This is a genomic window from Enterobacter sp. BIDMC109, from assembly GCF_001037885.1.
GTDB classification, from domain to species: Bacteria; Pseudomonadota; Gammaproteobacteria; order Enterobacterales; family Enterobacteriaceae; genus Enterobacter; species Enterobacter hormaechei_C.
Map to the genome: position 1 here is coordinate 2695748 of NZ_KQ090002.1, position 56073 is coordinate 2751820.

Annotated in this window: 57 protein-coding genes, 4 tRNA genes, 1 pseudogene and 1 riboswitch (1 of these 63 running past the window's edge); of the genes and pseudogenes, 36 read left to right on the plus strand and 26 right to left on the minus strand. The window is 55.4% G+C overall.

Features of this window, described 5'->3' with window-relative positions; genetic code table 11:
* Positions 1-26: 26 nt before the first annotated feature.
* Both csgF and csgG read left to right on the plus strand, forming a co-directional pair.
* Positions 27-443 (plus strand): curli production assembly/transport protein CsgF, encoded by a 417-nt coding sequence (csgF, locus tag SK62_RS12830; RefSeq protein ID WP_003858054.1) that lies wholly within the window; start codon positions 27-29, stop codon positions 441-443.
* Positions 444-469: 26 nt separating this feature from the next.
* Complete coding sequence (gene csgG / locus SK62_RS12835) at positions 470-1303, plus strand: curli production assembly/transport protein CsgG (protein ID WP_003858055.1); 834 nt, start codon at positions 470-472, stop codon at positions 1301-1303.
* Between the two features lie 43 nt (positions 1304-1346).
* On the opposite strand, the gene SK62_RS12840 is transcribed toward csgG, so the two are convergent.
* The 4 genes from SK62_RS12840 to ghrA form a co-directional block, all read right to left on the minus strand.
* Positions 1347-1829 (minus strand): DUF1097 domain-containing protein, encoded by a 483-nt coding sequence (locus SK62_RS12840; RefSeq protein ID WP_072159654.1) that lies wholly within the window; start codon positions 1827-1829, stop codon positions 1347-1349.
* A gap of 96 nt (positions 1830-1925) precedes the next feature.
* Entirely contained in the window at positions 1926-2480 is a 555-nt protein-coding gene (locus tag SK62_RS12845; protein WP_003858059.1) for a TorD/DmsD family molecular chaperone, read from the minus strand.
* Positions 2481-2499: 19 nt separating this feature from the next.
* Positions 2500-3237 (minus strand): phosphatase, encoded by a 738-nt coding sequence (locus SK62_RS12850; protein WP_032647957.1) that lies wholly within the window; start codon positions 3235-3237, stop codon positions 2500-2502.
* Positions 3238-3320: 83 nt separating this feature from the next.
* On the minus strand, positions 3321-4259 hold the full coding sequence (ghrA, locus tag SK62_RS12855) for a glyoxylate/hydroxypyruvate reductase GhrA (protein ID WP_017384758.1): 939 nt from the start codon (positions 4257-4259) through the stop codon (positions 3321-3323).
* A gap of 229 nt (positions 4260-4488) precedes the next feature.
* Between ghrA and SK62_RS12860 the strand changes: the two genes are divergently transcribed.
* A tRNA-Ser gene (locus SK62_RS12860) sits at positions 4489-4576 on the plus strand.
* A 120-nt stretch (positions 4577-4696) separates the two neighbouring features.
* Here the strand turns inward: SK62_RS12860 and SK62_RS12865 are convergent.
* Positions 4697-5602: a LysR family transcriptional regulator gene (locus SK62_RS12865; RefSeq protein WP_015570854.1), complete on the minus strand. Its 906-nt coding sequence runs from the start codon at positions 5600-5602 to the stop codon at positions 4697-4699.
* Between the two features lie 109 nt (positions 5603-5711).
* Here SK62_RS12865 and SK62_RS12870 point away from each other — a divergent pair, with 109 nt between their 5' ends.
* From SK62_RS12870 to SK62_RS12880, 3 genes are all read left to right on the plus strand, one after another.
* A complete protein-coding gene (locus SK62_RS12870; RefSeq protein ID WP_047719348.1) occupies positions 5712-6572 on the plus strand; it encodes a pirin family protein in 861 nt (286 codons plus the stop codon).
* A 19-nt stretch (positions 6573-6591) separates the two neighbouring features.
* Positions 6592-7269, plus strand: coding sequence for an isochorismatase family protein (locus tag SK62_RS12875; RefSeq protein WP_003858068.1), 678 nt, complete (start codon positions 6592-6594; stop codon positions 7267-7269).
* 137 nt (positions 7270-7406) lie between these two features.
* Positions 7407-7495 (plus strand) — tRNA-Ser (locus SK62_RS12880).
* Positions 7496-7711: 216 nt separating this feature from the next.
* Here SK62_RS12880 and SK62_RS12885 read toward each other — a convergent pair.
* The 5 genes from SK62_RS12885 to efeU form a co-directional block, all read right to left on the minus strand.
* Entirely contained in the window at positions 7712-9217 is a 1506-nt protein-coding gene (locus SK62_RS12885; RefSeq protein WP_045338039.1) for an alanine/glycine:cation symporter family protein, read from the minus strand.
* A gap of 418 nt (positions 9218-9635) precedes the next feature.
* A complete protein-coding gene (gene phoH / locus SK62_RS12890) occupies positions 9636-10427 on the minus strand; it encodes a phosphate starvation-inducible protein PhoH (protein WP_017384762.1) in 792 nt (263 codons plus the stop codon).
* 499 nt (positions 10428-10926) lie between these two features.
* The gene (gene efeB / locus SK62_RS12895) at positions 10927-12210 is read right to left on the minus strand and encodes an iron uptake transporter deferrochelatase/peroxidase subunit (RefSeq protein WP_023296295.1); all 1284 of its coding nucleotides are present in this window, start codon (positions 12208-12210) and stop codon (positions 10927-10929) included.
* Between the two features lie 3 nt (positions 12211-12213).
* A complete protein-coding gene (gene efeO / locus SK62_RS12900) occupies positions 12214-13341 on the minus strand; it encodes an iron uptake system protein EfeO (protein WP_023303411.1) in 1128 nt (375 codons plus the stop codon).
* Positions 13342-13381: 40 nt separating this feature from the next.
* Positions 13382-14215 (minus strand): iron uptake transporter permease EfeU, encoded by an 834-nt coding sequence (gene efeU / locus SK62_RS12905; protein WP_047719347.1) that lies wholly within the window; start codon positions 14213-14215, stop codon positions 13382-13384.
* A 251-nt stretch (positions 14216-14466) separates the two neighbouring features.
* On the opposite strand from efeU, the gene SK62_RS12910 reads away from it, so the two are divergent.
* Positions 14467-15651 (plus strand): NupC/NupG family nucleoside CNT transporter, encoded by a 1185-nt coding sequence (locus SK62_RS12910; protein WP_047719346.1) that lies wholly within the window; start codon positions 14467-14469, stop codon positions 15649-15651.
* Between the two features lie 72 nt (positions 15652-15723).
* On the opposite strand, the gene SK62_RS12915 is transcribed toward SK62_RS12910, so the two are convergent.
* Both SK62_RS12915 and putP read right to left on the minus strand, forming a co-directional pair.
* The gene (locus tag SK62_RS12915) at positions 15724-16143 is read right to left on the minus strand and encodes a DUF3574 domain-containing protein (RefSeq protein WP_017384767.1); all 420 of its coding nucleotides are present in this window, start codon (positions 16141-16143) and stop codon (positions 15724-15726) included.
* A 72-nt stretch (positions 16144-16215) separates the two neighbouring features.
* Positions 16216-17724: a sodium/proline symporter PutP gene (gene putP / locus SK62_RS12920; protein ID WP_017384768.1), complete on the minus strand. Its 1509-nt coding sequence runs from the start codon at positions 17722-17724 to the stop codon at positions 16216-16218.
* Between the two features lie 422 nt (positions 17725-18146).
* Between putP and putA the strand changes: the two genes are divergently transcribed.
* Both putA and SK62_RS12930 read left to right on the plus strand, forming a co-directional pair.
* Positions 18147-22109, plus strand: a complete 3963-nt coding sequence (gene putA / locus SK62_RS12925; protein WP_032647945.1) for a trifunctional transcriptional regulator/proline dehydrogenase/L-glutamate gamma-semialdehyde dehydrogenase — start codon at positions 18147-18149, stop codon at positions 22107-22109.
* A gap of 100 nt (positions 22110-22209) precedes the next feature.
* Complete coding sequence (locus SK62_RS12930) at positions 22210-22605, plus strand: lysozyme inhibitor LprI family protein (protein ID WP_017384770.1); 396 nt, start codon at positions 22210-22212, stop codon at positions 22603-22605.
* Here the strand turns inward: SK62_RS12930 and rutR are convergent.
* Positions 22602-23240 (minus strand): HTH-type transcriptional regulator RutR, encoded by a 639-nt coding sequence (gene rutR, locus SK62_RS12935; protein ID WP_003858090.1) that lies wholly within the window; start codon positions 23238-23240, stop codon positions 22602-22604. The two genes, SK62_RS12930 and rutR, sit on opposite strands and share 4 nt — an antisense overlap.
* Positions 23241-23742: 502 nt before the next feature.
* Between rutR and SK62_RS23195 the strand changes: the two genes are divergently transcribed.
* Positions 23743-23928, plus strand: coding sequence for a GNAT family N-acetyltransferase (locus tag SK62_RS23195; RefSeq protein ID WP_015570866.1), 186 nt, complete (start codon positions 23743-23745; stop codon positions 23926-23928).
* A 429-nt stretch (positions 23929-24357) separates the two neighbouring features.
* Positions 24358-24531, plus strand: coding sequence for a VOC family protein (locus SK62_RS23255; RefSeq protein ID WP_369799530.1), 174 nt, complete (start codon positions 24358-24360; stop codon positions 24529-24531).
* 933 nt (positions 24532-25464) lie between these two features.
* On the opposite strand, the gene SK62_RS22925 is transcribed toward SK62_RS23255, so the two are convergent.
* Positions 25465-26205: a hypothetical protein gene (locus tag SK62_RS22925; protein WP_127850780.1), complete on the minus strand. Its 741-nt coding sequence runs from the start codon at positions 26203-26205 to the stop codon at positions 25465-25467.
* 620 nt (positions 26206-26825) lie between these two features.
* Between SK62_RS22925 and SK62_RS12950 the strand changes: the two genes are divergently transcribed.
* From SK62_RS12950 to rutG, 8 genes are all read left to right on the plus strand, one after another.
* Positions 26826-27302 (plus strand): hypothetical protein, encoded by a 477-nt coding sequence (locus SK62_RS12950; RefSeq protein WP_047719345.1) that lies wholly within the window; start codon positions 26826-26828, stop codon positions 27300-27302.
* 346 nt (positions 27303-27648) lie between these two features.
* Entirely contained in the window at positions 27649-28740 is a 1092-nt protein-coding gene (gene rutA / locus SK62_RS12955) for a pyrimidine utilization protein A (protein WP_003858092.1), read from the plus strand.
* Positions 28740-29429: a pyrimidine utilization protein B gene (rutB, locus tag SK62_RS12960; protein ID WP_039271147.1), complete on the plus strand. Its 690-nt coding sequence runs from the start codon at positions 28740-28742 to the stop codon at positions 29427-29429. Before rutA ends, rutB begins: the two co-directional genes overlap by 1 nt.
* 11 nt (positions 29430-29440) lie before the next feature.
* Positions 29441-29827, plus strand: a complete 387-nt coding sequence (rutC, locus tag SK62_RS12965) for a pyrimidine utilization protein C (RefSeq protein ID WP_015570870.1) — start codon at positions 29441-29443, stop codon at positions 29825-29827.
* Between the two features lie 7 nt (positions 29828-29834).
* A complete protein-coding gene (rutD, locus tag SK62_RS12970; RefSeq protein ID WP_039271149.1) occupies positions 29835-30635 on the plus strand; it encodes a pyrimidine utilization protein D in 801 nt (266 codons plus the stop codon).
* 9 nt (positions 30636-30644) lie between these two features.
* On the plus strand, positions 30645-31235 hold the full coding sequence (locus SK62_RS12975) for a malonic semialdehyde reductase (protein ID WP_017693662.1): 591 nt from the start codon (positions 30645-30647) through the stop codon (positions 31233-31235).
* A gap of 12 nt (positions 31236-31247) precedes the next feature.
* Positions 31248-31739 (plus strand): NADH-dependent FMN reductase RutF, encoded by a 492-nt coding sequence (rutF, locus tag SK62_RS12980; RefSeq protein ID WP_015570873.1) that lies wholly within the window; start codon positions 31248-31250, stop codon positions 31737-31739.
* 21 nt (positions 31740-31760) lie between these two features.
* On the plus strand, positions 31761-33083 hold the full coding sequence (gene rutG / locus SK62_RS12985; RefSeq protein ID WP_017384776.1) for a pyrimidine utilization transport protein G: 1323 nt from the start codon (positions 31761-31763) through the stop codon (positions 33081-33083).
* 110 nt (positions 33084-33193) lie between these two features.
* Here rutG and SK62_RS12990 read toward each other — a convergent pair whose 3' ends face one another.
* Together SK62_RS12990 and SK62_RS12995 are read right to left on the minus strand one after the other, a co-directional pair.
* The gene (locus SK62_RS12990; protein WP_017384777.1) at positions 33194-34114 is read right to left on the minus strand and encodes a DMT family transporter; all 921 of its coding nucleotides are present in this window, start codon (positions 34112-34114) and stop codon (positions 33194-33196) included.
* A gap of 116 nt (positions 34115-34230) precedes the next feature.
* Positions 34231-34401 (minus strand): con-10 family general stress protein, encoded by a 171-nt coding sequence (locus SK62_RS12995; RefSeq protein WP_001273664.1) that lies wholly within the window; start codon positions 34399-34401, stop codon positions 34231-34233.
* 391 nt (positions 34402-34792) lie between these two features.
* Between SK62_RS12995 and wrbA the strand changes: the two genes are divergently transcribed.
* Positions 34793-35389: an NAD(P)H:quinone oxidoreductase gene (gene wrbA / locus SK62_RS13000; RefSeq protein WP_006809323.1), complete on the plus strand. Its 597-nt coding sequence runs from the start codon at positions 34793-34795 to the stop codon at positions 35387-35389.
* Positions 35390-35407: 18 nt separating this feature from the next.
* Positions 35408-35635 carry a YccJ family protein gene (locus tag SK62_RS13005; protein WP_006809324.1) on the plus strand — a complete coding sequence of 76 codons (228 nt, stop codon included), beginning with the start codon at positions 35408-35410 and terminating at the stop codon, positions 35633-35635.
* Positions 35636-35667: 32 nt separating this feature from the next.
* Here the strand turns inward: SK62_RS13005 and agp are convergent, their stop codons facing one another.
* On the minus strand, positions 35668-36909 hold the full coding sequence (agp, locus tag SK62_RS13010; protein ID WP_047719343.1) for a bifunctional glucose-1-phosphatase/inositol phosphatase: 1242 nt from the start codon (positions 36907-36909) through the stop codon (positions 35668-35670).
* Between the two features lie 152 nt (positions 36910-37061).
* Between agp and SK62_RS23200 the strand changes: the two are divergent.
* A pseudogene (locus SK62_RS23200) lies at positions 37062-37169 on the plus strand (winged helix-turn-helix transcriptional regulator); the annotation flags it as partial.
* A 66-nt stretch (positions 37170-37235) separates the two neighbouring features.
* On the opposite strand, the gene SK62_RS13020 reads toward SK62_RS23200, so the two are convergent.
* Positions 37236-37595, minus strand: coding sequence for a winged helix-turn-helix transcriptional regulator (locus tag SK62_RS13020; RefSeq protein ID WP_017384779.1), 360 nt, complete (start codon positions 37593-37595; stop codon positions 37236-37238).
* A gap of 100 nt (positions 37596-37695) precedes the next feature.
* On the opposite strand from SK62_RS13020, the gene SK62_RS13025 reads away from it, so the two are divergent.
* Positions 37696-38445, plus strand: coding sequence for an SDR family oxidoreductase (locus SK62_RS13025; RefSeq protein WP_023296282.1), 750 nt, complete (start codon positions 37696-37698; stop codon positions 38443-38445).
* A gap of 1 nt (position 38446) precedes the next feature.
* On the opposite strand, the gene SK62_RS13030 is transcribed toward SK62_RS13025, so the two are convergent.
* Positions 38447-38950 carry a DedA family protein gene (locus SK62_RS13030; protein ID WP_015570881.1) on the minus strand — a complete coding sequence of 168 codons (504 nt, stop codon included), beginning with the start codon at positions 38948-38950 and terminating at the stop codon, positions 38447-38449.
* Between the two features lie 159 nt (positions 38951-39109).
* Positions 39110-39279, plus strand: a riboswitch (M-box (ykoK) riboswitch).
* A gap of 60 nt (positions 39280-39339) precedes the next feature.
* Between SK62_RS13030 and SK62_RS13035 the strand changes: the two genes are divergently transcribed.
* Entirely contained in the window at positions 39340-40341 is a 1002-nt protein-coding gene (locus tag SK62_RS13035) for a magnesium transporter (protein WP_015570882.1), read from the plus strand.
* A 42-nt stretch (positions 40342-40383) separates the two neighbouring features.
* Here the strand turns inward: SK62_RS13035 and SK62_RS13040 are convergent.
* Positions 40384-40471: transfer RNA gene (locus SK62_RS13040), tRNA-Ser, on the minus strand.
* A 254-nt stretch (positions 40472-40725) separates the two neighbouring features.
* Between SK62_RS13040 and SK62_RS13045 the strand changes: the two genes are divergently transcribed.
* On the plus strand, positions 40726-41244 hold the full coding sequence (locus SK62_RS13045; RefSeq protein WP_003858117.1) for a LuxR C-terminal-related transcriptional regulator: 519 nt from the start codon (positions 40726-40728) through the stop codon (positions 41242-41244).
* 40 nt (positions 41245-41284) lie between these two features.
* On the opposite strand, the gene SK62_RS13050 is transcribed toward SK62_RS13045, so the two are convergent.
* Positions 41285-42898, minus strand: a complete 1614-nt coding sequence (locus SK62_RS13050) for a mechanosensitive ion channel family protein (RefSeq protein WP_047719342.1) — start codon at positions 42896-42898, stop codon at positions 41285-41287.
* 173 nt (positions 42899-43071) lie between these two features.
* Between SK62_RS13050 and SK62_RS13055 the strand changes: the two genes are divergently transcribed.
* From SK62_RS13055 to SK62_RS13065, 3 genes are read left to right on the plus strand one after another with little or no spacing between them, the layout of a single operon-like run.
* Positions 43072-44079 (plus strand): ABC transporter substrate-binding protein, encoded by a 1008-nt coding sequence (locus SK62_RS13055; RefSeq protein WP_047719341.1) that lies wholly within the window; start codon positions 43072-43074, stop codon positions 44077-44079.
* Positions 44076-45107 (plus strand): FecCD family ABC transporter permease, encoded by a 1032-nt coding sequence (locus SK62_RS13060; RefSeq protein ID WP_017384785.1) that lies wholly within the window; start codon positions 44076-44078, stop codon positions 45105-45107. The genes SK62_RS13055 and SK62_RS13060 overlap by 4 nt, the downstream gene beginning before the upstream one ends.
* Positions 45104-45865, plus strand: coding sequence for an ABC transporter ATP-binding protein (locus SK62_RS13065; RefSeq protein WP_047719340.1), 762 nt, complete (start codon positions 45104-45106; stop codon positions 45863-45865). Before SK62_RS13060 ends, SK62_RS13065 begins: the two co-directional genes overlap by 4 nt.
* Positions 45866-45925: 60 nt before the next feature.
* On the opposite strand, the gene SK62_RS13070 is transcribed toward SK62_RS13065, so the two are convergent.
* A tRNA-Ser gene (locus SK62_RS13070) sits at positions 45926-46013 on the minus strand.
* A gap of 144 nt (positions 46014-46157) precedes the next feature.
* Positions 46158-47786: an ABC transporter substrate-binding protein gene (locus tag SK62_RS13075; RefSeq protein WP_023296279.1), complete on the minus strand. Its 1629-nt coding sequence runs from the start codon at positions 47784-47786 to the stop codon at positions 46158-46160.
* 270 nt (positions 47787-48056) lie between these two features.
* On the opposite strand from SK62_RS13075, the gene yccA reads away from it, so the two are divergent.
* Together yccA and tusE are read left to right on the plus strand one after the other, a co-directional pair.
* Entirely contained in the window at positions 48057-48716 is a 660-nt protein-coding gene (gene yccA / locus SK62_RS13080; protein WP_003858127.1) for an FtsH protease modulator YccA, read from the plus strand.
* A gap of 88 nt (positions 48717-48804) precedes the next feature.
* Positions 48805-49134, plus strand: coding sequence for a sulfurtransferase TusE (gene tusE, locus SK62_RS13085; protein ID WP_047719427.1), 330 nt, complete (start codon positions 48805-48807; stop codon positions 49132-49134).
* Here tusE and yccX read toward each other — a convergent pair.
* Entirely contained in the window at positions 49131-49412 is a 282-nt protein-coding gene (gene yccX, locus SK62_RS13090; protein WP_023296278.1) for an acylphosphatase, read from the minus strand. The genes tusE and yccX overlap by 4 nt on opposite strands.
* Positions 49413-49505: 93 nt before the next feature.
* Between yccX and rlmI the strand changes: the two genes are divergently transcribed.
* Entirely contained in the window at positions 49506-50696 is a 1191-nt protein-coding gene (rlmI, locus tag SK62_RS13095; RefSeq protein ID WP_015570890.1) for a 23S rRNA (cytosine(1962)-C(5))-methyltransferase RlmI, read from the plus strand.
* A 60-nt stretch (positions 50697-50756) separates the two neighbouring features.
* Positions 50757-51074: a heat shock protein HspQ gene (hspQ, locus tag SK62_RS13100; protein WP_003858136.1), complete on the plus strand. Its 318-nt coding sequence runs from the start codon at positions 50757-50759 to the stop codon at positions 51072-51074.
* A gap of 32 nt (positions 51075-51106) precedes the next feature.
* Here hspQ and SK62_RS13105 read toward each other — a convergent pair whose 3' ends face one another.
* Complete coding sequence (locus tag SK62_RS13105) at positions 51107-51520, minus strand: CoA-binding protein (RefSeq protein ID WP_006809337.1); 414 nt, start codon at positions 51518-51520, stop codon at positions 51107-51109.
* A gap of 171 nt (positions 51521-51691) precedes the next feature.
* On the opposite strand from SK62_RS13105, the gene SK62_RS13110 reads away from it, so the two are divergent.
* A complete protein-coding gene (locus tag SK62_RS13110; protein ID WP_047057585.1) occupies positions 51692-52354 on the plus strand; it encodes a curli synthesis inhibitor in 663 nt (220 codons plus the stop codon).
* Positions 52355-52434: 80 nt separating this feature from the next.
* Positions 52435-52893 (plus strand): methylglyoxal synthase, encoded by a 459-nt coding sequence (gene mgsA, locus SK62_RS13115; RefSeq protein ID WP_003858146.1) that lies wholly within the window; start codon positions 52435-52437, stop codon positions 52891-52893.
* A gap of 53 nt (positions 52894-52946) precedes the next feature.
* Here the strand turns inward: mgsA and helD are convergent, their stop codons facing one another.
* Positions 52947-55001 (minus strand): DNA helicase IV, encoded by a 2055-nt coding sequence (helD, locus tag SK62_RS13120; RefSeq protein ID WP_047719339.1) that lies wholly within the window; start codon positions 54999-55001, stop codon positions 52947-52949.
* Positions 55002-55123: 122 nt separating this feature from the next.
* Here helD and SK62_RS13125 point away from each other — a divergent pair, with 122 nt between their 5' ends.
* Complete coding sequence (locus tag SK62_RS13125) at positions 55124-55570, plus strand: YccF domain-containing protein (protein ID WP_003858149.1); 447 nt, start codon at positions 55124-55126, stop codon at positions 55568-55570.
* An 18-nt stretch (positions 55571-55588) separates the two neighbouring features.
* Positions 55589-56073, plus strand: the beginning of a protein-coding gene (gene yccS, locus SK62_RS13130) for a YccS family putative transporter (protein ID WP_047719338.1). Its footprint extends 1678 nt past the window's final position; 485 of the gene's 2163 nt are visible here — the first part of the coding sequence; its start codon is at positions 55589-55591; its stop codon lies beyond the right edge, outside the window.

A 56073-nucleotide genomic window follows, 5' to 3' on the forward strand; every position in this document is an offset into this window, starting at 1 on the left:
CAACGACACCTATTTCGGAGGCTGTAATGCGTCTCGCACACACAGTGATTTCGTTAATGCTCATTGCGCCGTTGAGCTGGGCCGGAAATATGACATTCCAGTTCCGCAACCCTAATTTTGGCGGCAACCCGAATAACGGAGCCTTTATGCTTAACCAGGCTCAGGCTCAAAACTCCTATAAAGACCCCAGCTATGACGATGATTTCGGTATCGAGACCCCGTCGGCCCTGGATAATTTCACTCAGGCCATCCAGTCGCAAATATTAGGTGGCTTATTAACCAACATTAATACCGGAAAACCCGGCCGGATGGTCACTAACGACTTTATCGTCGATATTGCCAATAAAGACGGGCAGCTTCAGCTAAATGTGACAGACCGAAAAACCGGTAAAACGTCGACAATCCAGGTTTCCGGTTTGCAGACCAGTTCAACTGATTTCTAAACAACCCCGAAATAAGGACAATTATTATGCAGCGCTTTTTTATTTTAGTTGCAGTGTGCTTATTAAGCGGTTGTTTAACTGCCCCGCCAAAAGAAGCCGCTAAACCCACCCTAATGCCTCGTGCCCAGAGCTACCGGGATCTGACACATCTGCCGGTCCCTACCGGGAAGATATTCGTCTCGGTCTATAACATTCAGGATGAGACGGGCCAGTTCAAACCGTATCCGGCCAGTAACTTCTCGACGGCCGTACCGCAGAGCGCCACCGCGATGCTGGTCACCGCCCTGAAAGATTCTCGCTGGTTTATCCCGCTGGAACGTCAGGGGCTGCAAAACCTGCTTAACGAACGAAAAATCATTCGTGCCGCGCAGGAGAATGGTACCGTTGGCGTCAATAACCGCATGCCGCTACAGTCTCTCACCGCAGCCAATATCATGGTGGAAGGCTCGATTATCGGCTACGAAAGTAACGTGAAATCGGGCGGCGCGGGTGCGCGTTACTTTGGCATCGGGGCCGACACGCAGTATCAGCTGGATCAGATTGCCGTCAACCTGCGCGTGGTTAACGTGAGCACGGGTGAGATATTATCCTCCGTGACCACCAGCAAAACGATTCTCTCTTATGAAGTGCAGGCCGGGGTGTTCCGCTTTATCGATTACCAGCGTCTGCTGGAGGGTGAAATTGGCTATACCTCTAACGAGCCGGTCATGCTGTGTCTGATGTCGGCCATCGAAACCGGCGTGATTTTCCTGATTAATGACGGTATCGATCGCGGCTTGTGGGATCTTCAGAATAAAAGTGACGTGAGTAATGCGGTGCTGGTGAAATACCGAGAGATGTCGGTGCCGCCAGAGTCATAATCGGCGGCGCATAAAAAAGGCGAGATTTCCGTCTCGCCTTTTTTTATTTACTTACCGCAGGAACGCTCTGGCTCTTCTCGCGTCGGGCCGCAAGCCAGAGGCCGCTGTTCTTCATGGCGTAGCCAAACAGTAATCCCAGCATGAGCGAAGGGACCACCAGCTTCCAGTCCCCCTGCCCCGCAAAGGTCGCGCAGGCACCCATGAACGTGCCGGGCACAAAGGACAACAGCAGATGTTTTGCCTGAACGCACATCAGGAAGGCCACAATGCCGGTGATGGCGTACCCCAGGATTTCCACATGCGGCGCCAGCGCGCTGCCTTTCATAATGACCAGCGCCCAAATCACACCGCTCATCAGAGTACAGCCGGAGATGAAGAGCCCTTTGAGACCACCCTGCGGGCAGGCGAAATAGGCCGTGCAGCCAAGAAAACCAGCCCAGCTCAACAAGCCGAGAGAGACAGCCACCCAACCCCAGAGGCCGGAGAGGATGCCAGTCGTGATTGCAATACAAAGTAGTATGTTCATGGTGCGCATCTTAGCAGATGCGCACCTTAGAAATGAGATCAGAAGCACATTACGTGCAAGTTGAAATGTATCGTTGCAGGATTTTTGTGATTCAAATCACTCTTCGTTCTCTTCTTCCAGCTCGTCCCACATGGCAGCGATGGCGTCACGCGTCAGCGGAGCCAGCGTTCTCCAGAACGGCGAGGTGGCATGGGCTTCAACTTTACCCAGGAAGGTGCCAACCCACGGAAGCAAATACGTTTCGAACAGGGTTTCAATCGCCTCGTTCTCATCATCACCTGCATTATCTTCAATCCAGGAGGCCGCCAGCAGCAGGGTACCGATATGATCGGCAGGCATATCCGTCAGCGGCATGCCGCGTTCTGAAAGAAATGCCCGAACCTCCGCTTCGGTCGCACCTTCCTGCCAGGCAGAACGATACGGCGACACGCGACACTCTTCTCCCACAAACAGCGCGTTGTAATCCGTTGAAATCTGCTGCATATCGCAGCTTTTTTGCAAGCGTTCCAGCAACTCATCCTGTTCCAGCGGCCAGCTCTGCGCCAGTTTACCTTCACGAATCAGGGTAAACAGCGGAACCAGCAGCGGATCCTGCGGCTGGCGGTAATATAAGGTGCCCAGCACGCGGCAAAGGATGGAAAACTCATTCATGTTTTTATTCCGTTATTAATTAAAGATCGGCAAATTCATCAATCGGCGCCATGCCGCGCGACTCAAGGAAGTCGAGCATACGACGCGGCGTGACGTTCAGGATCTGTTCTTCCGGGAAATTCACGTCCCGCAATATTTTCAGGCACTCGCTGAAATCACCCAGCGTGAAGGCCGTGTGTGAATCAGAGCCCAGCGCCACCACGCCGCCCGCGTCGCGCACGGCCGCCGCCACTTCGCGGCAGTTGGCTTCACTGCCCTTACGCGAGTGAACAAAGGAGGAGTTGTTAATCTCCAGCGCCACGCGGTGCTTCGCTGCCGCCTGCGCCACGGCCTGAATATCAATCGGGTATTTCGGATTTCCCGGGTGGCTGATAATGTGCACGTTGCCGCTGGCAATAGTGGCAATCATCGCTGCGGTGTTGGTCTCTTTATCCTGGGGCGCAAAGACCGGCTCGTGGAAGCCGGCGAGGATCAGATCTAACGAGGTCAGCATCGGGCCGGTGCAGTCAATCTCACCGTCAGTATTTTTGATGTTCGCTTCGATGCCGCGCAGTATCCCGATACCGTCCACCAGGCGTGGCCAGATACGCATATTCACAAAATGCCAGTAGTGCGGCGCATCCGCCATATCCGGACCGTGATCGGTTATCGCAAACAGTTTAATGCCTTTCAGCTTCGCCTGAGCGATATAATCATGGAGGTTACTGTAAGCGTGGGTACTGGCGACGGTGTGCATATGCAGGTCAACGGGATACATCTTTCTCTCCTCTGCGGTTTTCCAAAGGATAGCAGTTATCAGCGGCGAATATTAGCAAAAACCCGGCGAACGCCGGGTTTCTCTCAGTAGCCTCGCTGTCTGTCGACCTGTCCGGTCACCGCGTTGCCCTTCTCTATTTCGCTGATGGTATGCGAGATGTACGCCACGGCCTCCGCCGGTCGCGTCACGGCCGCAATATGAGGCGTCATCGCCACGCGCGGATGTGCCCAGAGCGGGCTGTCTGTCGGCAGCGGTTCGCGGCTATAGACATCCAGCATTGCGCCTTTCAGTTTACCGCTATCCAGCGCTTTCAGCAGATCGTCTTCCACAACGTGTACCCCGCGCGCCAGGTTCATTAAGTAGCTGTCTTCTGCCAACTGGTTGAGGAGCGTGCCATTGATAATGCCGACCGTTTCCGCCGTATTCGGCAGCAGGTTAATAAGGACGCGAGTCCCTTTCAGGAACGCCGGGAGTTCGTCCGTTCCGGCAAAGCTCTCGACGCCTGGATAATCCTTACGGCTCCGGCTCCAGCAGCGCAGTGGGAAGCCCCACGGCGCGAGCGCTTCGGCGACTTTCGAACCCAGTACACCCGCGCCGAGGATGCCGATGGTGAAATCTTCATGCTGATAATCCGGAAGCGGTTCCCAGTGGGATTGCTGTTTGAACGCCTGATAATCGTCGAAACGTCGGAACCAGTGCAGCACCTGGCTCACGGCATATTCCTGCATCTGTTGCCCCATACCGGTATCTTCCAGACGAAACAGGGGAATATCCTCCGGCAGCATTTCAGGGTGTGCCTTCAGCTTACTGAGAATGGAATCCACACCCGCACCAAGAGCAAACACCGCCTTCAAACGGCGTCCCTGAAGCATTTCGACCGGGGGATGCCAGACCAGCGCGTAGTCGGCATGTTCATTATCGCCCTGTTTCCATTCGCGAACGCGTGCGCCAGGCAGTGCCGCCGTGAGCGCGTTAATCCAGTAAGCCGTATCAAAAGTGGGGTGATAGAAGATAATATCCATAGTCATTGCCTTTTATTGCGCTGTTTTATTTTCATTTTCAACTGGCTTGCCAGCATAACAAATTTATCGCTAAACCGCGTTGCTGATAAAAGAGGCGCATTTCGCACATTTCGGAATCAGGTTGCCTGAAGTTTGTCTAAACACGCTAAATTACTGAAAAAGTGGGTTGACGGCAGTACGGCTTTTCCTTACATTAGCGCCCGTCCCGACAACAACGGGATGACAATATGGTGAGGTGTCCGAGTGGCTGAAGGAGCACGCCTGGAAAGTGTGTATACGGCAACGTATCGGGGGTTCGAATCCCCCCCTCACCGCCATATTCAAGACAAGAGCTCGTACGAAAGTACGGGCTTTTTTCTTTTATATTCTCCGTAAGGAGATTCGCTCCCTGCGTTCTTTATGTCGGGTGGCGCTACGCTTACCCGACCTACAAAAAGCTAGTCTTCAACCATCTTTGCATACTCTTCGGTGAGAAAATCCACCAGCGTCCTGACCGATGGCAGCAGGCCGCGCCGGGATGGATACACCGCGTGGATCACTTCCCGTCTGGGTTCCCAGGCATTCAGCACCCGAACAAGTTCACCTGAAGCCAGCTGATCCTTCACCATCAAAATGGGCAGCTGTACCACGCCCACGCCCGCCATCGCCGCCTCCCGCAGCGCCAGCATGTCGGTAGTCACCAGGCGCGGCGTGAAGTGAATTTCTGCCTTTGCGCCCTCCGGCCCGCTCAATTCCCACTTATGCAGGTGCTTGCCCGCCCCCATACTTAACCCCGGCCACTCGCTGAGTTCAGAGGGCATCGCCGGGTTGCCCATCCGTTCAATCAGTGCCGGCCCGGCAACCAGACAGTGCCCCCTGTCCGCCAGCACCCTTAATACCAGATCGCTGTCATCAAACGGGCGCGGACGAACGCGGATCGCCACATCCACCCCCTCCGCCACCAGATCGACCCGGCGGTTGGTGGCTTCGAGCTGGAGGTTGATCCCTGGATAGCGCGCCATAAACCGCGCCAGCATGGGCCCCACGTGAACGTGCAGCAAGGTGACAGGACAGGTGAGCCTGACCATACCGCGCGGCTCAGCCTGTAAAGCAGCCACCGCCTCCTCCGCAGCTTCAGCTTCCACCAGCATGGCTTTACAGTGCTGATAGAACGTCTGCCCCACCTCCGTCACCGCAAACTGCCGCGTGGTACGTTGGATCAACCGAACGCCCAGGCGTTCTTCCAGCTGAGCAATCCGACGGCTCAGTTTCGACTTAGGCTGATCGAGCGCCCGACCCGCCGCCGCAAAGCCACCATGCTCCACCACCTTCACAAACCATACGAAATCATTGAGATCCTGCATACGCCTCTATTGTTCCATTTAAGGAACAGTGAATGTCATTTTTGCTATCTACCGGGATATTAACCCTGAATATAAGCTAATTCCATCAACAGGACATCAGGAGTTAATCATGAAAAACGTAACAGGCGTGTATACCGCACCTCGGCCGCACTGGGTCGGTGACGGTTTTCCGGTTCGTTCGATGTTTTCTTACCAGACGCACGGCGAGCCCCTGAGCCCGTTCCTGCTGCTGGACTACGCCGGACCGCATACCTTCCAGGCGGACGGCGCGAAACGCGGCGTGGGCGAGCATCCTCATCGCGGTTTTGAAACGGTGACCATCGTCTACTCAGGCGAAGTGGAGCACCGTGATTCCACCGGCAGAGGCGGCGTTATTGGCCCAGGCGATGTGCAGTGGATGACGGCAGGCGCAGGCATTTTGCACGAGGAGTTCCACTCCAGCGCGTTTTCGCAGAAAGGCGGTGAACTGAAAATGATGCAGCTGTGGGTCAACCTGCCCGCCAAAGACAAAATGGCGACGCCTGGCTACCAGAGCATCACTCAGTCGGATATCCCGGTGGTCACCCTGCCGGATAACAGCGGAACATTGCGCGTGATTGCTGGCCGTTTTGGAGAGGTAACCGGCCCGGCGCATACCTTCTCACCGCTGAACGTGTGGGATCTCGCGCTGCGCCAGGGTAGCCATCTGACGCTCAATCAGCCCGAAGGCTGGAGCACGGCGCTGGTTGTCGTTGAAGGCAGCGTGACGGTGAACGGCACCACGCCTGCCGGTGAGGCGCAACTGGTCGTGCTGAGTCAGAGCGGTGACAAACTGCATCTCGAAGCCAGCAGCGATGCCAAAGTGCTGCTGATGGCCGGGGAGCCGCTGAATGAACCCATCGTGGGCTATGGCCCGTTTGTGATGAACAGTAAAACCGAAATTGCCGAGGCTATTCGCGATTTCAACTCCGGCCGCTTTGGCCAAATCTAAACGTAATAAGGAGCGCATTATGTCTACCCCTGCAAACTTCAACGGTGCACGTCCCGTTATTGACGTAAACGATGCCGTTATGCTGCTTATCGATCACCAGAGCGGGCTGTTCCAGACCGTAGGAGACATGCCAATGCCTGAGCTGCGCGCCCGTGCAGCAGCGCTGGCAAAAATCGCCTCGCTGGCGAAGATCCCGGTGATCACCACGGCGTCGGTTCCACAGGGACCGAACGGCCCGCTTATCCCGGAGATCCACGCCAACGCGCCGCACGCACAGTATGTGGCACGCAAGGGTGAGATCAACGCCTGGGATAACCCGGAGTTCGTGGCGGCGGTGAAAGCCACCGGGCGCAAAACGCTGATTATCGCGGGGACGATCACCAGCGTCTGCATGGCCTTCCCGTCCATCAGCGCGGTGGCGGACGGATATAAAGTGTTTGCGGTGATTGATGCCTCCGGCACCTACAGCAAAATGGCGCAGGAGATCACCCTGGCGCGCGTGGTGCAGGCAGGCGTGGTGCCGATGGACACGGCTGCTGTTGCTTCCGAAATTCAGCGCACGTGGAACCGTGAAGATGCGGGTGAATGGGCTGAGGTGTACACACACATCTTCCCGGCCTACCAGCTGCTGATCGAAAGCTACAGCAAAGCGCAGGACGTGGTGAAAAATAGCGAAGTGCTCGATTCGCAGCGTTAATCCTGCGCGCTGCGACATAAGCTGATTAAGGCTTAACCGAACAAGCACGAATGCTGAAAATCTGCTTGACCGTTTTAGCGCAACTCCCTATAGTAGCGCCCCGTTGCCCCCCAAGCGGTCAGGCAGCAAAACAATATGGTGAGGTGTCCGAGTGGCTGAAGGAGCACGCCTGGAAAGTGTGTATACGGCAACGTATCGGGGGTTCGAATCCCCCCCCTCACCGCCATATTTGAAGAAGAGCTCGCATGAAAATGCGGGCTTTTTTTTCGCATGTCGCACGCCTTTGGGGGGGATGAGAACCCCCGACCGGGGTTCGACAACTGGCGCAGCCAGTTGGACAGACTGAGAGCGAAGCGAGTCAATCCCCCCGGTGCGACAGGAGCTGCCTCACCTACAAAAAAAGAAAGCCCGTACAAAAGCACGGGCCTGTCTCAACCATTCCTCAGCTATTCAACTTCCCTACCGACTCCTTTCCTTCAGGAGATGAAACCTGCTCAGGCTGAGCACCCGCTTCATCCTTACGCTCCTCCAGCCAGTAATCCGCATTTTTAATCCCCAGCCGAACCGGGTCAAAGTGTGGATCCAACCCCTGTGCATTCTGGATTTCATAATCCTTCAGGCTGGCAAACGCTTTTTTATGCAACAGAACGATGGCAATAATGTTGAGCCATGCCATCAGCCCTACGCCGATATCCCCTAATCCCCAGGCCAGATCCGCGGTGCGTACCGTGCCATATACCGTCGAAGCCATCAGACACAGCTTGAGCAGGAACGTCAGCCACGGGCGATGAATCTTACGGTTGATGTAGGCGATATTCGTTTCAGCGATGTAGTAGTAAGCAATGATCGTGGTGAAGGCAAAGAAGAACAGCGCGATGGCAACAAAGTAATTACCGAAGCCCGGCATCATACTTTCCATTGCCGTCTGGACATATCCCGGTCCTGCGGCCACGCCCGCTATTCCGGTATAGAGCGCTGCGCCGTCGACGCCCTGCACGTTATACAGCCCGGTGATCAACAGCATAAACCCGGTCGCGGAGCAGACAAACAGCGTGTCGATGTACACGGAGAACGCCTGAACCAGCCCCTGTTTCACCGGATGGCTTACGGCCGCCGCCGAGGAGGCATGTGGCCCGGTACCCTGCGCCGCCTCGTTGGAATAGACGCCACGCTTCACGCCCCACATGATGGCCTGGCCCAGAATAGCGCCAAACCCAGCTTCAAGGCCAAAAGCACTTTTCCAGATCAGCAATATAACTGAAGGAAGCTGATCAATATTGATAGCGATAATCACGCACGCCACAATAATATAGCCGAGCGCCATAAACGGAACCACCATGCTGCTAAAGCTGGCAATCCTTTTTACGCCACCAAAAATAATAAAACTCAACAGCACAGCAAGTAACGCCGCCGTGACATTTGGGCTCAGACCAAAGGCAATATCCAGGCTCGCACCAATGGAGTTTGCCTGCACACCTGGCAGTAATAATCCGCAGGAGAAAATCGTTACGATGGCAAATAACCATGCGTACCACTTCACGCCTAACCCTTTCTCAATATAAAAGGCAGGACCACCACGATATTCGCCGTTAATTTTCTCTTTATAAACCTGACCTAACGTGGATTCGACAAAAGCAGAGCTTGCCCCCAAAAATGCCACGATCCACATCCAGAAAAGCGCACCGGGTCCACCAAAGGTAATGGCGGTCGCTACACCGGCAATATTCCCTGTCCCCACGCGGCCCGCCAGCGTCATCGTCAGCGCCTGAAACGACGACACGCCTGCCTCGGTAGGACGCCCCTGAAACATCAGGGTAATCATAAGTTTTATATGCCGTAATTGCAGAAAGCGACTACGCAGCGAGAAATAGAGGCCGACACCCAGACATAAAAATATTAACGCCGGGCTCCAGATAACACCATTAATTGCACTAACCAGTTCGTTCATGTATGACCCTTAGCGTGATGTTCCAGAGGAAACGATCCCCTGGCGAGTTTCTTTTTAGAATTTTGTCTGAACAAGTACGAAACATAGATAATTACCCAAAAGACACCAACTTAATTTTTACTGCTTAGTCATGTTCTGTGACAACATTCACGTTTAATTTTAAACCAATAATTAGCATGATCATTATATTCATAGATATTTTGTGGGTATTATAAATACATATCACATTTCCGTGACCTGTATAAAAAGCGTTCGCAGCAAATTAACAGTAATATTATTATTACCGCAAAACGGGGCGTAAATCCTGTTGAATGCTATAGGAAATAAATATGATTTAAAAAAGCCACGCGTGCAGAGGGAATAAAGGAAGCTTCCCGGCATAACGCCGGGAAGAAATGACTTAAAATGTGAAATGATCTTAGTCGGAGTACACTTCCAGCGTTCGTTGGCACAGCGCTGAGCGGACGCAGTCCTCTTTTGTGAAGCGGACCACCCCTATCATCTCATCTTCCTCAAAACGTGACATGGCATCGCTCAGGCCGGACTTCACGCCCGACGGCAGGTCACACTGGGTAATATCGCCGTTGACGATAACCGTCACGTTCTCCCCGAGGCGCGTTAAAAACATCTTCATTTGCGCAGCGGTCACATTCTGAGCCTCGTCAAGAATAACGACCGCATTTTCAAATGTACGTCCGCGCATATAGGCGAACGGCGCGATTTCCACCTTGCCAATCTCTGGTCGCAGGCAGTACTGCATAAAGGAAGCGCCCAACCGCTTCACCAGCACGTCATAGACGGGCCTGAAGTACGGGGCAAACTTCTCGGAAATATCGCCGGGCAGGAAGCCCAGATCTTCATCCGCTTGCAGTACCGGACGGGTAACGATGATCCTTTCCACGTCCTTATGAATCAGCGCCTCCGCCGCTTTGGCGGCGCTGATCCAGGTTTTCCCGCATCCGGCTTCCCCGGTTGCAAAGATGAGCTGTTTACTCTCGATAGCATTCAGGTAGTGCGCCTGAGCTTCATTCCGCGCCACAATTGGCGATGCATCGCGGCTGTCCCGCGCCATGCCAATGGATTCTACGCCGCTCATCTGCACAAGCGAGGTGACCGATTCTTCTTCACGCTGCTTATGGCTACGTGAATCCCGTCTCAGCACACGTTTTGCTTCACGACGAGCTTTGATCACTGCTTTCTGTCTTCCCATGGATAGCACCTTGAGTTGTTGGTATTCATCACACGCGCCAGCATCGGCACGATTATGCGCACGAACATCAGAGGGTTGGCTTCCTTGTAAGCCATTGCTTGCATTACCGGATGACGATATACAACGGCTACGCGCACCGTTATGCACGTCGGTAGAAAAAGGTTCTTGAGGTGAAGGAGAGAATTTGGTGGTGAAGAAATCGCTGCCGGAGTCTGAGCCTCCGCGCCGGGTACTGCGGTTGATGTGTTTACCTTGTCCAGTACAGGACGCAACCATTCGCGATCTCCATAGTGAGTTAGCATCACTGCCGGGAACTACCGCTGTCTTCTCTTAAGTACATCAGGAATTATCATAAATGCAACATTTATTTTACCTGAATGCAACTTTAGGACTGCCCCTACATGGAAAATCAGTCTTATATAGAAATATTACAGAAATATAACAATAAGATAGTCCTTCGAAAAAATAATGTCCCCGCGAACTGTCGCAGGGACGATTATCAGGCTTCTATCAGACCCTGAGCGAGCCAGGCGTTCGCGTCACGCGCGCCGGGCAGGGCAAAGAAATAGCCGCCGCCGATGGGCTTAATATATTCCTCCAGCGCTTCGCCGTTGAGCCGCTTCTGCACGGTGAGGAATCCCTTCTCCAGATCGTGCTGATAGCAGACAAACAGCAGTCCCATATCAAGCTGACCGGAGTTGGTCACCCCCAGCGAGTAGCTGTAGCCCCTGCGCATCATCAGGCTGGATTGCGTCTCTTTGGTGCGAGGATTGGCGAGGCGAATATGGCTGTCCAGCGCGATGACGTCCCCGTTCGGATCGCGGGCGTAGTCGGGTTCATCGTGCTCGTGCTTCATGCCGAGCGGTGCGCCGGTTTGCTTATCGCGACCGAAGATAGTTTGCTGCTCTTTCAGCGGCGTGCGGTCCCAGAACTCCACGTGGAACTGAATGATACGCACCGCCTGATAGGTGCCTCCGACCGCCCAGGCCGGTTCGCCCTGATCCGCCGTCACCCATACCACGTTCTTCATCAACGCGGTATTGCTGCTGTCCGGGTTGGCGGTGCCGTCTTTGAAGCCCAGCAGGTTGACCGGCGTCTCTTTCCCTTTACTGCGCGCGGCGTGGTCAGAGATAAAACCTTCCCGCTTCCAGCGCACGCTCAGCAGATCCGGGGTGTGCTTGATAATATCGCGCAGGGCATGGATCACCGTATCCTGGGTATTAGCGCAGATCTGCAACAGCAGATCGCCGTGGCACAGCGCCGCGTCGAGAGAATCATTCGGGAATCGCGTCATTTTTTGCAGCGCTTTCGGCTTCTGCTTCGCCAGTCCGTAGCGATCATCAAACAGCGATTCCCCCACCGACACGGTGATGGTCAGATTATCGGGAGCGATAAACGCGCCGAGGATGCCGGAATCCATCGGCGGCAGGCGCGGATTCGGTGTTTCCGGTGCGGGACCGCCGGCGGTGAGGAAGGCAATACGCGTGGTCAACAGCCTGAACAGACGCTCAAGGTCGGCTTTATCACTCGCCAGCGAATCGAAAGCCACCAGCATCATCGAGGCCTGCTGCGGCGTCAGGATCCCCGCCTGGTGCTCACCATAAAACGGCTGCGTTTCCATACGCGCATCCGGGGAGAGCGTGCCAGGGGCGCTTTGCGGTTTTGCCGCATGCGCCACCGGACAGCCTCCCGCCAGGGCAAACGCGCCGCCCAGCGCCCCTACCCCTTTTAACAACCGACGTCGGGAAGGTTCCGCCACGTCGTATTCGTCATGCTTGTTCATCGCTTAATCCAGACCCAGTACGCCACGCAGCAGGGAGAGATCTTCCGCCAGGGTGGTTATCGGGCCTTTCAGCGCGTTACGGTCAGCATCGGTCAGCTTGTCGTAGGTTTCGAACCCGTCTTTGGTGCGGTATTTCGCCAGGATAGCGTCAACTTTCTTAAAGTTGGCATCCACTTTCGCCAGCAGCTCGCCGTTCTCTTTTTGCAGCTGAGGCCTCAGCAGATCGACAATTTTCTGTGCGCCGTCGACGTTCGCCTGGAAGTCCCACAGGTCGGTGTGGCTGTAACGATCTTCTTCACCGCTGATTTTGCTGGCGGCCACTTCTTCAATCAGGCCCGCTGCGCCACCCACCACTTTCGACGGTGGGAATGCCAGCTCGCTGATGCGTTTTTGCAGCTCCAGCACGTCGCTGTTGAGCTGCTCGGCGTATTTCTCCATCCCACTGGTGGAGTTATCGCCAAACAGGGCTTTTTCCAGACGGTGGAAGCCGGTGAATTTCGGATCGGCGGCCTTCTGCTCGTAGTCGTCTTCACGGGCGTCAATGCTGCCATCGAGGTCAGAGAACAGTTCGGCAATCGGCTCAATGCGCTCGTAGTGCTGACGGGTAGGCGCATACAGGGATTTCGCTTTTTCGATGTCGCCCGCTTTCACCGCGTCGGTAAAGGCTTTGGTGCCTGCCACCAGGTCCGCTGTCTCTTTGGTGACGTAGGCTTTATAGGCGGTAATGGCGTCGCCGAGGCTCAGCAGCGCCGTGCCTTTGGCCGCGTCCGCCGTCGCTGCGCCTTTGACGATCAGCTTACCTTTCGGGTTAGTCAGCAGGCCGCAGGTCATGTCATATTCCCCGGGCTGAAGATTTGCGGTCATCTTCTGGCTGAAGCCCGGCGCGATATTCTCGCGCTCTTCCACCACCATCACGCCTTTCAGGATTTCCCACTCCAGCGCCTTCTGGCTGTGGTTCTGAATAATAAACTGCGTTTTACCGCTGTTAACCGTGATGGTCATCGGCTCGCACTGTTTATCGTTGACGGTGACTTTTACCTGCGGAATATCTGCCGCCTGAGCGGTGAAGGCAGACACGAACAGCGCGGCAATGCCTGCGCATAACGCACTACGACGGAACTGAATGGCCATGACTCTTCCCTTTAAAAGTATGTTGTAACTAAAACAGCACTTACGGCGCTACGCGCGACGTCTGCGAGCCGGTACGCGGCGGCATAGCGAACAGGATCAGCGCCGGAACCAGATAGATAAAGTACATCGCCACTTCGCTGACGCTCGGCATTTCCTGGTAGCCGAAGATCCCTTCGAGCAGGGTACCGGTCAGTGAATGGGTCGACAGGACGTTGCTGAGATCGAACGCCACGTCCTGGAAGTGGTTCCACAGACCCGCTTCGTGGAAGGCGCGGATCGCCCCTGCCGCCAGCCCTGCGGCCACCAGCAGAATAAACAGGCTGGTCCACTTGAAGAACGCGCCCAGGTTAAGACGAATGCCGCCCCAGTAGAGCAGGAAGCCAAGCACAACCGCCGTGGCCAGCCCGAGCACCGCGCCCAGCGGCGGCCAGATGCCCACGTCCTGCTGAAAAGCCGCGAGCAGGAAGAACACAGACTCCAGGCCTTCACGCGCCACGGCGAAAAAGACCATCATGATCAGCGCCCAGCCGTGGTGGTTGCCTTTTTGCAGGGCGTTATCCACCGCCTGCTCAAGCTGTACCTTCACGTTACGGGAGACCTTGCGCATCCAGAACACCATCCAGGTGAGGATCACCACCGCAATCACGGCGACGATCCCTTCAAACAGCTCCTGCTCTTTCTGCGGGAACTCCCCGGTGGTTTCGTTGATGAGGATACCGAGGCCCAGGCAGAGCGCCGCAGCAAGGAAAACCCCAACCCACATGACGCCAATCCAGCGTCCGCGCTGGGTACGCTTCAGATAACTGGCGATAAGGCTAACAATCAGGGCCGCTTCAAGGCCTTCACGTAACATAATGAGAAAAGGAACAAACATGCCGACACCTTAAATGTTTATCGCGGTCAACTGATGCAAAGAAAAGTAAATTCTTGTGATAGTGATTATCATTACGGCAACAAGAAAAACAAGCGAAATGTGTTGCGTTTTGATGACCAGATGTAAACGCATTGCGGAGTAATAATTGCCTGAGTAACCGTTACGTTTATAAGGTATAACGAAAATGCCCATTTACGGTTAACCGGGGCTGTGGCTAAATGTCCGCCTCGAAAACCAACTGAAAATAAGCCATGTTTAAAATTGTCCATTTCCTGCTGGCGCTGGTGATTATTCTTGCGCTCGCCTGGCTGGTGAGTTTCGACCGCCGAAAAATTCGTATTCGTTTCATTTTACAGCTGATCGTGATCGAAATCGCGCTGGCGTTCTTTTTCCTCCACGCAGAAAGCGGCCTGTTTATTATTAAATACGTTTCCGGTTTCTTTGAGTCGCTGCTTAAATTCGCTGCCGAAGGGACGAATTTTGTCTTTGGCGGGATGGGTGAAAAAGGGCTGGCGTTCATTTTCCTTGGCGTGCTCTGCCCCATTATTTTTATCTCGGCGCTGATTGGTATTCTTCAGCACTGGCGTATTCTGCCGATCTTTATTCGGGTGATCGGGACGCTGCTGTCAAAACTGAACGGCATGGGCAAGCTGGAATCCTTTAACGTGGTGAGTTCGCTGATCCTCGGTCAGTCGGAAAACTTCATTGCCTACAAAGGCGTGCTGGGCGATCTCTCCTCGCGTCGTCTGTTTACGATGGCTGCCACGGCCATGTCGACGGTTTCGCTGTCGATTGTCGGGGCCTATATGACTATGCTCGACGCCAGGTTTGTCGTCGCGGCGCTGATCCTGAACATGTTCAGCACCTTTATTATTCTTTCGGTCATTAACCCGGCCCGCCCGGAAGCGGAGCCGGATATCAGGCTGGAAAAACTGCACGAATCCCAGAGCTTCTTTGAAATGCTGGGCGAGTATATTCTGGCCGGTTTTAAGGTGGCGATGATTATTCTGGCGATGCTGATTGGCTTTATCGCCCTTATTAGCGCCATTAACGCCCTCTTCTCCGGCATATTTGGCATGAGCTTCCAGCAGATTCTGGGTTATGTGTTTTATCCGCTGGCGTGGCTTATTGGTATTCCGCTGAGCGATGCCTTAAGCGCGGGGAGCATTATGGCAACTAAACTGGTGGCGAATGAATTTGTGGCGATGATCGAGCTGCAAAAAATAGCCCATCAAATGTCACCGCGCGGGCTGGGGATTTTGTCCGTGTTCCTGGTATCGTTCGCTAACTTCGCTTCCATCGGCATTGTGGCGGGGGCAATAAAAGGTCTGAATGAGCAACAGGGTAACGTGGTGTCGCGGTTTGGTTTACGCCTTGTATACGGGGCAACGCTGGTAAGCCTGCTGTCGGCAAGCTTTGCGGGGTTGGTGCTGTAAGTTTTGTGCCCGGCGGCGCTTCGCTTGCACGGGCCTACGATACAACAACGGCGGGTTTCCCGCCGTTTTTCATTAAAACTGCACGCACACCGGCTGGTCGACCCGCATCACCGACTCCTGCGCGAAGCGTGACTTATAGATCCCGCGCAACGCTTCGATATTCTTCTCACTCTGCGCGTCTTTAGCGTGGATCAGCATCAATGCCTTGCTCGGCTCGCGCGCCACTTTTCCATCATTCCCCAGCCACTGACCGCGCGCATCAAATACCGTTAAACCATCGCGAAAGCGTGGCGTCACGTCCTGGTCGACAAACTGCTGCCATTCGTTGCCTGTGATTTGCGCCCCGGCAGGACGGTTTAAGCCGAAATAAAGCGTGGTCTGCTGCATCTGATTTTCTGCTTTGCAGGTTTCCACCGCCGCGTGCTGTGCGGGTGCGCTACAGCCCGACAGCATCACGAATGCTGCCACCATTAACCCTGTTTTAATTCTCATTGATGAAGACTCACATAGGTGAAAGGACTATCCCCTCTCCCCACCGGGGAGAGGGTTAGGGTGAGGGGAAAATTACTCAGCCTGGAGCTTAGACGGCGGCGCTGAGTGATAGTGCGCGTCCGCCTCCGCAAAGCGTTTCTGCATAGACGCAGACGGCGCTTTACCCAGCAGGCTAAACACCACGATACCGAGGCTGCCGAAGATGAAGCCCGGAATGATTTCGTACAGGCCCAGCCACGCGAACTGTTTCCAGACGATAACGGTTACCGCACCGATAATCATCCCCGCCAGCGCGCCGTTGCGGGTCATGCGTGACCACAGTACAGAGAACAGCACCACCGGACCAAATGCCGCACCGAAGCCCGCCCAGGCGTAGCTCACCAGCCCCAGGACGCGGTTTTCCGGGTTTGCCGCCAGCGCAATCGCCACCAGCGCAACCACCAGCACCATAAAGCGCCCTACCCACACCAGCTCTTTCTGGCTCGCGCCCTTACGCAGGAACGCTTTGTAGAGGTCTTCGGTGATGGCGCTGGAGCACACCAGCAGCTGACAGCTCAGGGTGGACATCACCGCCGCGAGGATCGCGGAGAGCAGAATACCGGCAATCCACGGGTTGAACAGGATCTGCGCCAGCTCGATGAACACGCGCTCGGCGTTCTGGTTCACCGCGCCCGCCTGCGCCGGGTTGTTGTTGAAGTACGCGATACCGAAGAAGCCGACCGCACACGCCCCCGCCAGACACAGGATCATCCACGTCATGCTGATGCGACGCGCGTGAACGATGGTGTGGTGAGAATCCGCCGCCATGAAGCGCGCCAGAATGTGCGGCTGGCCGAAGTAGCCCAGGCCCCAGCCCATCAGAGAGACGATGGCGACGAAGTTCAACCCTTTCAGCATATCGACGTTTTCGATGCTCTTCTGCTTGATCACTTCCAGCGATTCGCCAAAGCCGCCGACGGTGAAAATGACAATCACCGGAGTCAGGATCAGGGCGAAGATCATCAGGCTCGCCTGCACGGTATCGGTCCAGCTTACCGCCAGGAATCCGCCCACGAAGGTATAGAGGATGGTTGCTGCGGCGCCGGCCCACAGGGCGGTTTCATAGCTCATGCCGAAGGTGCTTTCGAACAGGCGCGCGCCCGCCACGATGCCGGAGGCACAGTAGATGGTGAAGAACAGCAGGATCACCACCGCGGAGATAATGCGCAGGATACGGCTGTTATCTTCAAAGCGTCCGGTGAAGTAGTCCGGCAGCGTCAGGGCGTTGTTGTTGGCTTCGGTGTGCACGCGCAGACGGCCTGCCACCAGCTTCCAGTTGATCCACGCGCCAACGGTCAGGCCGATGGCGATCCAGCTTTCGGAGATACCGGAGATGAAAATCGCGCCCGGCAGCCCCATCAGCAGCCAGCCGCTCATGTCGGAAGCGCCCGCAGAGAGTGCGGTGACCATCGGGCCTAAGCTGCGCCCGCCGAGGATGTAGTCGTCAAAGTTTTTAGTGGAACGCCATGCCAAAAACCCTATCAGGATCATGCCAAAAATATAAACGAGAAATGTCACCAGCATCGGTGTGCTAATAGCCATTCAAATTCTCCAAAATGTCGAGCGACAACCGTCCGGGTTGCCTTGTTATGTCATCACCGGAACGTAGTGATGTGTGTATGTGTTTCCGTTGGGCGCGCTATCCTGCCGTATACGCATCCCACTGACAAACGATTTAACACTGCATTTACATGAATTTCATCCCTGGTTTTATACGTCTTTCCTATAGGTTGCACTCGCTCACGCTTTTACGGGTTGCACCTTTAAAAAGTGTTAAGCACCGCATAAAAACTGGGCTCAGAAACCGCCGCACGTTCTTTTTCACAGCTAACCAATCGTTAACAATCCATTCATTTTCCAGCTTGCAGACCAGGTCACATTTAACACGGTTGCACAAAGTTGCAACATGGTGGATATTTCACGCTATCAACAGAACGCTATTACAGAACAACAGGAGTTTTGGCATGGGGATGACCACCATGGGGGTTAAGCTGGATGACGCTACCCGCGAACGGATTAAAACCGCTGCGACCCGCATCGACCGCACACCGCACTGGTTAATCAAGCAGGCGATTTTTAACTATCTGGAAAGACTGGAGAGTGAAGAAGGTCTGCCGGAGCTGCCTGCCCTGCTGGCGGGTGCAGCGAACGAAAGCGAAGAGGCCGCGACGGCCGTTGAAGAGAACCACCAGCCGTTCCTGGAATTTGCCGAGCAGATCCTGCCGCAGTCCGTCAGCCGCGCCGCCATTACCGGCGCCTACCGCCGTGCCGAAACCGACGCCGTGCCGATGCTCCTGGAGCAGGCGCGCCTGCCGGAAGCCGTTGCCGCTCAGGCGCACAGCCTCGCGTATCAGCTCGCCGACAAGCTGCGTAACCAGAAAACCGCCAGCGGACGCGCCGGTATGGTGCAGGGTCTGTTGCAGGAGTTCTCCCTCTCCTCGCAGGAAGGCGTGGCGCTGATGTGTCTGGCGGAAGCGCTGCTGCGTATTCCGGATAAAGCCACCCGCGATGCCCTGATCCGCGACAAAATCAGTAACGGCAACTGGCACTCCCACATTGGCCGCAGTCCGTCCCTGTTCGTTAACGCCGCCACCTGGGGCTTGCTGTTTACCGGCAAGCTGGTCTCCACCCATAACGAAGCCAACCTGTCGCGCTCTCTGAACCGCATCATCGGCAAGAGCGGCGAGCCGCTGATCCGCAAGGGCGTGGACATGGCGATGCGCCTGATGGGCGAGCAGTTCGTCACCGGGGAAACCATTGCCGAAGCGCTGGCGAACGCCCGCAAGCTGGAAGACAAAGGCTTCCGCTACTCCTACGACATGCTGGGTGAAGCGGCTCTGACCGCCGCCGACGCGCAGGCCTACATGGTCTCTTACCAGCAGGCGATCCACGCCATCGGTAAAGCGTCCAACGGTCGCGGTATTTATGAAGGTCCGGGCATCTCTATCAAGCTTTCCGCCCTGCACCCGCGCTACAGCCGTGCGCAGTACGACCGGGTGATGGAAGAACTCTACCCGCGCCTGAAGTCCCTGACCCTGCTGGCGCGCCAGTATGACATCGGCATCAACATCGACGCCGAAGAGGCGGACCGTCTGGAGATCTCCCTCGACCTGCTGGAAAAACTGTGCTTCGAGCCGGAGCTGGCGGGCTGGAACGGGATTGGTTTCGTTATCCAGGCCTACCAGAAACGCTGTCCGTTCGTCATTGACTACCTGATTGACCTGGCCAGCCGCAGCCGTCGCCGCCTGATGATCCGTCTGGTGAAGGGCGCCTACTGGGACAGCGAAATCAAACGCGCCCAGATGGAAGGTCTGGAAGGTTATCCGGTCTATACCCGCAAGGTCTATACCGACGTCTCTTACCTCGCCTGCGCGAAAAAACTGCTCGGCGTGCCGAACCTGATTTATCCGCAGTTCGCCACCCACAACGCCCACACCCTGGCGGCGATCTACAGCCTCGCGGGTCAGAACTACTATCCGGGCCAGTACGAGTTCCAGTGCCTGCACGGCATGGGTGAACCGCTGTACGAGCAAGTGACCGGTAAAGTGGCCGACGGCAAGCTGAACCGTCCGTGCCGAATCTATGCCCCGGTAGGTACCCACGAAACCCTGCTGGCCTACCTGGTGCGTCGTCTGCTGGAGAACGGGGCGAACACCTCCTTCGTTAACCGCATCGCCGATACCACCCTGCCGCTGGACGAACTGGTGGCCGATCCGGTACAGGCCGTTGAGAAGATGGCGGCGCAGGAAGGCCAAATTGGTCTGCCGCATCCGAAGATTGCCCTGCCGCGCGAGCTGTATGGTGCAGGTCGCGTCAACTCGGCGGGTCTGGATCTCGCCAACGAACACCGTCTGGCGTCGCTCTCTTCCGCCCTGCTTAACAGCGCATTGCAGAAGTGGCAGGCCAGGCCGATCCTTGAGCAGTCCGTTGAGGACGGTGAAATGCAGCCGGTGATCAACCCGGCAGAGCCGAAGGATATCGTCGGCTACGTGCGCGAAGCCACGGAAGCGGAAGTGGAGCAGGCCCTGGAGAGCGCGGTGAACAACGCGCCAATCTGGTTTGCCACCCCGCCGCAGGAGCGTGCCGCCATTCTGGAACGCGCGGCGGTGCTGATGGAAGATCAGATGCAGCAGCTTATCGGCATTCTGGTGCGTGAAGCGGGTAAAACCTTCAGCAACGCCATCGCCGAAGTGCGCGAGGCGGTCGACTTCCTGCACTACTACGCCGGTCAGGTGCGCGATGATTTCGACAACGAAACCCACCGTCCGCTCGGCCCGGTGGTGTGTATCAGCCCGTGGAACTTCCCGCTGGCGATCTTCACCGGCCAGATTGCCGCGGCGCTGGCCGCAGGCAACAGCGTGCTGGCGAAACCGGCAGAGCAGACCCCGCTGATTGCCGCCCAGGGCATTAGCATTCTGCTGGAAGCGGGCGTACCGGCGGGCGTGGTGCAGCTGCTGCCAGGGCGCGGTGAAACGGTCGGGGCCAAACTGACCTCCGATAACCGCGTACGCGGCGTGATGTTTACCGGTTCTACCGAAGTGGCCTCCCTGCTACAACGCAACATCGCCACCCGTCTGGATGCGCAGGGCCGTCCTACCCCGCTGATCGCTGAAACCGGCGGCATGAACGCCATGATCGTGGACTCCTCCGCGCTCACCGAGCAGGTCGTCGTTGACGTGCTGGCCTCTGCCTTCGACAGCGCGGGCCAACGCTGTTCCGCTCTGCGCGTACTGTGCTTACAGGATGACGTGGCTGACCACACGCTGAAGATGCTGCGCGGTGCGATGGCGGAATGCCGCATGGGCAACCCGGGCCGTCTCACCACCGACATCGGGCCGGTGATCGACGCGGAAGCCAAAGCCAACATTGAAAATCACATTCAGACCATGCGTGCCAAAGGCCGTCCGGTGTTCCAGGCGGTGCGCGAGAACAGCGAAGATGCCCGCGAGTGGCAGACCGGCACCTTCGTGCCGCCAACACTGATTGAGCTGGCAAGCTTCGACGAGCTGAAAAAAGAGGTCTTCGGCCCGGTACTGCACGTGGTGCGCTACAACCGTAACAACCTCAACGAGCTGATCGATCAGATCAACGCCTCGGGTTACGGCCTGACGCTTGGCGTGCATACCCGTATCGACGAAACCATTGCCCAGGTGACCGGCAATGCTAAAGTCGGCAACCTGTACGTCAACCGCAACATGGTTGGCGCGGTCGTGGGCGTGCAGCCGTTCGGCGGTGAAGGTCTCTCCGGCACCGGCCCGAAAGCGGGCGGTCCGCTCTATCTGTACCGCCTGCTGGCAAACCGTCCGGAAAATGCGCTGGGCGTGACGCTGGCGCGTCAGGACGCGGAATATCCGGTGGATGCGCAGGTGAAAGCCGTGCTGACCCAGCCGCTGGACGCGCTGATTAAGTGGGCTGAAAATCGTCCCGAGCTGCATGCGATTGCACAGCAGTACGGCGAGCTGGCGCAGGCGGGAACACAGCGTCTGCTGCCGGGTCCAACCGGTGAGCGCAACACCTGGACGCTGATGCCGCGCGAGCGTGTGCTGTGCGTGGCGGATAACGAGGAGGATGCGCTGGTGCAGCTGGCAGCCGCAACGGCAACGGGCTGTGAGGTGCTGTGGCCGGAAGATGCCCTGCATCGAGACCTCGCCAAACAGTTGCCAAAAGCGGTCTCGGCCCGCATTCGCTTTGCGAAGGCCGATGCCCTGCTGACCCAGCCGTTTGACGCGGTGATCTACCACGGTGATTCCGACCAGTTGCGCGAACTGTGCGAGCAGGTGGCGGCCCGCAGCGGCGCGATTGTCTCGGTGCAGGGCTTCGCCCGCGGGGAGACCAACCTGCTGCTGGAGCGCCTGTACGTTGAGCGCTCGCTCAGCGTCAACACCGCGGCGGCGGGCGGTAACGCCAGCCTGATGACAATCGGTTAATCGTGTAAACTCTCCCCGGTGACGCTACGCTTACCGGGGCGACAAAACAGCCCAGGCCGGATAAGCACAGCGTATCCGGCTTTTTTACATGGAGGGGATGATGAAAAGAGTATTTCTCGCAGGTGCAGCCCTGCTCATGAGCGCCAGCGCGCTGGCCGACGAGTGCGATAACGCGACCACCCAGCTTGAACTGAACACCTGTAGCGCGCAGCAGTACCAGGCCGCCGATAAAAAGCTCAACGAGACGTATCAGGCCGCCATCAAACGTGCGGCAGCGCCTCAGCGCGATCTCTTGAAAAAGGCGCAGCAGGCGTGGATTAGCCTGCGCGACGCGGACTGTGCGTTTATCGGTTCGGGTACGGAAGGCGGGAGCGTTCAGCCAATGATTGTTAACCAGTGTCTGGCGGAGAAAACCGCGGAGCGCGAAGCGTTTCTGGCCACGCTGATGCAGTGTGAAGAGGGCGACTTAAGCTGTCCTCTTCCGCCGGGAAACTAGCGCACGCGGATCCCTTCGATAATCATCCGCTGTACGTTTTCCAGGGTGCTCTGGAAAAACGCCTCGTCCTGGAGCGTTTTACCGGTCACCGCCTCGACCTGGGCCGCGAAGTCAGCGTAGTGCTGGGTTGAGGCCCAAATCATGAAGATCAGATGATGCGGATCGACGGGCGCCAGTTTTCCGCTGGCGACCCATCCGGCAATAATGGCCGATTTATCGTCCACCAGCTGCTTTAAATCGCCGGTCAGCTCCGCCTGCAACAGCGGCGCGCCCTGCAACATCTCCAGGCAGAACAGCCTTGATGCCTGCGGGTAATCACGCGATACCTCCAGCTTCAGGCGTATGTACTCCTCTATCGCCACCAGCGGGGCCAGCTCTTCGCGAAATGCCTTGAGAGGTGCCAGCCAGATATCGAGGATCTGCTGCATCACCGCGATATAGAGCGCCTCTTTTGACGGGTAGTAGTAGAGCAGATTGGTTTTGGACACCCCGGCCTGCTCGGCCACCTGCTCAAGGCGCGTGCCGTGAATACCAAACTGCGAAAATGTCTCCAGCGCAGCGCTGAGGATCGCCTGTTTCTTGGCGCTCACCGCCTGCGAACGTTTACCGGGTGTTTTCACTGCGCCTTGTGTCATTTTCGCTCTCCTTATTGGTTTGCCATAGCATAGCAAAAGCCCTGCTTTCTCTCGACATTTTGGGGAGCGGGGCTGCACCAAATCAAAAAGGAAAATGTACGGACAGGTAGACTTAACAGCCCACTTATATTACAAATTTGATATCACTTTTTTCTCGTTAAGTAAGGGCTTTTCCCATGCCTTTAGTCATACGACAAGCAACATTAGCCGATTCAGTATTACTAAAAGAGCTTGGCTATCGCATCTATCCAGCGCACTTTAAGCATATGTGGCAGTCAGAATCAGGATTGTATAATTATTTGGAATGTGAATATTCTCTTCCTGTTATTGAGCAGAATATTAATGACAAAACATAAGCTGGTATATAGCGGAAATAGTTCAGCCGATTAGTTTTGCGAAGCTGACATGGCAAGCGACTATCCCTAATACAGACATTAGTGGTGTTCTTCTTGACAAACTCTACCTTGCCCCAACTAAAACGAATCAGCATTACGGTCAATTAATGTTTAAAAAAGTCATAGATCTTGCCCGAAGTGATGGAAAAAAATTTTTATGGTTGGAGGTTCTCGAGCAAAACGAACATGCTCATAGATTCTATAAAAAGCAGGGGATGCAATACATCAGCGACATCGTTTTCGAAACAGAGTCACAGCGGAGCATACTCAAGATAATGGGGATGTGTATATAACGTCCGATTTTCGCTCACAGCGGACCTTCGGTGCTGGCTGCATCGTGTCAGGAGTGGACCTTACAAATATCAGCGCGAGAATCAATAGAGAACAAACATACCAGCTCTGGGAGAGATCGTTTCACACAGGTAAAGAACAGACGCAATCACCAATTCTTATACCAAATCCAACCTCACCCGATGGTTTAATGTTTTACTGTTATTCTTCTTTGCTGACGAGAGTAAAAAATGATTGACCACACCGGATTCAACGTCATAAATCTTGAAGACAGTAAGTAATGTTACACAAATGTTCTTGCCAGTCTTGGTCATGTTATCCGGCTTGAATTTCCGGGCAAGGCGGTAGGTTTTGGTCCCGCCCAACTCGATGAAGGGCAAGATCCTGGCGGTGCGTTCTGGTTAACACAGGGAACTCCCTCCACACCCCGAATGCATCTTGCCTTCAATGAAAAAAACAAAGAGGATGTTGAGGCATTCCACCGTGTCGCCCTCCAGGCAGGTGGAAAAGATAATGGTGCGCCGGGTTACAGGCCCCATTATCACCCTGGATATTACGCCGCGTTCATCCTTGATCCTGATGGGTACAATATAGAGGCGGTTTAACACGAGACGCGATAGTCGCTAATATACTTCCCCAATGCTGATAGACGATCCTGCGCAAATATTCAGGCAGGATCATCTGACGGGTGGTATCAGTTCAGTAAAAGCGTTGGTCAATTAATGCGTTTGGCATAATTACTTTCTCTGTATCATGAAAAGCGCTTACATCATTTCCTGTATTTCCGTTCCTCTGCTCATAGCAGCCGGTCAACTACCGTGATTTCTGAAGGTGTATCGGCTGTTATTTTACATAAATGGACGGAACTTCCTGTTTGTCAGGGTGACACGGAAAAGGACACAGGCGATACTTATCCTGGAAGATCGAGAGCTGACTGCTTTAGATTACAACAAAACTGGTCTGAAATATTGCTGAAATGGCGCGTTCCGGGTCTGAATCCCAGAAAATTGGCCCACGAAGCACCACGGTAGAAAACCCAGTTTTGCAGTATGGGGGATTATTATGGCTGAAGTCGTAGCTCATTTTTTGTCCTCGCTAACGCTGCGGGAGTTTCGTCGTTAAATGCCTCCCATGCTCTGACGGATATAGACAGAACAGTCTGAGCATCCCGAGGAAGCAGATATTACAATGAAAGGATCAGTGATGTATAATCAATGATGCCAAAATTAACGGTGTTTTTTGTGGTATGGAGACTGCCTGCTCTGGCTTTTCTTCTTTTGGTTTTTATGGTTTTAAAATACGAGTCCGGTCTTGGGAAAATCTCACTAGCAGCATTTATTTGTTTAGTTGCAGTTGTTTTATATAGGATATTTTTGAACTGATATGTTATCAGTCCCAGTGGATATAAAATGCTGTATGTCCAAGTGATTGCGGAGAATTAAAAGAGTGAAGAAAAGACGGCTGGTGCGGCTCGATGGCTGCATCCAGCTCTTATTGGGAGTGCATCTAGTGGGATCGCATGATAGATGATTTTTTAATCAACATTGCGAGTAGTGGTTATAAATATCCCGTCCTCCCTTCTGCGATAGTTTGAAAACATTACCCGGTTCATTACACATGCGACTTTCATAAAAGTTATCCGTTGTTATATTATGTAAACAGATAAGTCGTGTTCCATAGGTAATATCTTCGCGATCACTAGGAATTACTTCGTGTTCCGGTCCATACCAATATAGTTTGGCTTTATCGCCCTTTGCAATAAATGGAGCTGGATCACCAGAAGCCTCCTTATACTCAAATGTAAATTTTTCTCCATCACAAACCATATTCACCATGCATTTTGTATAACTTGTACTATAAGACAAATCTGAACCAGTATTGGGCTCGTATACAGTTACTTTTCTTCTCTCCCGGTATACAGAGTCTATTGTAACTATTCTTCGGTTGAGTTCCTTAGGTAATCTTAGGTTTAGCTCGTAATCTTGTTTATGCTGGCAACTTTTTGATAAGTTTGTCACAGAGGAAAATAAATCTTTTTCTTGCATAAGGTTTTTTCGCATCAAATCTCGAAATTGAATGAATTCATCTGAGTATGTATGACAAAAATTAAGGAGTGTCAGGATAAAACCAAACAAACTTAGTAATAAAAATGGGACATAACATACAAATATATCAGTGCTAGATGAGTAATACGCACCTATAGAAAGTGTACATAAAATCAGACCAAGCAATACAGCTAAAGATGCAGATTTACCACGATTTCTTTCAGTGTCCATCATTCTGAACTCGATGCAATCGCAATCTCCTAGCCAGCATATCCTATAGCTATTAGGTGATATTTTATATACAATGATATAAAGATCGCTGTTTTTGGAAATGCATTCAATGGAATTAAAATTTGGTGTGACTGGTCTCAGATCGTAGTAACTTAAATAATAGTAGAACTCATTGTAGGTGATTCTTACGTATGAGGCATTGTTACCTTTCTCATCACACATTCTGTCGATTTTTACTTTGTCAAAAGGCAACCTGAGGCATTTATACATATCTTTGCGACCTAAATTATGTTTGATGTTTATGTCCTGGCACAAATTATAGAAGAAACAGGTCATGAAAACAATTCATACACATGATACATGGATTTGTGAAATATATTTACATGGTGAATTTCCCATTACCTGAAATTGGACAGAACAACCTGAACGTCCAAGCTGGTGATTGCTCCGAACCGTTGAATTCACAGCCAACAGCGGGCTTTTAGTTGTTGTCAATGGGAGGGTATTTCAGCAAAATGAGGTTACCTTTAAACACGGCAATTTTTTATGCAGTCTCCAACTATTAAATCTAGCTCCGGCAGGAGTTACTAACTCATAGAATAAAGGATGCACGGGATCGGATTATGCGTACTCATAAACAGAATAAGCCTCGTAAACTGTATTGCAGCGTCAACACGACTACGCGGCACCATTCTAATAATCCAGGTGCTGAATATTGCTGGGAACGTAATCGTAAAAGAGTCGGGGATGAACTACTGGCCAAGCGCGAGTCAATACATGGCGGACAGAAGCATGGCCGAGACTACACATCATTGTTTTATTTTCTGATCAAAAAGATTGGCAAATCGTGGAATGAAATATTCAGCGAAGTAAGTGGACGTCTTGATACCACCGAGCCTGTATTCTGGTTGGTCGCGCTACATGAGCATCAGCGAAGGGATTTATTCTGCATTGGCGAAAGCAGTTTTTATCCGGGTCTGTTTGTTGATGAGAATGGAATTCTGCAAGAAGTAAATACTTCAATCACGATAAAGGATGTTAAGGTGACTTGCCGCTGCTGCACACACACACTTATATTGGAGAATCTGTACCCTGGATAGATTGAATAACAACACCTTTTATCCTGCCACGGGTGCGGCCCTCATCAGCAACGAGAGCGATTACTAACTTTTGCTTTTTGCTCAATGCGGACGACCCGCTCCCCAATCCCTTACCGCCCCTGCACCGCCATCGCGCACCGTTGCCTGTTTGCGTGCATCTATTTTGACCATTTAGTCCACTTTATTTGCACTCTATTCACCAACCTTGCGTTAACACATTAACAATAAAGCCCTTTTAAAAACTGGCATCCCCTTTGCAAAACCCTTTTCACGAGGCTGAACAGGATATGCAGGATGCAGCGCCACGTCTGACTTTCACCCACACAGAGATGAAGAGAGGTTCGTGATGAAAATTGGCGTATTTGTACCGATCGGCAACAACGGCTGGCTTATCTCGACCACTGCCCCGCAATACATGCCGACCTTTGAGCTGAATAAAGCCATCGTGCAGAAAGCGGAGCACTACCACTTCGACTTTGCGCTCTCGATGATCAAGCTGCGCGGTTTCGGCGGTAAGACCGAATTCTGGGACCACAACCTGGAGTCTTTCACCCTGATGGCGGGCCTGGCGGCGGTAACCTCGCGCATCCAGATTTACGCCACCGCCGCCACCCTTACCCTTCCCCCGGCAATCGTGGCGCGGATGGCCTCCACCATCGACTCCATCTCCGGCGGGCGCTTTGGCGTTAACCTGGTCACCGGCTGGCAAAAGCCGGAGTACGAGCAGATGGGGATCTGGCCGGGGGACGATTACTTCTCCCGTCGCTACGACTACCTGACTGAATATGTGCAGGTGCTGCGCGATCTATGGGGCACCGGCAAAAGCGATTTCAAAGGCGACTTCTTCACCATGAACGACTGCCGCGTCAGCCCGCAGCCGTCGGTGCCGATGAAGGTGATATGCGCCGGACAGAGCGACGCGGGAATGGAATTCTCGGCGAAATACGCCGACTTCAACTTCTGCTTCGGCAAAGGCGTTAACACCCCGGCCGCCTTCGCGCCCACCGCGGCACGCATGAAAGCGGCCGCCGACAAAACCGGGCGCGACGTGGGCTCCTACGTGCTGTTTATGGTGATTGCCGACGAAACCGACGACGCCGCGCGCGCCAAATGGGAACGATACAAGGACGGCGCGGATGACGAAGCGCTGAGCTGGCTTACCGAGCAGAGCCAGAAGGATACCCGCTCCGGCGCGGACACCAACGTTCGCCAGATGGCCGACCCGACGTCTGCCGTCAATATCAACATGGGCACTCTGGTTGGCTCGTATGCCAGCGTGGCCAGAATGCTCGACGAAGTGGCTGCCGTGCCCGGCGCCGAAGGCGTGCTGCTGACCTTCGATGATTTTCTCACCGGCGTGGAAACTTTCGGCGAGCGCATTCAGCCGCTGATGCAGTGCCGCGCCCACATCCCTGCCGTGACGAAGGAGGTGGCGTAATGACGACCCTCAACGCTCGCCCGGAAGCCATTACCTTAGACGCGCAGCGCAGCGCGCTGATCGTGGTGGATATGCAAAACGCCTATGCCAGTAAAGGCGGGTATCTGGATCTGGCCGGGTTTGACGTCTCCACCACGCAGCCGGTGATTGAGAACATCAAAACCGCCGTGAGCGCCGCGCGTGCTGCGGGCATGCTGATCGTCTGGTTCCAGAACGGCTGGGACGACCAGTACGTCGAGGCTGGCGGTCCCGGCTCACCCAACTTTCACAAATCCAACGCCCTGAAAACCATGCGCCAACGGCCCGAACTCCAGGGCACGCTGCTGGCGAAAGGCGGCTGGGATTATCAGCTGGTGGATGAGCTGGTACCGGAACCCGGCGATATCGTGCTGCCGAAACCGCGCTACAGCGGCTTTTTCAATACCCCGCTCGACAGCCTGCTGCGCAGCCGGGGCATTCGCCATCTGGTCTTTACGGGCATTGCCACCAACGTGTGCGTGGAGTCGACCCTGCGCGACGGCTTTTTCCTCGAGTATTTTGGGGTGGTGCTGGAGGATGCCACCCATCAGGCCGGGCCGGATTTTGCCCAGAAAGCCGCCCTGTTCAATATCGAAACCTTTTTTGGCTGGGTCAGTAACGTCAATGATTTCTGCGACGCGCTGGATCCCCCGCTCGCCCACATCGCCTGAGGAGAACCGCTATGCCGAAATCCGTGATTATTCCGCCGGGCACCAGCACCCCGATTGCCCCGTTTGTCCCCGGCACCCTCGCCGACGGCGTGGTGTATGTCTCGGGCACGCTGCCGTTTGATAAAGACAACAACGTGGTGTTTATCGATGACCCAAAGGCGCAAACCCGCCACGTGCTGGAGACAATCAAAACCGTGATCGAAACGGCGGGTGGGACGATGGAGGACGTGACCTTCAACAGCATCTTTATCACCGACTGGAAAAACTACGCCGCGATTAACGAGATTTACGCGGAGTTTTTCCCCGGCGATAAACCGGCGCGGTTTTGCATCCAGTGCGGGCTGGTAAAGCCCGAAGCGCTGGTTGAAATTGCCACCGTTGCGCACATCGCGAAGTGAGGCGGCCATGAAACTGTCCATTTCACCGCCCCCCTTTGCGGGCGCGCCCGTGGTGGTACTGATTGCCGGGCTCGGCGGCAGCGGCAGCTACTGGCTGCCCCAGCTCGCCGTGCTGGGGCAGGAGTATCAGGTGGTGTGCTACGACCAGCGGGGCACGGGGAATAACCCGGATACCCTGCCGGAAGACTACACCCTCGCACACATAGCCGACGAGCTCGCGCTGGCGTTAGCCGAGGCCGGGATCGCCCGTTACTGCGTGGTCGGTCACGCGCTGGGGGCGCTGGTCGGCCTGCGGCTGGCTATCGATAAGCCCGACGCCCTCACCGCGCTGGTCTGCGTCAACGGCTGGCTGACCCTCAATGCCCATACCCGCCGCTGTTTTGACGTTCGCGAACGCCTGCTGCATGCGGGCGGCGCGCAGGCGTGGGTAGAAGCACAGCCGCTGTTCCTCTACCCGGCAGACTGGATGGCCGCCCGCGCCCCGCGGCTTGAGGCCGAGGAGGCGCTGGCGCTGGCCCATTTTCAGGGCAAAGCCAATCTGCTGCGCAGGCTGCATGCCCTGAAGCAGGCCGATTTTAGCCGCCACGCTGCACGCGTTCGCTGCCCCGTGCAGATTATCTGTTCCACCGACGATCTGCTGGTGCCGTCCGTCTGCTCCGCTGAACTGCACGCCGCCCTCCCGCACGCCCGCAAAACGGTCATGCGCCAGGGCGGGCATGCCTGCAACGTGACCGCGCCGGACACCTTTAACACTCTGCTGCTGAACGGGCTTGCCAGCCTGCTGCACAGCCCAGAACCCGCTTTGTAAGGAGCTTGAATGAGCGAAGCCATCACGCCCGCCGCGCTGGAAACGCTGTTTACCGGCGCACGTACCCATAACGGCTGGCTGGATATACCGGTCAGTGACGAGACGCTGCGCGAGATTTATGACCTGATGAAATGGGGGCCGACGTCCGCCAACTGCTCCCCGGCGCGCATTGTGTTTGTGCGAAGCCCGGAAGGAAAAGAGAAGCTGCGCCCGGCGCTCTCCAGCGGCAACCTTGAGAAAACGCTCACTGCCCCGGTCACGGCGATTGTCGCCTGGGACAGCGAGTTTTATGAGCGCCTGCCTGAACTGTTCCCACACGGCGATGCCAGAAGCTGGTTTACCTCCAGCCCCGCGCTGGCGGAAGAGACCGCCTTTCGCAACAGCTCAATGCAGGCCGCGTACCTGATTTTCGCCTGCCGCGCGCTCGGGCTGGACACCGGGCCGATGTCGGGTTTTGACCGGGAAAAAGTGGACGCGGCCTTTTTCACGGGCACGCTACTCAAAAGCAATCTGCTGATTAACATCGGCTATGGCGATACGACCAAACTTTACGGACGCCTGCCGCGTCTGGCCTTTGACGATGCCTGCGGGCTGGCGTAAGGAGCGAACGTGATGACACCGGATAAACAAACCTTTCGCGACGCTATGGCCTGCGTCGGCGCAGCGGTCAATATCATTACCACCGACGGCCCGGCAGGCCTGGCGGGCTTCACCGCCAGCGCGGTATGCAGCGTCACGGATTCCCCGCCTACCCTGCTGGTGTGCCTGAACCGCGGCGCGTCGGTCTGGCCGATTTTCAGCGAGAACCGCACCCTGTGCGTTAACACGCTGAGTGCCGGACAGGAGCCTTTATCCAACCTGTTTGGCGGGAAAACGCCGATGGCGGACCGCTTTGCCGCTGCCCGCTGGCAGACAGGCGACACGGGCTGCCCGCGTCTGGAAAATGCGCTGGCCTCGTTCGACTGCCGCATCAGCCAGGTGGTGAGCGTTGGCACTCACGACATTCTGTTTTGCGACATTGTATCCATCGTACGCCACCCGGCGCCGCAAGGGCTGGTGTGGTTTGACCGCGGCTATCACGCACTTATGCGACCCGCCTGTTAATCCGCCTTCAGGAGACAGATCATGTTCGGACTTCCCCACTGGCAGTTGAAATCGACCTCCACAGAAGCAGGCGTGGTCGCGCCGGATGAAAGGCTTCCGCTCGGGCAGACCATGGTGATGGGCGTGCAGCATGCGGTCGCGATGTTTGGTGCGACGGTGCTGATGCCCATGCTGATGGGGCTGGATCCTAACCTCGCCATTTTGATGTCGGGTATGGGTACCCTGCTGTTCTTTTTTGTCACCGGCGGGCGTGTGCCCAGCTATCTGGGCTCCAGCGCCGCCTTCGTGGGGGTGGTCATTGCAGCGACCGGGTTTAACGGTCAAGGTATTAACCCCAACCTGAGCGTGGCCCTCGGCGGCATTATCGCCTGTGGGCTGGTCTACACCCTGACCGGTCTGGTGGTGATGAAAGTCGGCACGCGCTGGATCGAGCGGATGATGCCCCCCGTCGTCACCGGGGCGGTGGTGATGGCGATAGGCCTGAACCTCGCGCCGATTGCGGTGAAGAGCGTATCCGGCTCACCATTTGAAAGCTGGATGGCGGTGATAACGGTGCTGTGCATCGGCGTGGTGGCGGTCTTTACGCGCGGCATGATCCAGCGTCTGCTGATCCTGGTCGGGCTGATTGCGGCCTGTCTGGTCTACGCGCTGCTGGCGAACGTGTTCGGTCTCGGCAAACCGGTTGATTTCACACTGATTCACCAGGCCGCCTGGTTCGGCCTGCCGCAGATGACCTCCCCCACCTTTAACGCTCAGGCGATGATGCTCATCGCGCCTGTCGCGGTGATTCTGGTGGCTGAAAACCTGGGCCACCTGAAAGCCGTAGCGGGAATGACCGGGCGCAATATGGATCCGTATATGGGGCGGGCGTTTGTGGGAGACGGTCTGGCGACCATGCTCTCCGGCTCGGTCGGCGGCAGCGGCGTGACGACCTACGCGGAAAACATCGGCGTGATGGCTGTGACCAAAGTCTACTCGACGCTGGTCTTCGTGGCGGCGGCGGTGATGGCGATGCTGCTCGGCTTTTCCCCGAAATTCGGCGCATTGATCCACACCATCCCGGCCCCCGTGATTGGCGGCGCCTCGATTGTGGTATTTGGTCTGATTGCCGTGGCAGGGGCACGTATCTGGGTGCAGAATCATGTTGATCTGAGCCAGAACGGTAACCTGATCATGGTGGCGGTAACGCTGGTGTTGGGGGCGGGTGATTTCGCCCTGACGCTGGGCGGATTTACGGTGGGCGGGATTGGCACGGCGACCTTCGGCGCGATCCTGCTCAATGCCCTGCTGAGCCGCCGGAAAAGGGATGTACCGCAAGGAAAAGCCATCACCCCCTCCACCTGAAATACGTGCCGCTTTCTTGCCGGGTGACGCTACGCTTACCCGGCCTACAATTGGCAAGTAGGCCCGCGCAAGCGAAGCGCCGCCGGGCTAAACGGGCAGGCTGCGCGTTATTAGCTATCTGCCCCTTGTTCAGCGCTCAATCCGGCAGTCGCCTTACGTCGTTTTTTTAACTTCAACTCGCTCACCAGCACCCCGGCGATAATAAACGCCGCGCCCACCAGCGCCAGCAGGGGCAGACGTTCCCCGGCGAGTCGCCCGAAAATACCCGCCCATACCGGTTCACCGGTATAAATGACCGTCGCCCGAGTTGGGGATACGCTGCGCTGCGCCCAGTTCATGGTGACCTGGATAATGGCGCTGAAAATGCCCAGCCCCAGCGCCACGACGATAAGCCCGGTAGACATCGGCGGGACGGACTCCCCTGCCGGCACCATCGTCGCGAACGCCACCAGCGACGCGGTGGTAAGCTGCACCACCGTCACCCGCTTGACGTCCACTTTTCCTGCCCAGGCGCTAATCAGGATAATTTCTGCCGCAATGGCGACGGCCCCCACCAGAGTGATGATCTCCCCCGGCCCCAGCGCCAGCAGATTATTTTCCGGCCCGGCTAATAAAATAAGGCCGATGAACGCCAGCACGATGCCAATGCACGACATCAAGCCCGGCATTCTGCCGAGGCACAACCACTGCAACAGCGGCACCAGCGGTACGTACATGGCGGTGATGAAGGCGGATTTACTGCTGGAGATAGACTGGAGCCCCCACGTTTGCAGGCTGTAGCCCATGGCAATCGCCACACCAATGGCGACACCCGCCTTAAGCTCTCTCAGGGTCAACCCGCGCAGGGTTTTCAGCGAAATAAGCGCCACGGCAATCGCCGCGGTTGCAAAGCGCAGCCCTACAAAGAAAAACGGATCGCTCATCGTGACCGCGTACTGAACGGCAAGAAAGGTTCCGCCCCAGAACATGGTGATCAAAATCAGGATCGCTTCCTGAGGCTTAATGGAGAAGGTAAAACGGGAAACGGACATGGGACACCAGCACGAAGAATCAATCCTGTAGTGTGCGTTGCCTTTGATGACAGTTCAATGCAGCAGACATAAAAAAACCGCCGGGAAACCCGGCGGCAGGGAGTTAACCCGGCGTACTACTTGTTGCTGCCGTGGCTATTTTTACCCCCTTTTTTACCAGCCTCTGATGCGCGCTGAGGGTCGTTTTTGAAGTTGCCCCCGCTAGACTGGCCACCTTTACGACCTGCTTCTGATGCTCTTTCACGGTCTTCAGCGAAATTACCTGAACCACCACGATGGTTTGCCATCTCTAACCTCCAGAGTGTGAAACATTAGACATCATATTGCATTCAGTAAAAGAGGATTCTTTCACCTCGCGGCTCAAGGACAGTGCCTTTATCTGTGCCGCGTGAAACTAAGCTTAGTGTAATGCGGCTATCCGGCAAGCGAGAGGTAATATTCTGCAACATGATCTCAGCCTTTCGTATGAAATATCGGGGAAGTCATTCATAAGCTGTTCTTATATTTTGAAAAATCCGCGCCGCGAAAGTTGTTTCATTTTGCTACAAGGCGCGTAACCAAAAGATATTGTTATATATCAAAGAAATGCCGTTCATTTTTGCAGTCTGGCTGTGATGTCATATCTTTAAAGGAACGCAGCGATCCGCTGTAAGAAAAACCAACGAGGAGTGATGCAAAATGGCAAAAGTTCTGGTGCTCTATTATTCCATGTATGGACACATTGAAACCATGGCTCACGCAGTAGCAGAAGGCGCAAACAGAGTAGACGGCGTTGAGGTCGTGGTTAAACGCGTACCGGAAACCATGCAGGCGGAAGCCTTCGCCAAAGCCGGGGGGAAAACACAAAACGCCCCGGTCGCCACCCCGCAGGAGCTCGCGGACTATGATGCCATTATCTTCGGCACCCCGACCCGCTTCGGCAATATGTCCGGCCAGATGCGCACCTTCCTCGACCAGACGGGCGGGCTCTGGGCCTCCGGCGCGTTATACGGCAAGCTGGCCAGCGTGTTCAGCTCTACCGGCACGGGCGGCGGCCAGGAGCAGACGATCACCTCCACCTGGACTACCCTTGCCCATCATGGGATGGTGATTGTGCCGATTGGCTACGGCGCGCAGGAACTGTTCGATGTTTCCCAGGTTCGTGGCGGGACACCGTATGGCGCGACAACCATTGCCGGTGGGGATGGTTCTCGTCAGCCAAGCAATGAAGAACTTTCAATCGCCCGCTATCAGGGTGAATACGTCGCGGGTCTTGCCAAAAAACTGAACGGCTAACCCAACAGGAGGACAAGTATGCCAACTCAAGAATCCAAAGCTCACCACGTGGGCGAATGGGCAAGTTTACGCAATACCTCTCCGGAGATTGCCGAAGCCATCTTTGAAGTCGCCAATTATGACGAAAAGCTGGCTGAGCAGATTTGGGAAGAAGGCAACGATGAAGTGCTGGTTCGCGCCTTCGAAAAAACCGACAAAGACTCGCTGTTCTGGGGCGAGCAAACCATCGAACGTAAAAACGTCTGAACGTTCCCCCCGCCCACGCGGGGGGTTATCTTCTATTTCGCCGCGTTGTTCATCACCGCATTGAATTTATCGACAGGACAGAAGCCGTTGCCATCCACCGGACAGCCCTTCAGCTCCAGCGTCACGCGCTGCGCAGGGGATTGCAGCGACAGTACGCTGGCGTTACGCAGCTGATCTGAACTCTGGTAGACATACTCAATTTTCATCAGTTCCTGATTAGTGTTTTTGTCACGCCAGCGCTGGAAGACAATTTTACCGCCAATCGGGGTGCGTTCCTGCTGGTCGTGCAACTGGTAAGGCCTGAAGTCCAGCGCGGTCAGCAGCGAGGCGATGTTGGAGTCGTGCCCCACCAGCAGGGTGATTTTTGGCGCTTTTGCCTGGTCGGTCACCAGCGCTTTATCAATGTACTTCACCAGCGGTTTAGCCACGTTCTGCGCCACCTCCGTCGACGTAAACAGCGAGTCCTGATAGCCGTTTTTCAGCTTCGACAGTACGCGCCACTGCTGATCGGTTTTGATTTCCCCCCAGGCCACCTGGACTGTCGGGAAGCCTTCGTAATACTGAAGCGTGAACGCATCCACCAGCGAGTTACCCACCTTCAGCGGCCCGGAGACGCCCGGCTCTTTTTCATAATCGGCGCTGAACGTATCTTTCGCCTCCGTCAGGGAGCAGACTTTTTTCTCCTTGCAGGACGGCGAGTCGCTGTAGTTTGTCAGCTGTTCCAGCAGTTTGTAGCTTTCATCCAGCTGCATTTTCTGCCGTTCCGTCTCCATCGCTTTCAGCGCTTTCTCACGAAACTCAGGGGAGTTATCGGTAATGACCGGATTGAAGGTGGGGTCCATGGTGCCCATTTTTTCCTGGTGATGCACAGGAACATCGCACCCCGGGAACGCGCCGGTGATAAAGAACTGCGCGGTCGCCACGGTGCGCTGGAGGCTGTTGGCGTAGGCATAGACGGCATCCGCTGGCGGGCATTCACCCGTCTTCACCATCCCCTGCTCTGCCAGCCACTCGCGCATATAGTGACCCATATACACTTCCAGTACGCCACCTTTGGTGGTGAGCTGTCCACCCGGGACGTCCCACTCCGGCCACTGCTTCGGCGTGGACTGCTCCAGCACGCTGCCGTTATTGGCAAGCGGCGCGCGCAGGTTGTGGCGGCTCATGATGAGCACCTGTTCCAGCTGATAGCCGTCCGGCGTGTCCTGCGCCTGTGCGCCAAAGGTCACGGAAAGGGTACCTGCCACGGCAACTGCGAGTAGTGCTTTTCTCATCCCTAATTCCTCACACGTTTTTAATGTCGCCCTGAGTGTGACAGATCCGTGACAGGTTTTTCGGGAAGCATTTCTCAAACTGATGATTAACGTGCTTACGGCGTGTGCCGATGAGTTTTATAAAAAAACCATACCCCACCGGAGAATTCGCTGTGAAACGTACCCGCCTTGAAGAGAGCACCTGCCCCGTCGCCCGTTCGCTGGATATTATCGGCGACTGGTGGTCGCTGCTGATTGTTCGCGACGCGCGCTACGGGGTCGCAGTCGATATTCTGGTGGCCTATCTCACCGATGAAGCGGGGATCCGCGCTACGTAAAACAGTAGCCTAACGCTGAAGCTGGTCGCCGTATTCGCTCATCCAGGCGGCCAGCGGCGAGAGTGCGTCCTGAAGGGTTAGCCCCAGCTCGGTGATCTGATACTCCACGCGCGGCGGGATCTCCGGGTAGACCGTTCGCGTCACCAGCCCGCGCTGCTCAAACAGGCGCAGCTGCTTCGTCAGCTCTTTCTGGGTGATGGGGGCAGCGGCCCGCAGCAGATCGCCAAAGCGAACGGGCGTATTGAACACAATCAGGCGATAGAGAATGGGGATCGCCCACTTACCGGAAATCAGATTCACAAACTGCGTCATCGGGCAGGTATACGCCTCAGATTTTTTTTCGCAGCACGCTTCCAGCAGCTCTGCCATTTCACACCTCTTGCCTCGTTAGTATCCATTTGGTACCTGGTTTCCTTTCGATACTAACGTTTCTATAGTGCTTTCTCCAGAGACATTTCAGGAGAAGAACATGGGTCGTTTAACCGATAAGTATACGTTGATTACCGGCGGCACCAGCGGTATCGGTCTCGCCACCGCGCAGGCGTTTATCGCCGAAGGGGCGCGCGTCGCCGTGACCGGACGCAACCCGGATACCCTCGCCGAAGCAGAGCGCATTCTGGGCGATAAGGCCTGGGTGATCCCAACCGACGCAGGCGATATTTCGTCGCAAAAAGCGCTGGCGGAGACCCTCACCGCCCGCTGGCCACGCCTGGATGCGGTCTTTCTCAACGCCGGTGACGTAACGCACGCGCCGCTGGAAGTCTGGCAGGAAGAGGCCTGGGACCGTCTGATGAACATCAACCTGAAGGGACCGTTCTTTTTAATTCAGGCGCTGCTGCCGCTGCTGAATAACCCATCCTCGGTGATCCTCTGCGGCTCCGTGAGCGCGCGCATCGGCCTGCCCACCAGTAGCGCGTATGCCGCGAGCAAGGCCGCCGTGCTGTCGCTGGCGCGTACACTGTCGGCGGAGCTGCTGCCGCGCGGGATCCGCGTCAACGGTCTGAGTCCCGGTCCGGTGGAAACCCCGGCGTTTACGAAAACGGGCTTAAGCGACGAGGCGCTTAACGCGATGATGGCAGAGGTCATTAAGCTGGTGCCGCTGGGCAGAATGGGCTCGACGACCGAGCTGGCAAAAGCCGCACTCTATCTGGCCTCCGACGAGTCGAGCTACACGGTAGGAACGGAACTGCTGGTGGACGGCGGAATGGGGAGCCTGTAATTCAAAAGGCGCTGATGCCGGTGACCGCGCCGACATACAGCGCCGCCCACGCACAGGCGGAAAGCAGGCTGACGGCGTAGACCTTGACGGCGTTCAGCCTGAGCATCCCGGCCGCCAGCGGGACGATGTAACGCAACACAGCCAGGAAGCGCGACGTAAAAAGCACGATGACCCCGTTCTTTTGCAGCTGATGCTGGACCCGCAGGAACTTATTGGCATGCTTTGAGGTGAAGCGCGTGACCATCCGGGTATGCCCCATCAGTTGGCCGATATGGTAATTCAGCACCGAACCCGCCGTTGCCCCCATCACCACGGCGAGCCACGTCAGCGCAGGATGCATGCTCCCCTGGCTGACGGTAATGCCCGCCAGCAGCATCACCGACGCGGGCGGCAGCACGGAGGAGATCAGCACCGTCGATTTGCTCAGCGCCATCACGAATAACAGCACAAACAGATGTGCCGGATACAGCGCAAAATGATTCAGCAGGTTATCAAACCATGTCATTTTCCCCTCCCCCGTTAATAATTTAATTGTCCATTTAAAATGAATAACCTTAAATAAACCCTCAACATTTTATTAATAAGATTTACCTAAACCGTTCTTAAACATTATTTAATTTTCTGAGCACTAAATTTAAACAGGCGTATTATCCCTCTCGTTTTACAACGATCTCGTTATGGCGAGGCTCCTGTACAAATACACGTTATCGCTCTGGTGGGTTCGAGAGAACCGGCACAGGGTAAAACAGGCACTGTCGAATCAAGGCTTTGTCAGTATAACTTCCCTTGTGGGATACGGTGTACAGTGCTGAACCCAGGACGTGGGGATCTCCTTTCCGACATGCCCTGTCTTGCTCGCCCCTGAGAGATTTTATTATTCAAAGGGAATTTACTATGTCTTACGCTATTCACAACCAAAACCTGGCTTTTAATGACAGCGCCATCGCGCAATATATGAATACCGATTTTATCGTTATCGATATTTCATTATGCGTAGCTCTGGCACGCGAGCAGTTCTTTGAAAAATTAAAAGATGATGATATTCCGTCGCATATTTTTATCGAAGATAACGGTCGCCTCGCGGGTTTAATCGCCGTACGCAAATTATTGCAGGCCACGGACACCGTGCAGCCTGTTAAGGGGTTGATGATATCGGATTTTATTCAGCTCAAACCGGAAGATGAGCGGGCGGATGTCGCCGGGCTGCTGGCGCACGCGGGTGCGGATGTAGTGCCGGTGGTGACCCACGGCAAGCTGGTGGGCTGCCTTACCGAGCGTGAAATCGCCCATCTGCTGGAAGATGACGTTACTGAAGATGCCCAGCTTCAGGGGGCGACGCTGCCGCTGGAGAAGCCCTATCTGGAAACCAGCGCCTTCAGCCTGTGGAAGAAACGCTCCGTCTGGCTGCTGCTGCTGTTTGTTGCGGAAGCGTATACCAGTTCGGTGATCCAGCATTTTGAAGAGGCGCTGGAATCTGCCATCGCGCTGGCGTTCTTTATTCCGCTGCTGATTGGCACCGGCGGAAACAGCGGGACGCAGATCACCTCGACGCTGGTGCGCGCCATGGCGCTGGGTGAAGTCCACCTTCGCGATGTGGGTCGCGTGCTGCGCAAAGAGATCAGCACCTCGTTAATGATTGCCGCCACGCTGGGTCTGGCGGGCTGCGTTCGCGCCTGGATGATGGGTATTGGGATGGAAATCACGCTCATCGTCAGCCTGACGCTGGTCTGCATTACGCTGTGGAGCGCCATCGTCTCGTCGGTGATCCCGATGGTACTGAAACGCTGCAAAATCGATCCGGCGGTGGTCTCCGCACCGTTTATCGCCACGCTAATCGACGGGACCGGGCTGATTATCTACTTCAAAATCGCGCAGTATACGCTGGGGCTGGAATAACGAAAAAACCCTGCGATATTGCTATCGCAGGGTTTTCGAATTTGGCGGAAGCGTAGAGATTCGAACTCTAGAACCCTTTCGGGTCGCCGGTTTTCAAGACCGGTGCCTTCAACCGCTCGGCCACGCTTCCAAAGTGAGGCGCACTATAAACATCTCTGAGCATGATGTAAAGCACGAAATTGCATAACATTACACGTCTTCCGTCCTCCCCTTCCGTCCCGCTGATTTCTTCGCCATCGACTGGCTAAAATGTAAACATTTATTTTTACATTCATAACGTTTATTAGATTCGCGGGTGGTCATTTAGACTCTTTTTCGTACAACACCCATTAACCGTGGATCACTGCGATAAGAGATTAGCCATGGCTTTATTTAACGACGATTATGAATTTTTTATTTATCAGTGATAACTATTACCTTTGCCATGGTGTATCAAGCTCCCTGACATCAACCCATTTGATTCGCGATGACGCGGATATTCACGATCTTGATGGGGTCGATCAGGCGATGGATTTTATCATTGCGATTGAACAGGATAAGTTACGCAATAAAACCATTCGGCAGGTCAAAAAAGTTAAGCGTGATTACATTGTCCTGATGCATGAGATAGAAGCCAACCGCGCAGTGAGAATCGATAATATTATCTATTCGTCGATGCATTTTACTGCTCACCCTTTTCAGCAGCTGATGCGCTTTTACCGGGCGCTCAGAACACACTCCTTTACGCGACGCGAATATGACGTGCTGAAGCTGTTTCATTTGGAAAACCATGAGATCGCGAAAAAGCTGCAATTGTCACAAAAAACGACCAGCACCTACCGCGTGAGGATCCTCGAGAAATTAAATATGCGCTCAAAAAACATTCTGGCGATGACCCGTGTAAAATCGGCGATCGTCGATTAAAAGCTGTGACATTTTGCCTTGCCACGGAAAAACCGGGCCGTCACGTTTCGCCCTGAGGGGGTTTGGCTGGCGCGGTATACCAGTTCTCTTTGGCAACCATTACGCTGCCCTCTGGCTGCATAACAAAATTCGGGGACATGATCTGCACGTTAAATTCGTTAAACACATCCTGTATCTGGCTATGCAGTTCATTGCGGGCAACCGCGAGTGACTGTTCGGGCAGCAGACGGACCTGCAATTCGTAAGCGATATACCAGTCCATTAACCCTAACTGGCGTACCAGCGGCGGCTCGGAAAGGTCAATCCCTTTTGCCCGTTTCGCGGCCAGCTCCAGCATGGCATGCACCTGACGCCATGGGGTGTCATAACCGATCGTGACGCTGACCGTCAGATTGAGGCTGCCATCGGGCTGTAGCGCGCTCAGATTGGTGATCTTACCGCTCACCACCACCGCGTTGGGCACGGTAACGACATAATTTTCCCGGGTAATAATTTTGGTCGCCAGCATGCCAATTTCACTGACCTTGCCTTCGTTATCCGCCACCCGAATGACATCGCCTTTGCGCAGAGCGCGGGAGTAAATCAGGACCAGACCGCTCATGGCATGGTTCATCACCCCTGCCGAGCCCAGCGTTAACATCAGGCCAAAGAAGACGCTAATACCTTTAAACGCCAGCGAGTTTGCACCGGGAAGAAACGGCCAGGCGGCGGAGAGAGCAAATAGCCAGACGGCAACGGAAATGAGCTTACGGGTAGCCCCCACGGTTTCCGGATGTACGCCGGGAAGTTGCAGACGACCAGCCTCCACCTGATTGAGCACCATCCTGAGAAGCTTCAGAATAAAAGCGGTAATGAGGAAAATGATCAGCACAATCGTCAGCCCCGGCAAGGCCGAGACAATCGCCAGGGCGATTTGCTGCACCACGCGAAGCGTCCAGTCTCCCAGCGACGTGCCCCACACCCGCGTCCACGGAAATAGACTGAATGCCCAGCTCAGCCAGACGTAAAAGCCGATAAACCCCAACAGGAACATCAGCAAGGCGTAAAGCCGAATCTCAATAGCGCCAATGTACCGCCGCCAGCTTTGCGGCACCCGGCTGCGATTCTCCACAATACGCCGACGGTAGACGCGCCGGAACCAGCGCCAGGAACGCCACGCGCCATAGCAGAGCAGCAACAGCCCCAGCAGGCCAGCGGCAGTTTTTACCGTAGACAGCGCCAGCCAGCCGGTATCGTATTGATCGCGCAGCGCCATTCTCTGCGCTTCCATGCGCGCCAGCACGCGCTGTGCGGCCTGATCGAGGGTAAGATCGTCCCCTTCGTCCAAATCCCCTTCGGTCAGCAGCATCACAGGTTTACCGTTCATCACTATCAGCCGTCCCTGCTGGTTATAGCGGGTCACGGGGACGATGCTGAGCGGCTCACGCACATCCGCCTCGGTAAAATTGCGCAGGGTGTTGCGGATGCGTAAAACGCGCTCTTCCGGCGTGGTCAGGCCAAATTTCGCCTGTAGCATGACGATGGGCTGATGAAAGATATAGACCGTACGGGCGCGCTCCTGCTCCGTAGGCGCCTGGCGGGGCTCTGCGGCATACGATGAGAAGCCGCTCAGGGCGGCAAAACAGAACGCAAACGCGAGCAGGATCTTTTTCATCCTTACTACCCCAGGTCAGAAATCTTGTTATTTTTCAGGCAACCCGCGAATGCCAGGTGGGTATGTTGAGAATAGTCCAGCCTTTCGTTTCTGCAACAAGCGACGGTGAGCGTGTTGCTCTCAGTCACAATATATGTATTATGTTATAACATAACAATTTCGGATTGCGTTCTATGTTACTTAAAAATGGGTTATTTCTGGCTTCACTGCTCTCCATGGCGCCTGCCGCTTTCGCCGCAACCACCTGGCCCCTCACGATTGAAAATTGCGGCGTTAAGCAGACCTTTACGCAGGCTCCTCAGCGCGTCGTGACCGTGGGTCAGCATGAAACAGAATTACTGCTCGCACTGGGGCTGGAGAAAACGATCGCCGCGACGTCAGTCTGGTTCGGCAAGCTCCCGGCCCCGCTGGAGGATGCCGGGAAAAACCTCCCCAGGCTTGCGGATAATTCCCCCTCCTTTGAGGCCGTGGTAGGGCAGAAACCTGAACTCGTTCTCGCACAGTATCACTGGCACATTGGTCCGCAGGGAGAAGTGGGAACCCGTGAGCAGTTTGCGTCGCTGGGGATTAATACGTGGATCTCCCCTGCCGACTGCACGGATAAAACGGTAACGGAAACCTCAAACGCAGACGGAGCACGTAGCGCGCCGTTTTCACTGGCGGAAATTACACGGGAAGTGAAAGATCTGGCGACGATTTTTGATGTTTCCGCGCGAGGTGAGCAGCTCAATCGTGCGCTGGCGGAGCGTATTAAAAAGGCCCAGGCGCGCGCCTCCGCGAAACCGCTTAGCGTTGTATTCTGGTTCTCCAGCAGCCGTCTGAATGGCGATCCCTGGGTGGCCGGGAATTACGGCGCGCCTGGCTGGATCAGCCGCACGCTGGGGTTGAAGAACATTATTGACTCTCACGACGAATGGCCCGCTGTAACATGGGAACATATAGCCCGATCGCAGCCGGACGTGATTGTTATCGCCGGGATGTCCCGCAGGCTCTACCCTGCCGATGACGTTGAGGTAAAAAAAGCGTTCTTGCGCAGTGACCCGGTGACAAAGAACATGCCTGCGGTCAGGAACAACCACATCATCGTGGTGCCAGCGATGTCGTTAAACCCTTCATTGCGTAACGTCGATGCGGTTGAGCTTATCAGCGATCGGCTGGCTTCTTTCCAGGATGAACAATGAGTCATTTCGCTTTTGACCGCCGCCAGCAGGGTTTACTGGCAGCAGGTGCCATGGCGCTGCCGCTGATGCTGGTCTTTGCCGCCAGTATCGGTGATATGCCGGTGTCGTATGCCAGTACCGGGAAAGCGATCCTCAACGGACTGGGTTTGACCTCTTATGCGTTGCCGCAAACGGAGGAAGGTATCGTCTGGCAATATCGCATGAGCCGGGCAGTAATGGCCGCGTGCAACGGCGGCGGCCTGGCGTTGTGCGGGCTGGTGTTACAGTCGATCCTGCGTAACCCTCTGGCTGAGCCTTATCTGCTGGGGATTTCCGCGGGCGCATCGCTGGGGGCCGTCTGCGTGATGCTTCTCGGCATCGGGGGGAGCGTGATTGGCGTAAGCAGCGGTGCGTTTGTCGGCTCGTGCGCCGCCTTTGCGCTCATCATGGTGATTACGAACGGGATGAGTGAAAGCCCGTCGCGCATTTTGCTGGCTGGCATTGCGGGCACCCAGCTCTTCAACGCCATGACCGCGTACGTCGTCAGTACGTCCGCCAATGCCGAGCAGTCCCGTAGCGTCATGTTCTGGCTGCTGGGAAGTCTGAGCGGCGTGCGCTGGCCTGACGCGCTGCTGGCGCTGGCCGTTACGCTTGCGGGTTTACTGGTGGTATTGCTCTTTTCACGGGCGCTGGACACCTTCACCTTCGGGGATGAGGTCTCCACCACGCTGGGGATCCCGGTTACCGCCGTGCGTATTGTCTTATTGCTGACCTGTGCCATTGTTACCGCAACGCTGGTGAGCGCCACGGGCGCAGTGGGGTTTGTCGGGCTGGTCATTCCCCATGTAACGCGCATGCTATGTGGGCCGGGCCATCGTCTATCTATCCCGCTGACGTTTCTTATCGGCGCCCACTTTATGATCCTCGCCGATATCGTCTCACGCACGCTGATTGTGCACCAGGTTCTGCCCATCGGGGTGGTGACTGCGCTGGTGGGCGCCCCCGTCTTTGTGGCGTTGCTTTATCAAAACCGAAAGGAGCATCCATGAATATTACCGTGGCCGGGTTGACCGTAACCCGACAAGCGCAGACGGTGCTTAAGGATATCGATCTCGACCTGCCATCCGGGCAGATTATCGGCCTGTTAGGGCCAAACGGCTCGGGCAAGTCGACGCTGCTGCGCTGTCTCGCCGGGCTGTTTCCACGACTCAGCGAACGCGTGGCGCTTAATGGCACAACGCTCGGCATGATGCCGCTGAAAAAACGCGCGCAGCACATGGCGTTTGTCCCGCAACATGCTGAGGTCGACGGAGAACTGACCGTTGAGGACATTGTCAGACTGGGGCGTACGCCCTACCGGAAAACATTCCAGAAAACCTCGCGCGACAATGAGGCTGCGGTTGAGCAGGCGATTGGCCTGATGCAGTTATGCCGCTTACGCCAGCGGCGATGGCACTCTTTGTCTGGCGGAGAGCGCCAGCGAAGCCAGATAGCCCGCGCGCTGGCCCAGCAGCCGCAGGTGCTGTTGCTCGATGAACCGACAAACCACCTGGACATTCAGCACCAGCTGGAGCTGATGCGGCTCGTTTCACAGCTGCCGCTTACGGTGGTGGTTGCACTGCACGATCTCAATCTTGCGGCCAATTATTGCCAGCGTCTGATCCTCCTGAAGGCCGGGCAGATCGCCGCCACGGGCGCGCCAGAAACGGTTCTGACGCCGGCAAACATCGAGGACACCTGGTGCGTAAAAGCTCAGGTCTGCAAGGCCGACGCCGGGATCACGATAAGCTATAACATGGTGGCATGACGGAAGCCTGGCGCAAAAGCAAAAACCCCTGCGATATTGCTATCGCAGGGGTTTCGAATTTGGCGGAAGCGTAGAGATTCGAACTCTAGAACCCTTTCGGGTCGCCGGTTTTCAAGACCGGTGCCTTCAACCGCTCGGCCACGCTTCCTAAGTGAGGCGAACTATAAACACCTCACCGCGCGCTGTAAAGAGTGCGCGCATTCGTTCGCTTTAAAAATAGCCAAAATGCGTTTAATCGGTTGAATAGACGACAGATTGGCCGTTTTGGCAGCATAATATCCACTGCGGATCGTTAGTGCTTTTTGATGTACATATCTTTGGTGTAGTAGTACCCGAGCTTGTCTGGCGTGAAGCCCCCTACCCACGGTTTCACCAGGTGCGTGCGCACGTAATGATAGACCGGGATCGCCGGTACATCCCGTCCCAGCAGATCTTCTGCCTGCTGGTAGAATTTACCGCGCTCCTCCGCCGTTTTCGATTTCGCCGCGTTCACCAGTGCCCGATCGTAGTCCGGATTGCTGTACTGAGTGGTGTTTTGGCTGTCCCCGGTACGGAAGTTGTTCAGGAAGGTTGCCGCATCGTCGTAATCGGCAATCCAGGCGTAGCGTACCGCGTCAAAGTTATGGGTGTGCATGGTATCAAGCATGGTTTTCCACTCCTGATTTTGCAGCTTCGCCTCCACGCCGAGGTTCTTCTTCCACATTGAGCTGGCGGCAATGGCAATACGCTGGTGCGATTCCGAGGTGTTATAGAGGAGATTAAAGCTGAGCGGATGGCTGTCGTTAAATCCGGCTTCGGCCAGCAGCTTTTTCGCCTCGGCAATGCGTTTATCCATCGGCCAGCTGGCGTAATCCGGGTTCTGGAGCTTGACGCCGCCAATATCCGGCTGGCTGATCAGCCATGCCGGGCGCTGGCCCTGCCCTAATACTTTCCCGGCGATGATGTCTTTATCCAGCGCCAGGTTCAGCGCCTTGCGCACGCGGGCGTCGTTGAACGGCGGCCGGGTGGTGTTGAACTGATAATAATAGGTGGCAAGCTGCGGTGAAACGTCCAGCTCGCTCCCCAGCGTTTTCTTCAGCTGAGCAAACTGGTTGATCGGCACCGTGTAAACAATGTCGATTTCGCCCGCTTTGTAGCGGTTGACGTCAGCAGCTTCAGAGGAAATGGGCAGATAGGTCACCTTGTTGATGACGGTATGTTCGTTATCCCAATATTTCGGGTTACGCACCGCCACAATGCGTTCGTTAACCACCCACTGTGACAGTTTATAGGCCCCGCTGCTGACGAAGTGCTCCGGTTTGGTCCACTTATCACCGAAACGGCCTACCAGGACTTTATCAATTGGCACCAGAGACGGGTGAGCCAGCATCGCCAGGAAAGCGGCGTTAGGTTGCGTGAGCGTAACTTCCAGCGTGGTGTCATTGATGGCTTTCACCCCCAGCGACTCGGGCGCTTTTTTGCCTTCTGCGATATCAGTGCCGTTGACGATACGCATACTACCGGGATAGCTGGCATACGGAGAGGCGGTTTTCGGGTCGACCAGCCGCTGCCAGCTCCAGACAATATCTTCCGCGGTGATGGGGGTTCCATCGCTCCAGGTAATGCCCGGACGCAGATGGAACGTCCAGACGGTGTTGTCTTTATTTTCCCATTTCTCCGCCAGGCGCGGCTGGATTTCACCTGCCGGAGAGACGCTGACCAGCCCGTCGAATAAATCGCTGATAATATTGAATTCGACATCGCTTTCGACTTTATGCGGGTCGAGCGAGGCGGGTTCACTGCCGTTGTTCCTGACCAGTTCCTGCTTATCTGCCAGCTGGGTTCCTGCCGGCACGTTAGCCGCCCAGGTTGCCGTGCTGGCGCACAGGATCCCTGCGGTTAACAAAGAGAGTGTAAAGTGCGTGCGTGTTTGTGGTTTCATTTCCTTCGCCTTATTGTCTGTTTTTATGACGATCCGGAAATAACTCTTAGCGGCCTTAGGGAAATAACGCAATATTTTTCAGTGACCTATAAGAGGTTGATCTGAATACGCCCTACAAACCGCACTTCATTCTGAGTATAAAGGCTTTGCCAGAATAAAAAACCAGTATAATCCCTAAGGGGCTGAGTAAAGATGGGTAAAACCACTTTGCGTCTGCCGCGCCGTTTCCTATTCTTTGCGCTAATTACATCTGTCATAAGAGAGTGACTCATGGATCGTATAATTACTTCTTCACGCGACCGCACATCGCTACTCAGCACCCATAAGGTGCTGCGCAATACCTATTTCATGCTCAGCCTGACGCTGGCGTTTTCGGCGATTACCGCGACGGCCAGCACCGTACTGATGCTGCCTTCTCCGGGCCTGATCCTCACGCTGGTAGGTATGTACGGTCTGATGTTCCTGACCTACAAAACCGCGGATAAACCGGTGGGTATTCTCTCCGCGTTCGCCTTTACCGGCTTCCTGGGCTACATTCTGGGGCCAATCCTGAATGCCTATCTGTCTGCCGGAATGGGCGACGTGATTGGTATGGCGCTGGGCGGTACCGCGCTGGTGTTCTTCTGCTGCTCGGCCTACGTGCTGACCACCCGTAAGGACATGTCCTTCCTTGGCGGTATGCTGATGGCAGGTATCGTGATTGTGCTGGTCGGTATGCTGGCGAACATCTTCCTGCAATTGCCTGCGCTGCATCTGGCAATCAGCGCGGTGTTTATCCTGATTTCATCCGGCGCAATCCTGTATGAAACCAGCAACATCATTCACGGCGGTGAGACGAACTATATCCGCGCCACCGTGAGCCTGTATGTGTCGCTGTACAACATTTTTGTCAGCCTGCTGAGCATCCTGGGCTTCGCCAGCCGCGATTAACTCACCGTGCTGTGAACAGGGCCCCGCTTATGCGGGGCTTTGTTTTTTTGGTAGACTTAGGCGGTTTTTGACTAACGTGTGAATGAATATGTTGAGTTTTGAAGGCAAAGAGATCGAAACCGATAACGACGGTTATCTGAAAGAGAGCAGCCAGTGGAGCGAAGCGCTGGCGGAGAAAATTGCGGAAAACGAAGGAATTATCCTCTCCCCGGAACACTGGGAAGTGGTGCGCTTCGTGCGAGAATTTTACCTTGAATTCAACACCTCGCCGGCTATCCGCATGCTGGTCAAAGCCATGGCGAATAAATTTGGCGAAGAGAAAGGCAACAGCCGTTATCTGTATCGCCTGTTTCCGAAAGGCCCGGCTAAACAGGCGACAAAAATCGCCGGCCTGCCAAAGCCGGTAAAATGCATTTAATAGCGAATACTGAAGTTAGCGTATTCCCGGTCGGGTTGATGCGGTTCCGTTAGCACCTTATCAACCCGCGCGCTGCGCGGTCCGCCCGCTTTCAGCCACGCCACCAGCTTCTCAACCCGATCCGCCTCACCGCAGGCCACAACCTCCACGCTGCCATCATCCATGTTACGCGCATACCCTGTCAGCCCGAGCTGAAGGGCTTCGCGCTGGGTGCTGTAGCGGAATCCGACGCCCTGTACAAGGCCATGAACCCAGGCAATGGTGCAAACATTTGACATCATCCTTCTCCTTATCCGACTGGCGCGTTGCATTTCCTCACTGAAGTCGGGAAAATGGCGGCCATTTCATTGGAATCGACAGAATAGCAAATTATGAGTGTACGTTTAGTGTTAGCCAAAGGGCGCGAGAAGTCATTACTGCGCCGTCATCCCTGGGTCTTTTCCGGCGCGGTTGCCCGCATGGAAGGTAAAGCCAGCCTCGGTGAAACCATCGATATTGTTGACCATCAGGGGAAATGGTTAGCACGCGGCGCATACTCGCCAGCATCTCAGATCCGCGCGCGCGTCTGGACGTTCGATAAAGAAGAAACCATCGATATCGACTTCTTTGTCCGTCGTTTGCAACAGGCGCAGCAGTGGCGCGAGTGGCTGGCAAAGCGTGACGGGCTGGACAGCTATCGTCTGATTGCCGGAGAGTCCGACGGGCTGCCGGGCGTGACCATTGACCGCTTCGGCAATTTCCTGGTGTTGCAGCTGCTGAGCGCCGGGGCGGAATACCAGCGTGCCGCGCTGATTAGCGCCTTGCAAACCCTGTTCCCGGAATGTGCCATTTACGACCGCAGCGACGTGGCGGTACGTAAAAAAGAGGGCATGGAGCTGACGCAAGGCCCGGTCACCGGCGAACTGCCGCCTGCCCTGCTGCCTATCGAAGAGCATGGCATGAAGCTGCTGGTGGATATCCAGGGCGGCCATAAGACCGGTTATTACCTCGACCAGCGTGACAGCCGTCTGGCAACGCGCCAGTACGTTGCCGATAAACGCGTGCTGAACTGCTTCTCTTATACCGGCGGCTTTGCGGTCTCTGCCCTGATGGGCGGCTGTGCTCAGGTGGTGAGCGTCGACACCTCACAGGAAGCGCTGGACGTGGCGAAGCAGAACGTTGAGCTGAATAAGCTGGATCTGAGCAAAGCGGAGTTTGTGCGCGACGACGTATTCAAACTGCTGCGTAAATACCGCGACCAGGGCGAGAAATTTGACGTAATCGTGATGGACCCGCCGAAGTTTGTTGAAAACAAAAGCCAGCTGATGGGCGCCTGCCGTGGCTATAAAGACATCAACATGCTGGCGATCCAGCTGCTGAACCCGGGCGGCGTGCTGCTGACGTTCTCCTGCTCTGGCCTGATGACGACAGATTTATTCCAAAAAATCATCGCCGATGCCGCAATAGATGCGGGTCGTGATGTACAATTTATAGAGCAGTTCCGTCAGGCCGCCGATCACCCGGTGATCGCTACCTACCCGGAAGGGCTGTATCTGAAAGGGTTTGCCTGTCGCGTCATGTAACTTGAAAAGAGAAATATTGCCCGCACATAGTGTGTATGTAATGTTTCCCGGGAGGTGACTATGATTGCCAGCAAATTCGGTATCGGCCAGCAGGTCCGCCACACCTTGCTTGGATATTTGGGTGTGGTCGTGGATATCGACCCGGAGTATTCCCTTGATGAACCGTCAGCAGACGATCTGGCCGTTGACGCAGAGCTTCGCGCCGCGCCCTGGTATCATGTGGTTATGGAGGGCGACGATGGTCAGCCTGTCCATACCTATCTTGCCGAAGCGCAGCTGAGTGGTGAACTACAGGATGAGCATCCGGAACAACCCACTATGGACGAGCTTGCTCAGACCATCCGCAAACAGTTACAGGCACCAAGACTGCGCAACTAAAGGTGTAAAAAAGCCCGTCAAACGGGCTTTTTTTATTTTGCCAGCCCCAGACGGGGAATATCGATTGCCGGACAGCGATCCATCACCACCTTCAGCCCGGCATCGCGCGCCAGCACGGCCGCCTGCTCATTAATCACGCCCAGCTGCATCCACAGCGTTTTCGCGCCGATGGCAATCGCCTCCTGCGCCACGCCCCAGGCCGCCTCTGAATTGCGAAAAACGTCCACCATATCCACCTTTTCCGGCACGTCCGCGAGCGTCGCATAGCCCTGCTGGCCCAGCAGCGTTTTCCCCGCCACCTTCGGCGAGACCGGGATCACGTGATAACCCTGATCCAGAAGGTATTTCATGACCCGATAGCTTGGGCGATCCGGTTTATCGCTCGCGCCGACCAGCGCAATAGTGCGCGTGGACGTCAGAATTTCGACAATGTCGTTCTCTTTCATGCTTTTCCTCCTGGCTTTTTTCAAAGTGTACGTCAAAGCGGACATCTCAACCACGCATCCCATACAGAAGTATGAGGGCAAAACGGCAGAATATGTCTATATGTTAGTAAACGTGTTTGTCGAAAACTTTTGATACATTCTTACCGGGTAGTTTGTCTACAGGAGTCTGCTATGAAAACCGGCATTGCCTGGGCTATGGTTGCGTTAATCATGCCGGTTTGTGTTTTCGCAACCACCCTCAGACTCTCAACCGACATTGACCTGCTGGTGCTGGACGGGAAAAAAGTCTCCAGCTCCCTGCTGCGGGGTGCAGACAGTATCGAGCTGGATAACGGCCCGCACCAGGTGGTTTTTCGGGTGGAAAAGACCATTCGCCTCGCCGACAACGAACAGCAGGTGTACATTTCGCCTCCGCTGGTGGTCAGCTTTAATACCCAGCGTATCAGCCAGGTCAATTTTCGTCTCCCGCGCCTTGAGACAGAAAAGGAGTCACTGGCATTTGATGCCTCGCCGCGCATTGAACTGGTGGACGGGGACTCCATGCCCATCCCGGTAAAACTGGATATTCTGGCGCTGACAAAAAGGCCAAAGGGAACAGACTATGAAGCGGACACCGAGACCTACAACAGGGCCAGCGGGCGCGCCTCGCTGCCCCAGTTCGCCACCATGATGGCGGATGACAGTACCCTGCTTTCGGGCGTATCGGAGCTGGATGTACTCCCCCCTCAGTCGCAGACCCTTACTGAGCAACGCCTCAAGTTCTGGTTCCAGAATGCCGATCCGGACACGCGCGCCCGTTTTCTGCAATGGGCGAAGCAACAACCTTCGTCGTAAGCCACATTTTTTCGTCCTTTCTCTTGCAGCATCAGCCAGTTCCCGTCATCGTGTAACGAGGTAACCTCACGGATAAGATTATGGAACTGACAACACGCACACTTCCGGCGCGCAAGCACATTGCTCTGGTTGCGCACGATCACTGTAAACAAATGCTGCTTAACTGGGTTCGTCGCCATCAGCCTCTTTTACAGCATCATGCCCTTTCTGCCACGGGAACAACCGGCAACCTGATCCACCGCGAAACCGGTCTGGAAGTGAATGCCATGCTGAGCGGCCCGATGGGGGGTGACCAGCAGGTAGGTGCTCAGATTTCAGAAGGTAAAATTGACGTTCTGATTTTCTTCTGGGATCCGCTGAACGCGGTTCCGCATGATCCGGACGTTAAAGCGCTGCTGCGTCTGGCGACGGTGTGGAACATTCCGGTAGCCACCAATCTTTCAACGGCAGATTTCATCATTGAATCGCCGCAGTTTAACGATCCGGTGGAGATTTTGATCCCGGATTATCAGCGTTATCTTGCGGAGAGACTGAAGTAGTTTTTTGCCCGGTGGCGCTGCGCTTACCGGGCCTACAGAATTTGCCCGGCGCGTTACGGCTTTCTCGCCACCGGCACGTCAATACTCTTCAAAATATCGACAAACACCGACGGCTCCTCTTTGTTGAACAAGAGCCACACGCGATGGCGCGCGCGGGTTATCGCCACGTACAGTAAGCGCCGCTCCTCTGCATCCGGGAAATCTTCCGGAACAGGTAATAACGCCTCTTCCATCACGGATTCCCGCGCTGGTGCCGGGAAACCGTCGCTCCCCTCTTTTAGCCCCACCACAATCACGTAGTCGGCCTGCTGCCCTTTACTGGCGTGAATGGTCATAAAATCGAGCTGAAGTTTTGGCCAGCGCGTCGCCGCTTTTTCCAGCGCCGTCGGCTTGAGGTGATGATAACGCGCCAGGACCAGAATGCGCTCATCCGGTTTCGCATAGCCGCTCAGTTTATCCAGCAGCGGTTCCAGCTGATCGTCCGCCAGCAGCGTGACGGCCTTTTTATCACCCGACGTCAGGCTGTTAAGCGGTTTCGACAGCTGGTGCGGGTTCTGCTGAATAAAACGGTTGGCTATTTCGCCAATCCGCGCGTTGAAGCGGTAGGTGGTGTCCAGATCGCTGCGATCGCCTTCCCCAAAATAGTGGTGGAAGGCCGTCGTGAGGGATAGTTGCGCCCCGCTGAAACGGTAGATAGCCTGCCAGTCATCGCCCACGGCAAACAGCGACGTGTGTTTATTCTGCGCCCGCAGCGCCGAAAGCAGCGCAGCGCGCTGCGGCGAGATATCCTGAAACTCATCCACCAGAATGTGTTTCCACGGGCTGACGAAGCGCCCTTTCTCCAGAATGATGATGGCCTGATGGATCAGCCCCGAAAAATCGACCGCGTTTTCGTCTTTCAGCGCGGTTTTCCACGCTTTCAGCATCGGCGCCATCAGCTTAACCCGTTTAGAAAACACAGCGCGGATCGACTCCGGTGCGCTTTCTATCATCTCCGCCTGAGAGCCGCCGTGCATGCGCATCAGGCTTACCCACCGGTCGAGACGAGAGCCCAGCCGGCGCGCCAGCTTTTCATCCTGCCAGAAGCTGCCCTCCGGCACCTCCCAGTTGAGTTCCTCTTCAAGCCACTGACGCCAGCCTTTCGCCTGCGCCTTTTTTTCACTGCACTGCTGACGCCATGCCTTGATAAACAGCGCCTGGCGAGCCTGAGCGTCGTTCTCCAGCTTGCTGACAACAGGAACTTTTTTGCTGCCCTGTTGAATGATGTGTAAAGCGAGGGAGTGGAACGTGCGTGCCGAGATATCCTGGGTATGCAAACGCGCCTGAATGCGCTCATCCATCTCCTGCGCAGCCTTGCGACCAAAGGCCAGCAGCAAAATTTGGTCGGCAACCGCCTCGCCCGTTGCCAGAAGCCAGCCCGCGCGCGCCACCAGCACCGACGTTTTGCCGCTCCCGGCACCTGCCAGCACCAATAAAGACTGTTCGCCATTCACCACGGCGCGCGCCTGGGCAGGATTGAGGGGCGATGACTCCACCGTACTGAAGAAGTCGGCATATTGCGTAAGCATCGCCTCAGTCCAGGCCTGGTTATGCGCCAGACGGCTTTTCTCGATATCGCTCAGCCAAGCCTGGCACTTCCGCCACGCGTCGCGGCAGTTATCAAATTCCTCAAGCCGCGCCACCGGTAAAGGCAATGCCGTCAGCGCCTGGGCGATTTTTTGCTGAAGCCCGGCGGTTTGCTGGCGCGTCAGCCACTTCTGCTGCGTATTGCTTAGCGCGATATCGTCCAGCACCTGTTGCAGAACCTGTGCGGCAATCACGCTCATCTCCTGGCTCCACTGCTGCCAGCGCGTGTTCAGATGATGGTGGAAGCGTTGGGTTTCCGCCCACTCGGTCCCGTGGAGTCGCACCACTTTATCTGCCGGCAGGACGAACTCCAGCTCCCCCCATACCAGCCCACGTTTACAATGAATGGCCAGTAGCTGATTAAACGGAATAAGGTATTCGTGGCGTTCCCCGGAGACTTTCACTCCTGCATTGAGCAGGACAATCTTGTCGTAAGGGTGCTGCGCCAGGCGTTTGCCCATTGAAGTTGCTTTCAGTTCCATATCCTGCCGGATCCACGAGGTCATAATTTGTCAGACAGTTTAACTGCCAGTTTTAAGGTGCTCCAGCCCAAAAAAACGTTACAATCACCGGGCGTTAATCATATCGAAGGAAATGAGGGTTTATGCGTACCGTTCTGAATGTGTTGAATTTTGTCCTTGGCGGTTTTGCCACCACCCTTTCCTGGCTTTTTGCCACCCTGGTGAGCATCGTGCTCATCTTCACCCTTCCGCTGACGCGCTCCTGCTGGGAAATCACCAAACTCTCCCTCGTTCCTTATGGAAATGAAGCCGTACACGTGGATGAGCTGGAGCCGGAAAGAAAAAATGCCCTGATGAATACCGGCGGCACGCTGCTGAATATTTTATGGCTGATCTTCTTTGGCTGGTGGTTGTGTCTGATGCATATCTTCGCCGGTATCGCCCAGTGCATCACGATTATAGGCATTCCGGTTGGCATCGCTAACTTCAAAATTGCCACCATCGCCCTGTGGCCGGTAGGACGCCGTGTTGTCCCGGTCGAAGTCGCGCAAGCCGCGCGTGAAGCCAACGCCCGTCGCCGTTTTCAGTAATAAGGACTGGCCGCACTCATGCTAAGCCCCCTGCTTCGTCGCTATACGTGGAACAGTAACTGGCTGTATAACGTCAGGATCTTTATCGCCCTCTGCGGCACCGTCGCTCTGCCGTGGTGGCTAAATGACGTGAAGCTCACCATCCCCCTCACGCTTGGGGTGGTGGCCGGCGCGCTGGCGGATCTCGACGACCGCCTGGCCGGTCGTTTGCGTAATCTGGTCATTACGCTGGTCTGCTTCTTTATTGCTTCCGCCTCCGTTGAGCTGCTTTTCCCCTGGCCCTGGCTGTTTGCCTTAGGGCTGACGGTGTCCACCAGCGGCTTCATTTTGCTCGGCGGCCTCGGGCAACGCTACGCCACTATCGCGTTTGGCGCCCTGCTGATTGCCATTTACACCATGCTGGGCGTCTCTCTTTACGATCAGTGGTATCAGCAACCGGTCCTGCTGCTGTTGGGCGCTATCTGGTATAACCTGCTGACCTTAACCGGACATCTTATTTTTCC

Excerpts from the sequence above, each read along its gene's own strand:
- SK62_RS12910 (WP_047719346.1), top strand. The coding sequence starts at position 14,467 with ATGTTTAAAATTGTCCATTTCCTGCTGGCGCTGGTGATTATTCTTGCG.
- efeO (WP_023303411.1), bottom strand. The coding sequence starts at position 13,341 with ATGGCCATTCAGTTCCGTCGTAGTGCGTTATGCGCAGGCATTGCCGCG.
- SK62_RS13050 (WP_047719342.1), bottom strand. The coding sequence starts at position 42,898 with ATGAAAAAGATCCTGCTCGCGTTTGCGTTCTGTTTTGCCGCCCTGAGC.
- SK62_RS13055 (WP_047719341.1), top strand. The coding sequence starts at position 43,072 with ATGTTACTTAAAAATGGGTTATTTCTGGCTTCACTGCTCTCCATGGCG.
- SK62_RS13020 (WP_017384779.1), bottom strand. The coding sequence starts at position 37,595 with ATGGCAGAGCTGCTGGAAGCGTGCTGCGAAAAAAAATCTGAGGCGTAT.
- rutD (WP_039271149.1), top strand. The coding sequence starts at position 29,835 with ATGAAACTGTCCATTTCACCGCCCCCCTTTGCGGGCGCGCCCGTGGTG.
- mgsA (WP_003858146.1), top strand. The coding sequence starts at position 52,435 with ATGGAACTGACAACACGCACACTTCCGGCGCGCAAGCACATTGCTCTG.
- rutC (WP_015570870.1), top strand. The coding sequence starts at position 29,441 with ATGCCGAAATCCGTGATTATTCCGCCGGGCACCAGCACCCCGATTGCC.
- rutG (WP_017384776.1), top strand. The coding sequence starts at position 31,761 with ATGTTCGGACTTCCCCACTGGCAGTTGAAATCGACCTCCACAGAAGCA.
- putP (WP_017384768.1), bottom strand. The coding sequence starts at position 17,724 with ATGGCTATTAGCACACCGATGCTGGTGACATTTCTCGTTTATATTTTT.
- SK62_RS12870 (WP_047719348.1), top strand. The coding sequence starts at position 5,712 with ATGAAAAACGTAACAGGCGTGTATACCGCACCTCGGCCGCACTGGGTC.
- helD (WP_047719339.1), bottom strand. The coding sequence starts at position 55,001 with ATGGAACTGAAAGCAACTTCAATGGGCAAACGCCTGGCGCAGCACCCT.
- phoH (WP_017384762.1), bottom strand. The coding sequence starts at position 10,427 with ATGGGAAGACAGAAAGCAGTGATCAAAGCTCGTCGTGAAGCAAAACGT.
- SK62_RS13065 (WP_047719340.1), top strand. The coding sequence starts at position 45,104 with ATGAATATTACCGTGGCCGGGTTGACCGTAACCCGACAAGCGCAGACG.
- yccA (WP_003858127.1), top strand. The coding sequence starts at position 48,057 with ATGGATCGTATAATTACTTCTTCACGCGACCGCACATCGCTACTCAGC.
- SK62_RS12930 (WP_017384770.1), top strand. The coding sequence starts at position 22,210 with ATGAAAAGAGTATTTCTCGCAGGTGCAGCCCTGCTCATGAGCGCCAGC.
- SK62_RS13075 (WP_023296279.1), bottom strand. The coding sequence starts at position 47,786 with ATGAAACCACAAACACGCACGCACTTTACACTCTCTTTGTTAACCGCA.
- SK62_RS13005 (WP_006809324.1), top strand. The coding sequence starts at position 35,408 with ATGCCAACTCAAGAATCCAAAGCTCACCACGTGGGCGAATGGGCAAGT.
- SK62_RS13060 (WP_017384785.1), top strand. The coding sequence starts at position 44,076 with ATGAGTCATTTCGCTTTTGACCGCCGCCAGCAGGGTTTACTGGCAGCA.
- SK62_RS12845 (WP_003858059.1), bottom strand. The coding sequence starts at position 2,480 with ATGAATGAGTTTTCCATCCTTTGCCGCGTGCTGGGCACCTTATATTAC.
- SK62_RS13110 (WP_047057585.1), top strand. The coding sequence starts at position 51,692 with ATGAAAACCGGCATTGCCTGGGCTATGGTTGCGTTAATCATGCCGGTT.
- rutB (WP_039271147.1), top strand. The coding sequence starts at position 28,740 with ATGACGACCCTCAACGCTCGCCCGGAAGCCATTACCTTAGACGCGCAG.
- rutR (WP_003858090.1), bottom strand. The coding sequence starts at position 23,240 with ATGACACAAGGCGCAGTGAAAACACCCGGTAAACGTTCGCAGGCGGTG.
- putA (WP_032647945.1), top strand. The coding sequence starts at position 18,147 with ATGGGGATGACCACCATGGGGGTTAAGCTGGATGACGCTACCCGCGAA.
- SK62_RS13125 (WP_003858149.1), top strand. The coding sequence starts at position 55,124 with ATGCGTACCGTTCTGAATGTGTTGAATTTTGTCCTTGGCGGTTTTGCC.
- SK62_RS23195 (WP_015570866.1), top strand. The coding sequence starts at position 23,743 with ATGTTTAAAAAAGTCATAGATCTTGCCCGAAGTGATGGAAAAAAATTT.
- rlmI (WP_015570890.1), top strand. The coding sequence starts at position 49,506 with ATGAGTGTACGTTTAGTGTTAGCCAAAGGGCGCGAGAAGTCATTACTG.
- tusE (WP_047719427.1), top strand. The coding sequence starts at position 48,805 with ATGTTGAGTTTTGAAGGCAAAGAGATCGAAACCGATAACGACGGTTAT.
- SK62_RS13105 (WP_006809337.1), bottom strand. The coding sequence starts at position 51,520 with ATGAAAGAGAACGACATTGTCGAAATTCTGACGTCCACGCGCACTATT.
- efeB (WP_023296295.1), bottom strand. The coding sequence starts at position 12,210 with ATGAACAAGCATGACGAATACGACGTGGCGGAACCTTCCCGACGTCGG.
- rutA (WP_003858092.1), top strand. The coding sequence starts at position 27,649 with ATGAAAATTGGCGTATTTGTACCGATCGGCAACAACGGCTGGCTTATC.
- SK62_RS13035 (WP_015570882.1), top strand. The coding sequence starts at position 39,340 with ATGTCTTACGCTATTCACAACCAAAACCTGGCTTTTAATGACAGCGCC.
- SK62_RS12885 (WP_045338039.1), bottom strand. The coding sequence starts at position 9,217 with ATGAACGAACTGGTTAGTGCAATTAATGGTGTTATCTGGAGCCCGGCG.
- SK62_RS13025 (WP_023296282.1), top strand. The coding sequence starts at position 37,696 with ATGGGTCGTTTAACCGATAAGTATACGTTGATTACCGGCGGCACCAGC.
- csgG (WP_003858055.1), top strand. The coding sequence starts at position 470 with ATGCAGCGCTTTTTTATTTTAGTTGCAGTGTGCTTATTAAGCGGTTGT.
- wrbA (WP_006809323.1), top strand. The coding sequence starts at position 34,793 with ATGGCAAAAGTTCTGGTGCTCTATTATTCCATGTATGGACACATTGAA.
- rutF (WP_015570873.1), top strand. The coding sequence starts at position 31,248 with ATGACACCGGATAAACAAACCTTTCGCGACGCTATGGCCTGCGTCGGC.
- SK62_RS22925 (WP_127850780.1), bottom strand. The coding sequence starts at position 26,205 with ATGATGGACACTGAAAGAAATCGTGGTAAATCTGCATCTTTAGCTGTA.
- SK62_RS13030 (WP_015570881.1), bottom strand. The coding sequence starts at position 38,950 with ATGACATGGTTTGATAACCTGCTGAATCATTTTGCGCTGTATCCGGCA.
- efeU (WP_047719347.1), bottom strand. The coding sequence starts at position 14,215 with ATGTTTGTTCCTTTTCTCATTATGTTACGTGAAGGCCTTGAAGCGGCC.
- SK62_RS12990 (WP_017384777.1), bottom strand. The coding sequence starts at position 34,114 with ATGTCCGTTTCCCGTTTTACCTTCTCCATTAAGCCTCAGGAAGCGATC.
- SK62_RS13045 (WP_003858117.1), top strand. The coding sequence starts at position 40,726 with ATGAATTTTTTATTTATCAGTGATAACTATTACCTTTGCCATGGTGTA.
- SK62_RS12865 (WP_015570854.1), bottom strand. The coding sequence starts at position 5,602 with ATGCAGGATCTCAATGATTTCGTATGGTTTGTGAAGGTGGTGGAGCAT.
- hspQ (WP_003858136.1), top strand. The coding sequence starts at position 50,757 with ATGATTGCCAGCAAATTCGGTATCGGCCAGCAGGTCCGCCACACCTTG.
- yccX (WP_023296278.1), bottom strand. The coding sequence starts at position 49,412 with ATGTCAAATGTTTGCACCATTGCCTGGGTTCATGGCCTTGTACAGGGC.
- SK62_RS12950 (WP_047719345.1), top strand. The coding sequence starts at position 26,826 with ATGCGTACTCATAAACAGAATAAGCCTCGTAAACTGTATTGCAGCGTC.
- csgF (WP_003858054.1), top strand. The coding sequence starts at position 27 with ATGCGTCTCGCACACACAGTGATTTCGTTAATGCTCATTGCGCCGTTG.
- SK62_RS12840 (WP_072159654.1), bottom strand. The coding sequence starts at position 1,829 with ATGAACATACTACTTTGTATTGCAATCACGACTGGCATCCTCTCCGGC.
- SK62_RS12975 (WP_017693662.1), top strand. The coding sequence starts at position 30,645 with ATGAGCGAAGCCATCACGCCCGCCGCGCTGGAAACGCTGTTTACCGGC.
- agp (WP_047719343.1), bottom strand. The coding sequence starts at position 36,909 with ATGAGAAAAGCACTACTCGCAGTTGCCGTGGCAGGTACCCTTTCCGTG.
- SK62_RS23255 (WP_369799530.1), top strand. The coding sequence starts at position 24,358 with ATGCATCTTGCCTTCAATGAAAAAAACAAAGAGGATGTTGAGGCATTC.
- SK62_RS12850 (WP_032647957.1), bottom strand. The coding sequence starts at position 3,237 with ATGTATCCCGTTGACCTGCATATGCACACCGTCGCCAGTACCCACGCT.
- SK62_RS12915 (WP_017384767.1), bottom strand. The coding sequence starts at position 16,143 with ATGAGAATTAAAACAGGGTTAATGGTGGCAGCATTCGTGATGCTGTCG.
- SK62_RS12875 (WP_003858068.1), top strand. The coding sequence starts at position 6,592 with ATGTCTACCCCTGCAAACTTCAACGGTGCACGTCCCGTTATTGACGTA.
- ghrA (WP_017384758.1), bottom strand. The coding sequence starts at position 4,259 with ATGGATATTATCTTCTATCACCCCACTTTTGATACGGCTTACTGGATT.
- SK62_RS12995 (WP_001273664.1), bottom strand. The coding sequence starts at position 34,401 with ATGGCAAACCATCGTGGTGGTTCAGGTAATTTCGCTGAAGACCGTGAA.